Genomic DNA, 57,527 nt, shown 5'->3' on the forward strand with positions numbered 1-57,527 from the left:
GGAACCGGATGAATTCAAGGAAAAAGATGAACACGGGGAATGGACGGGACGATTTAAGGATACGGCTGTTCATTACATTAAACATCATTTCTGGGGCCGCTCCGCAGAAGACGCCAAAGAAGCGTTAAAAGCCGGCATCCCTTTCTTAAGCCGGTACGGCATTACATCTGTTCATACGGATGACATCAATTTCATCGGCTCTTATGAACGGTTATGGCAGGCTTATACACAGCTTGAAGAAGAGGGAGAACTTCCGATCGATGTTCATCTGCATCATTATATCTTTAATATCGATGATTTGGTAAATTACTGCCGCCACAACGAACGGCGGACAGGACAGGGAACAGACCGTGTCCGGGTGGGGGCGGTGAAAATCTTCCTGGACGGGACACAGCGTTTGTTTACAGCAGCTATGCGCAATCCTTATCCTGTTCAGCCGGATAAGGACGGCACCCTTATCTACACCCAGGATCAGTTGAATGAGATGGTCCGTTATGCCGGTGAACAAGGAATGCAGGTCGCTATGCATGCCATTGGGGACCGGGCGGTTGAACAGGCCCTGACAGCGCTTGAGCAGCCGGAGGCGGAAACGAAAAAACTGCGCCACCGGATTATTCATGCCCAGACCCTCGCTCCTGATCTCATTGAACGCATGAGGAAAATCAAACCCTACGTAGAAACACAGCCTTCCTTTCTTCTGGATGAATGGGATAAAAAGCAGAACTGGACACCGGAAAGCCTTGTCCCTTACTGTGATGCTTATGAAAGTATGCTGAAAGAACACATTCCCCTCACTATGAGTTCTGATCTTCCTATCGGTGCCCTGGACCCCTTTGTTACGATATTCACGGCGGTCAACCGTACTGATTTGGACGGCAGACCTGAAGGAGGCTGGATGCCGCAGGAAAAAATCAGCCTGGAAGCGGCCTATACCGGATTTACAAAAACGCCTGCGGAACTTGAATACAATGAAGGTCATAAGGGCATCATAAAAGGTGGTTATCAGGCCGACTTTGTTCTTCTGGATCAGCACCCTGAAGAAATCAAGCCGGAGCATCTGCATGAATTAAGTGTTCTGGAAACATGGCACAGAGGACAAAGGGTCTATAAAAGATAAGTACGACTTTTCTTGTAAACGCTCGTTCCATCATCCATAATAAGAGTAAGGTGACGGAAAGGGGAGGATGGTAGTAATGGATAAACTAATTATCGTTCGCCACAGTGAAACGGAAGGACAGCATGAAGACTCACCCTTAACAAAGCTCGGCATACGTCAAGCACAGAAACTGGCGGTCCTGCTGGATCAGTCTGGTGCAGCCATTGACCGCATCATCTCAAGTCCCTATTTGAGAGCGGTTGAGACCATCAGACCCTATGCCCGCTCCAAGGATATCGATATTGAAAGGGATGACCGTCTGGAAGAAAGGGTTCTCAGTCATGAACCGCTGGATGACTGGGAAGAAGTGCTTCATGATACATTTCAGGATCCTGATTTGAAGTTAACCGGAGGTGAATCCTCTGTAGAAGCGAAGGAACGGGTTCTTTCGCTTATCGAGGAGCTGGAAAATCAAGACTGTGGAAACGTCCTCCTCGTTACGCACGGAAACCTTCTCGCTCTGCTGCTGCAGAAATATAATCGTGAAATTGGATTTTATGACTGGAAGCGCCTGTCACGTCCGGATGTCTTCCTTGTACAGAAACAAGGTGGAGAATATATAGTGGAACGTATTTGGGAAGATTGACGGCTCGGCTGTCATCTTTCCTTTCTTTATTTCTCCTGTTGTCAGACCTCGGATTGCGATTTCTTCATAAAATCGTTATGATAGATTGTGGTGTTTATCTTAGCTATTCAGGGTGAATATAGAAATGTAAGCACACTTAATCCCACTAAAAGGAGGAGAAAACGAAATGGCATTTGTTATTACATCCCCTTGTAAAGATGAAAAAGCTGGAGAATGCATGGATGTGTGCCCGGTTGATTGTATCGAGGAAGGAAAAGATATGTTCTATATCGATCCTGCCATCTGCATAGATTGCGGTGCATGTGAAGCCGTGTGCCCGGTAGAGGCTATTTATATCGAGGATGAAGTTCCTGAAGAGGAAACCCCATACATCGAAATCAACCGCAAGTTCTTCGAAGAACAATAAGGCACATAACGAACGACGCCCCCTTATTATGAAAGGGGGCGTTTTTATGTTCTGCAAATGGGAATGAGCACTCCTATGAATAATTACCTCGAATTCAGGGTAGATACATAAAGAATTCGGACATAGGAGGCCATGAGTTATGAAAACATTACAAAATCAAACAGCGGTCATTACAGGAGCAAGCAGTGGAATTGGCAGAGCGATTGCCCACTCCCTGGCTGAACAGGGATCTCATGTCGTATTGGCCGCCCGCAGAGCGGAACGCCTGCAGGAACTTGCGGATGAAATCACCAGTCAGTACCAAGTTGAAGCGAAAGTCGTCGAAACAGACGTAACCAAGCGCGAAGATGTCGAAAATCTCGTGAAGGAAACGAAGGATGCTTTCGGACGTGTGGATATGTTCATCAATAACGCCGGTGTCATGCTGCTTTCCTTCCTTAAAAATGATCACGTAGATGAATGGGAACAGATGGTGGATGTGAATATTAAAGGTGTCCTGTATGGAATCCATGCCGGTCTGCCGGTAATGCTGGAACAGGATTCCGGTCATATCATCAATGTGTCTTCCGTAGCTGGTCATGAAGTGTTTCCATCAAGCACCGTGTATAGTGCGACGAAATATGCCGTAAAAGCATTGTCCATGGGAATGGAAAAAGAACTGGCGAAGACCGGTGTACGTGTGACCAACATTTCTCCGGGAGCCGTTGAAACAGAGCTGACCGATCACATCACTGACGGAGAGGTCCTTGATATGTTCAAAGACCGCAGTATGCAGCCCCTTGAAGCGGCGGATATTGCAAATGCTGTTTCCTACGCAGTGACGCAGCCGAAAACCGTGAACGTGAATGAGATTATTGTCCGACCGCTGCATCAGGCATAAAAAAAAAGATGACCGCTCTAGGCGGTCATCTTTTAATGGACAACTTTAAATTTACTGTACCCCTGGATTTCGTCATTCGTCGTTACATCCAGGGCTTCAACATGGCTGAAAGGTGTAGGACCTTGATTGATCTGTTCAATAAATTGTTTTAACTGGGTCGTATCAGCTTCCGCTTCGATCAGGACGGTTCCATCCGGCTGATTCTTGACCCAGCCGGTCACGCCGATTTGTTCAGCCATCTGCTTCGCAGCAGCGCGGAAGCCCACGCCCTGAACGCGGCCATGTACAAGTAGTCTGTTATTTTCCATTGGGTAAGCACCTCCAGTTCCTCTCTAAACAATTCCCTGCACCCCCCTGCAGGCAAACCTCAACGAGGAGGAAGAACAAACCTCAACGAGGAGGAAGAAGGATGAAAGAAATAAAGATCACTGATATACGCCCGTTTAAAATCGGACAAAAAGAAGATGGTTCCGGCCGCACCGGCTGTACCGTTCTCCTGCATGAAGAAGGTGCTGTTGGAGGAGTGAGTGTCAGGGGCGGAGCACCAGGGACGAGGGAGACGGACCTTCTGAAGCCGGAGAACCTTGTCCATCACATTCACGGTGTTTTCCTGTCCGGAGGCAGTGCTTTCGGCCTTGATGTCGGATCCGGCGTTATGAAATTTCTCGAGGAAAATGGTATCGGCTTTGATGCCCAGGTCGCCAGAGTACCTATCGTTCCCGGAGCGATTCTGTTCGATTTGAGTGAAGACCCGGCTGTCGGGCGTCCTGATGCTGCTCTTGGCTATGAGGCTGCCCGTTCTGCTTATGGGAAACCGGCTTTTCGCACGGGGAATTACGGAGCTGGTGCCGGGGCTTCCGTAGGTAAAGCGCTTGGGAAAGCCCACAGCATGAAAGGCGGAATAGGCAGCTGGGCCTGCCGCATAGGAGAAATTGAAATAGGAGCTGTGATAGCCGTCAACAGTTTTGGCGACGTCATTGACCCGGCGACAGGTCAGGTAGTTGCGGGGCTTTATGAGGGTGATGAGTTTCTACATACAGAAAAACAGCTGTTCAATCAAATGGAGGCTGCGGATACGAATCGTTTCCAGGGGAATACAACGATTGGCACCGTCATTACAAATGCAGCGGTGACGAAGGCGGAGGCTAATAAAATTGCAGACGCTGCCCATGACGGCCTTGCCAGGACCATCCGGCCCTCTCATACATTCGTGGACGGGGACACCATTTTCTGTATGTCGGATAACCAAATCCCGTGTGATACAAACGCTTTGGCTGCCGCCGCTGCCTTGTGCGTTGAAAAAGCGGTGCTCCATGCCGTCCTCGCCAGTGAGTCCACAAAAGAATATCCATCAGCAAAAGATTTTCACATGAAAGGATGACAACCGTGTACGTATTTGTTTATGGCTCATTATGTTCAGGCCAGCAGAACCATTCCCTTATGGACAAAGCTGATCTCGTGTCGAGACAGGCGTTTATTAAAGGGGCACTTTATGCCGGTTCCTCGTATGACCCGCTTCTGCGGGAGGACGAGCATGCATGGACATATGGTGAACTATACAGCATCGACCCTGAATTTCTCCCTGTTCCGGGTGATTTTGAAGATGTCCTTCCGGATCACGGAGGCGGGGGATTTTATAGAAAAGAAGCAGAGGTCTTTACAGATAAAGGGTCCGTCAAGGCGGAAGCCTGCTATTGGAATGGTTCAGAAACGGGGAAGTCTATTCCTCATAATGACTGGAAGGTGCATCAGTACCTTCAGCAGGATTCCTATCTTTACTTTGCGTATGGATCCTGTATGGATGATGCCCGGTTTATTTCCCAGCAAGTTCACCACCTTTTTGAAGATGTAAAAGGAAAAGGGAGTCTTCACGGCTTCCGGCTCGCCTTTTCCTACCATTTGGAGGATGGTTCCAGAGCGGATATTCAAGAATCAGAAAATGATAAAGTGGAAGGCGTGCTGTACAACATCAATAAAGAGGCCCTTCATTATCTTTTTTTACGGGAGGGAGTAGAGGCGGCCGCCTACAGACCTGCGATCGTACCTGTAGAAACGGATGATGGAGCGGTCCATCAGGCTGTCACCTTTACCGTCCTTTCCAAAAAAGAAGATGCCCCCCCTCCCTTTCATTATGCAGAGGAGCTGTACCGCGGAGGGGAGCGGTATTTATCACCGGAGTATATCGACGCGTTGAAACAGCGGTTTCTCCATGACTTAAAGGTACAGCACTTCCAGGAATTTATTGAGAAAAGGAGCCGTCCTTATGACTGAACCAGTATGGAAAACCTATACGACGCGTAATTTTTCTACACTGTCCTACATGGCCTGTCAGCGTTCAGACCAGTACGATGAAGCTGTGATTATCATTCACGGCATTACAGCAGAATTGTCGGAGCAGAAAAAATTCGCATCCGTCTGCCGGCGGCCTGCGAATGTATTTCTCCCGGTTCTGCGCGGCTACGACCAGATGAACAGCCGCGGCGATGTGGATTACGTAGGACAATATGATCACGATTTGTTTGATTTCATCCATTATATAAAAAAACAGGGATATCAGCGGATTACATTGATGGGCCATTCCATGGGGTGTGCCAACCTTCTCCGTCTCATCAAACAAAACCCGGATATTGGTGATGCCTACGTTTTTACCGCTCCCTTTTTTCACCCGGCCCTGCCTGTTTATAAGAACGAGGCGTCCGATCCATCCGGCGGCGGAAATGATGTGGAATATACGGTCTATACCAAGAAGGTCATGATATTGATGACGTTGTACAAGATGAACATCCACCGCTTCGAGAAGGCGGCAGCCGCTGAAATTCCTGATGAATTCGACAGTTCGGGACGGCTTCATCTTTCCTTCCGGTTATTGATTTCCCGTTTTCCAGAAAAAGTAACAGCCGCTCTGCTTAAGGATGTTCAGGCACCGGTAACCATTGCTGTCGGTGACCGGGACGAAGTCATTGAACCCCAGGATTTAAAGAATTGGTGCCGTGACACATGGGGGCGCCCTGTGGATATTATTAAAGGGGCGGATCATAACGATATTCTTTATGATCCCGCTTTTCACGAAATCATAGATGAAATGGACAAGCCGGCCAATGAAAAAACTATTCAGTGAAGTGATCCAGTTCCAGGGGCGCGCTGATGATTTTGGGTATGAGCAGGGGAAAAGATTGAAACAAACTCCGCTGTATGAAAGTCACCGGCAGCGCAGACCGAGGTCCATCCGGCATTATCAAACGGACACGGAGCACGTCAAAGCCATGTTTTTGAACTGGGCACCTCTCTTATGGGAAGAACTGAGGGGGCTTTCCGAAGGTCTGGAATGGCCGCTTGATGAAACGGTGCATGAGTACAGCGGCTGGCAGCAGGAATGGGATCGATCGGGGTGCTCCATCCTGCTTGGAGACGATTATATGATCCGTAATTATGACTACCATCCACGGACATATGAAGGGCGGTTCCTGCTCTACCAGCCGGAGCGCGGGACGGCTTCAATCGGGCCCGGGCAGCGGATCATCGGGCGCACAGACGGAATGAACGAGCATGGCTTGTGTGCAGGCTATAATTTTGTCAACCGCCTTCATCCGGAGGATGGTTTTATCTGCTGTACGTTAACGAGGATTCTTTTGGAAAGCTGCCGGGATACAGAAGAAGCAGAGAAGCTGTTAAAAGAACTCCCTCACCGCCATTCATTCAATTACGTCCTTTTTGATAAGGCTGGAAATTCTTCTATTCTCGAGGGATCTCCAAGAGGCGTGGTCAAAAAAGAAGGACTTGCGTGTACCAACCATTTTTCCCATATGCCATCAGAAAACCGCAGACATTTGTCCGATTCAGAAGAACGGCTTTCACGGATGGTGGACAGGCAGCAGGAAAAGATGGACGAACAAAGCGCCTTTTCTTACTTAAACAAGCGTTCGGGCCCGATTTTTTCCGATCAGTATCAACGGTCCTCAGGAACGATTCATACAGCTGGTTATTCTCCCCGGACCCTCTCTCTCCGCTTCGGCCTTGGAGGGGACGCCCAGACGGTTTCATTTCATTTGAAAAGCTGGATGAATGGGGAGCGCTCCCCGGTGAAAAAGATGTTTGGCTGGATTGATACGGAAATGGATATCCCATATATCGACGGTTTATCCTGAAATCCATATTGAGAAGAAGGGGACGGCGGCGTACAATAAGGATAGATGTAAACCGTAAAGGAGATCTTTGATGCAGACGACGACGCGTATAAATTCAACGAAACTTCAAAACCTTTATGCCTTTTTAAAGCAGGAAGGCATGGACAAACAGAAAGATAAGGTCATGGACCTGATTAAAAAAATGAAGCAGGAGGAAATGGTCATCGGATTTGCCGGTCATTTTTCTGCCGGCAAGTCTACGTTGATCAACACACTGCTGGAAAGCCGGCTGCTGCCCTCCAGTCCGATTCCAACCAGCGCCAATATTGTACGGCTGAGGACAGGTCCGGCCTACACGAAGGCTTATTACATGTATGATCCGCCAGTTAAATATGAGGGGATGGTGGAACCGGAAAGAATACAAGCATGGTGCCGGGACGGTGAAAGCGTTACCGGTCTTGAAATCAGCCGTCCGGACAGCCTGCTCCCTTCGCACGTGTCTGTTCTTGATACGCCCGGGGTGGATTCTACGAATGATGCGGACAGGCTGATTACAGAATCTTCCCTGCACGTGATGGATTATATGTATTATGTCATGGACTACAATCATGTCCAGTCGGAAGTGAATCTTCTTTTCTTACTGGAAATGCAGCGGAGGCAAACACCTTTCTCCGTCGTCATTAACCAGGTGGATAAGCATGTGGAGGGTCAGCTTCGCTTTGAAGATTACCAAAATAGTGTCGAATCGGCTTTTCAACAATGGGGAATTCAACCAGAAGAGGTCTACTATACGTCCATGAGAGACTTTACGATCAAAGAAAATGAGTACAATCGCATGAAAGAACACTTCCAACAGTTGTTTTCCAGGGATTTTTCTATCATCGAACAACAGGGGGATGCCATTGCTGCTGCCCTTATGGAAGAAACCTCGAGAGCGTATGAGGAGAACTTTGAAGAAAAGCGGGAAGAACTTTTGAACGACAGGGAGAACTTGCAGGCGGTACTCGACGAAAGTCCGATGGATCTGGAAAAACTGAGTGAGTATAACGATTTGGAAAAGGCAGCGGCTGATGCCTTTGAAAAGCGCGTTTATCAGTTTCTCTCCAATGCCTACCTGATGCCGAGCGCCCTCCGTGAGAAGGCAGAAGCTTACTTGGAATCCCGGCAGCCGGAATTTAAAGTCGGAATTCTGTTTGCAAAAAAGAAAACGGAAGAAGAAAAGCAGGCAAGGGAAGACGCGTTTTACAACGCCTTAAAGGAAACGATGGAAGAACAGCTGAAGTGGCCCGTGAGAGACCGGATGATGAAGCTTTTGGATGCCTATGCCATTCATTCGACAGAGCTGCTTCACACTGTTCAGGAGATGGATTTCCATTATCCGAGGGAACGATTGGAAACGCTGATCCAGTCGGGGGCATCGGTTACAGGTGCCTATGTCCTGCGTTATACCGATGAAGTTGCTGCGGATATACAACGTGAAGCAAAAGCTTTTCTGAGAGATTGGAAGAAAGCCTTTCTTGAAGAAGTCGCATCAAAAAAACAGGATGTACTGGCTCAGCATGAACAAGCGTTTTCTAATTATGAAGAGATTCGTAACATCGACGAGGAATTGGAAACCATCAACGAAAACGTCCGGCACTTCTCCGCCCGCCTTAAGGAAAGTTTCTCTGATGAGATTTCCATGGAAAACAGGGAGCTTGCAGAAGAAGATGAAAAGCAGCTGTATGAGAGGGTTTCTGCTGCTCCGGACGGCCCTGTAGAGGTTTCATCTGAGAAGGGTCCTGCAAAGAACGAATCACTGTCTGGCGCCCGTGCCGCTTTTGACTCTTCGTCGACGGTGGATCAGGTGAAAAACAGGACAGAGAAAACCTTGGAGATCATACAACATTTAGACAGTATGGAAGATATTTCAGAGCAGCTCAGAAATAAAACGGACCGCCTTGACAACCGGACCTTCACAACGGCCTTGTTCGGCGCCTTTAGCGCAGGTAAATCCTCGTTTGGAAATGCTCTTCTCGGTGATCATGTTCTGCCAGTGTCGCCAAACCCGACAACCGCGGCCATCAACCGGATATCTCCTGTATCTCCGGATCACCCGCATCAGTCTGTAGAAGCTGTCGTGAAAACAGAAGCGCAGATGCTTGAAGATATCGCAGCTGTCTATCATTCTTTTTCCTCCTTGGAAACAGTGTGGCAGAGGCTGGATGAAGCGGATGAAGAGATGTGGAGATCATGGGAGCAGAAGGAGCGGTCATTTTTAAAAGCTTTTTATGATGGCTATCAACAAATGAAAGCCAATCTCGGGCTGCAGATTTCTGTGCCATGGGAACAATTGTCCGCCTTTGTATCGGAAGAAGAGAAATCCTGCTTCATCGAGTCGATGGATGTGTATTACGACTGTGCATGGACACGGGCAGGTGTGACGCTTGTCGATACGCCTGGGGCAGATTCGGTCAATGCGCGTCATACGAATGTCAGCTTTCAGTATATTAAAGATGCGGATGCGGTTTTATTTGTCACCTATTACAATCACCCGTTCTCAAGAGCGGATGAGACATTTCTGAAGCAGCTGGGCAGGGTCAAGGACAGTTTTGCCATGGATAAAATGTTTTTCCTCATTAATGCGAAGGATCTTGCCGAGTCCAACGAGGAACTGCAGCAGGTTCTGGATTATGTGGAATCGCAGCTGAATGAATTCGGCATCCGCCGCCCGAGGTTATATCCTGTCTCCAGCCTTCAGGGACTTGAGGAGAAGAAGCAGCAGAAAGATGTGAACTCCGGCATGGCTGAGTTTGAAGCTGGATTTTCTGCTTTTCTGGAAGAGGAACTGTCCCAGGTGATGACAGCTTCGATTGAAAGTGATTTGGAGCGTGTGAAGAGCTATGTCCACTCCATGGTGGAAAGCAGCCATATGGATGAAGGTGAAAGAAAAAGGAAAAAACAACAACTGGAAGAACGGCGGCAGCAGGCGATGGAGCTTTTCCAAAAAGAATATGACGGCGGGGCTGAGAAAGCCGTCCAGAACAAGTTGGATAAACAGCTTCATTACGTCCATGAGCGGATGATGCTCCAGTTCAACGACTTGTTCAAGCGGCATTTTAATCCGGCGGTGATTAATGGACTCCAGCAGGATGTGAAAGAACAAGTGAAAAAGGCTCAGCAGCAGTTGTTTGAAGATATGACATTCGACATGAGGGAAGAGGTCAAAGCTGTGTGTGTTCGTATTGAGCAGTTTATCGCACGCCATCTGGAAGAAACGAAAGTCAAGATTGAGAAGAACATCCACCATATCGAACCGTCCGTTGATTTGGAAACACCGGAGCTGCCGGATATTTCTGTTCCGGCTATTGAAGGGCGGGTCGATCTGACAGCGGCTGAACAGGATCGGATAAGGAAAATGTTCAGGGGGACAAAATCTTTCTTTGAAAAGAATGAAAAAGAAAAAATGAAGGAAGCGGCCGCTCCATCCGCCTCTGATGCTCTTCATCAGCAGTTAGGGAGAATTTCAGAGGACGTAACCCCATACTACCAAAAACAGTGGAGAGACATGTATCAGGCGGCCCGCAGGTCCTGGGAAGAAGAAACAGCGAACCAGTTTGAACAGCTGATTAATCATTACAGTGTTCCTGTGGACCGGAAGCAGGTGGAAAAAGCATCCCATCAACTTTCAAAGGTCTAAATGGGAGCAGATCCACATACAATAAAATATGACGATATTCCCCGGCCCGGGTTCTCTTCCTCCTCCCAGGCCGGGGAATTTCTTTTTATCATGACCACCAGGAAAGAAGCATAGAGTGTACAGGAGAGGGGGAAGAACAGATGTCGTATTATCATCCGAATCCAGGAATATACAGACAGCCGTTTGCATCCCGGACAGCTGCTGCTGAATTTTCATCCAGCCCTGCGGCACCAGGACTGAAGGGAAATGTCCAGTTTTACCAGATGCCCTACGGAGTTGAGGTTTTTGTTTATGTAGAGGGTCTGCCTCCCTTTAAGAAGGAAAAGAATGGGGTCCAGACAGGGCCGCACGGGTTTCATATCCATGAAAAGGGTCTGTGTGAAATTGGTGATGGAAAAGATCCGTTTGCGACAGCTGGAGGCCATTGGAATCCGGATCAACAACCGCACGGCAATCATGCGGGGGATTTTCCTGTACTCTTTTCCAATCAAGGAAGAGCACGGATGATCTTCTTCACTGATCGTTTTAAAGTGGACGATATCATCGGAAGAAGTGTGATCATACATCAAGGGCCGGATGATTATAAGTCCCAGCCCACCGGCAGATCCGGGAAAAGAATCGCCTGTGCCGTCATTCAGTCAGGATAAATCATCATCAGGAGGAATAATGCTCCTCCTTTACGGATATACTGGAAGTAGAGCGATATGAAGGGACTGTACTTGACTTCACTCCCCAGGCGTAGTATAGTAAATATAAAGATTGAATTACCAATATTAAGAAGTTCATTCTTCCCAATCACCTATTATAAAGAGTGATCAATTGTATTGGTACTTTTTATAATATGTGATTTTTTCATTAACGCAAAACGCATATTAATTTAGAAATATTGGAGGATCCATTCCATGAAAACAGGTACAGTGAAGTGGTTTAACGCGGAAAAAGGTTTTGGTTTTATCGAGGTTGAAGGCGAAGACGATGTATTCGTACACTTCAGCGCAATCAACGAAGAAGGCTTCAAATCTCTTGAAGAAGGTCAAGCTGTAGAGTTTGAAGTAACTGAAGGAAATCGCGGACCACAAGCTGCAAACGTAACGAAATTATAAAATCATAAAAAGACTGGCTTTAGTAAGTCAGTCTTTTTTCTATCATAATTGAGTTAAAGGGGGCTGCTTTAATGGCATTCGGAAAGAAAAATCAAGCTGAAGTGAAAGAGGAAGACACAAAGATCTGGGTTTGTTCATCCGATGACTGCAACTGCTGGCAGAGGGATAATTTCCGTACGAACGACGAGAAGAAATGTCCGATGTGCGGCAGTGAGATGAAGGAAGAGAACAAGGTCCTTCAAGTGGTGGAAAACAACAGCCTGTATTATAAATCTCAGTCATGATATGGTGAAAAAAGCGATTGCTCACGGGCGGTCGCTTTTTTCCGTGAGAGGAGGAGAAACCGGAGATGGACAACAAAGTAAAGCAGATGCTGGAAACGAAACAAGCCATCAGAAAAAATACGCTTGGAACGATTTTGGACCGCTTTGACGGGGATCTGATGAAATTATCAAAGAAGCAGCGCAGGCAGAAGTACAAAAAAATGATGGAAAACCCCTACAGCTTCTTCCGGGGGAGCGCCTACTTATTCTTTCATGACGTCACAGAGCTGCCATTCAGGTTTCACACTCCTGAAGAAAAACCTACATGGATTATGGGAGATCTTCACTTTGATAACTACAGTGTGTTTCAAAATGAAAAAAAGGACATCGTCTTTGATGTCGATGATTTCGATGAGGGCTACCTCGGGTCTTACTTATATGACATCATGCGGATGGTGGTCAGCATCCGTTTAACGATGGATGAACTGGGTTATCCTGAAGACAGTCATGATGCGATGGTTGATCATTACCTCAAGCATTACGTGAAGCAGATGGAGGCCTTCCACCATAGAGAGCAGGATCCGCAGACGATGTACTTTACCAAAGAGGAAAGCAGGGGAGCCGTTAAAAAAGCGATCCGTAAAGTAGAGGAGCGCCGCGCGTCGCATGAATTGGAAAAGCAGACCATCGTGCAGCAGGACTCCATCCGCTCCTTCGATATCGGCAGGGAAAAGTTATCCTCCGTTCCGAAGCAGGAGTATGAGCAGCTGGTTAAAGCGTGGGACAACTATTACCAGTCTCTTGACCAAAAACTGCGACGTCCCCGCGAATTTTACCGGATCAAGGACATCGTAAAGAAACAGGGGTCAGGGATCGGCTCGACCGGGCTGAACCGCTACTACATTCTGATTGAAGGGGACTCGGGGGACAGCCATGAGGATGACATCATCCTGGAAGCCAAAGAAGCCCGGACACCGATTCCTGCGTATTTCTTCCCATATGATGAGCAGTTCTGGACAGAGCACCGTCAGCAGGGAAGGCGTGTCATTCACACTCAGCAGGCCATGCACCATTTGTCCGATCCCTATCTCGGTTACTTTACGATGAATAACCGCGATTATTATGTGCGTGAACGTTCTCCTTATTCCAAAGATTTAAAGCCGAAACACCTCCTGGAAGAGAAGCGGCTGAAGAAAACGTTGAAAACGATGGCACAAATCAGCGCCAAGATTCACGCGCGCGCTGACGCAGATATTAATGAAGGCATTCTTCCCTATCACAGCGAAGATGCGATTATGGAAGTCATCAAAGGAAATAAGGATGATTTCCGCACGGAACTCATCCTCTGGTCCAGGCATTACAAGGAAAGAGTCAGCAGGGATTATCAGCTGTTTCTGGAATGGTCGAGAGAAAATGACTACGTGAAATCTCCATGATGACTGTTCTATGAAGCGGATGAATGATATACTTTTCTTGTTCTACAAACGAAAGCAATGGAGGATTCAGACATGTTAACAGTAAATAACGTAGGGCTTCGATTCGGTGACCAGAAGCTGTTCGAAGACGTCAATATAAAATTCACCCCTGGTAACTGCTACGGGTTAATCGGGGCTAACGGAGCAGGTAAATCCACATTCCTGAAAATCTTGAGCGGAGAAATTGAACCACAAATCGGAGATGTCAGTCTGAAAAAAGATCAGCGTTTGGCTGTCCTGAAACAGAACCACTTCGAATACGATGAATACCAGGTGCTTGAAACGGTCATTATGGGCCACACACGTCTGTATGAAGTGATGAAAGAGAAAGACGCCATCTATATGAAGGGCGATTTCTCTGAGGAGGACGGCATGCGTGCGGCTGAGCTGGAAGGTGAATTCGCAGAAATGAACGGCTGGGAAGCGGATTCCGATGCGGCCCGCCTTCTTAAAGGACTTGGAATCGGCGAAGATCTTCAAACGAAACAGATGAGTGAGCTTGCCGGTTCGGAAAAAGTTAAAGTCCTTCTGGCCCAGGCCTTGTTCGGCAATCCTGATGTTCTTCTTCTCGATGAGCCTACCAACCACCTGGACATTAAAGCAATCCAGTGGCTTGAGGATTTCCTGATCGACTTTGAAAACACTGTCATCGTCGTTTCCCATGACCGTCACTTCCTGAACAACGTATGTACACACATCGCTGACCTTGACTTCGGTAAGATCCAGGTTTATGTCGGAAACTATGACTTCTGGTACGAGTCCAGCCAGCTCGCCATGAAGATGGCACAGGAGCAGAATAAGAAGAAGGAAGAAAAGATCAAGGATCTCAAAGAGTTCGTTGCCCGGTTCAGCGCCAACGCTTCCAAGTCGAAGCAGGCGACGTCCAGGAAAAAACTATTGGATAAGATCACCCTGGACGATATCCAGCCTTCCTCCCGTAAGTATCCTTATATTGCCTTCCAGGCAGACAGGGAAATCGGAAATGACCTGCTGACGGTGAAAAACCTGTCAAAAACCATTGATGGTGTGAAAGTGCTGGATAACATCAGCTTCACATTGAACAAAGATGATAAAGTCGCTCTTGTTGGGGCCAACGAAGTAGCTAAGTCCACGTTGTTCCAAATTCTGATGGGTGAAATCGAACCGGATGAAGGCAGCTATAAGTGGGGAGTAACGACATCCCAGAGCTATTTCCCTAAAGACAACTCCGAGTTTTTCGACTCCGAACTCAGTCTGGTGGAGTGGCTTCGCCAGTATTCTCCAGAAGATGAAACGGAAACGTTCCTGCGCGGCTTCCTTGGCCGTATGCTGTTCTCAGGCGAAGAAGCATTGAAGAAAGCAAACGTCTTGTCCGGTGGAGAAAAAGTCCGCTGCATGCTTTCTAAGATGATGCTGTCAGGGGCTAATGTTCTTCTGTTGGATGAACCAACGAACCACCTGGATCTTGAGTCCATTACAGCGTTGAACAAAGGATTGATCAATTTCAAAGGCTCTGTCATTTTTGCCTCTCACGACCATGAATTTATCCAGACCATCGCCAATCGGATTATCGAATTGACTCCGAGCGGCCTTGTCGATAAGGAAATGACGTACGATGAGTATTTGAATGATCCTGAAATTCAAAAACAAGTCGCTGCTCAATACGCATAAACACTTGAAAGCCTGTCAAAAGACAGGCTTTTTTTCTGCTTTTTCTGCCTTGATCTTCTATCCTTTCGACCTCCACTATGACCTAAAACCCCTTGATTACCTGCATATGTGTGGCGAATTTTGTCTATAACCCCCATTTTTCATCGGAAAGACGCAGTTTTCCTGAACGTTGTAATGACAGTGAAATATAGATGTTACGTTTGCAATGAAACTGTTGCTTGTTTGTTCTTAATTTCTACGAAAAATCTGGTAATCTAGTAATTGTGAATTGATCACATCAAAAAATACAAAGTGATCGAACAAACAAGGGGAGGCACTATCCTATGAAAAAAACTGTATTTTCTGTTGCAGCGACCGTAGCCTTGACTGGAGCATTTGCCACATCTGTAAGTGCTCACGAATCTGAACAATATTCCGTCAACAAAGGGGATACTCTTTGGAGCATCTCTCAAAAATATAATGTATCCGTCAATAACTTGAAATCATGGAACGATCTAAATTCCAATCTTATTTATCCAAGTCAAACACTTGCCGTATCTAACGCACACAGCAATCAAGCATCTACTTCTACTACTAAATCTTCGAACGCATCCACGTACACGGTTAAATCCGGAGATACGTTGTTCGCGATCAGCCAAAAATTCAATATTTCCGTCGATCAGCTGATGGCTTGGAACAACTTATCTTCCACTCTCATCTACCCAGGGGAACAATTCAAGGTGGACGGACAAAAAGCAGCAGAGACATCTACAGCTCCTGCTGAAGAAAGCACAGCCAAGTCCAGTGAAAGCAGTCAGAAATCAAGCAGCTCCAGCAATGCCTCTGCTAAAGAAACATCTGCTGAGTCCACAGAAGCTGTGCAGGCAAACACAAATAAAGGAACAAGCAATGATGTTGTCAAAGAAATTACAGCAGAAGCAACAGCTTACACGGCAAACTGCACAGGCTGCAGTGGTGTGACAGCAACAGGTATTGATCTGAATGCGAATCCAAACCAAAAAGTCATTGCCGTAGACCCGAACGTAATTCCACTTGGTTCCAAAGTATATGTAGAAGGCTATGGAACAGCTATCGCTGGTGATACCGGCGGCGCCATCAACGGAAACCGCGTCGACCTTTATATGCAGGACCGTGGAGATGCGCTTGACTTTGGACGTCAGACGGTCAAAGTACAGGTACTTGCGGACTAATCATAGAGTTATTGGAGAAAGACCTTTTCAGTTCAGCTGAAAAGGTCTTTTTTCTTTTATGTATGAAGGCTTATTGATAGACTTAAAACATCTTACATTTAGAAAGGAGAGTTATCATGAAAGCGATTGTACATGAAGGGAAAGAGGGTCTTGCAGGTCTGAAGGTGAAGCCTATGGAGGAAAAAGAGCCCGCAGGCTTTGAAGTCAAAGTCCGGATACATACAGCAGGAATGAACCGGAGAGATCTGGCTGTCGCTTCAAAAAGGCATAAGGCGGAAGATCCAGCTGTTATTTTGGGTTCAGATGCTGCCGGAGTCGTAGAGGAAACAGGATCAGAGGTGACCCGTTTTAAGAAAGGGGACGAAGTGATTATCAATCCAGGGCTCGGATGGAAGGAAAATAGTGATGTTCCACCGGAAGGTTTTGAGATTGTCGGTTTTCCTGGTCATGGGACATTTGCTGAAACTTACATAAGTACAGAAGACCATCTGGAGATGAAACCGAAGCACTTATCCATGGAGGAAGCGGGGGTTCTGGCACTGGCAGCATTGACGGCCTACAGAGCTTTGTTTACTAGAGGAAGAGCAAAGGAAGGAGATACAGTGATGCTTCCGGGAATCGGCGGGGGCGTTTTGACGTATGCGCTCAAATTCGCCAAGGCCGAAGGGGCCAGGGTTATCGTTACATCACGTTCCAGTGAGAAGCTGAAGCAGGCCCTTGATGCGGGAGCGGATAAAGCCATTCTCACAGATTCAGACTGGAGTGAGGAGCTGGCCGATGAGCGGATTGATTTATTGATTGAAAGCATTGGAGCAGCTACGTTCCATCAATCGCTTCGTACCGTCCGCAAAGGAGGGACGATTGTCACTTTCGGATCGAGCACGGAGGATGAGGTAAGCTTGAACCTTCGAGAATTCTTTTACGGACAGTATAATCTGCTCGGGTCGACGATGGGAAGTGCGGAAGAGCTGAGAGCGATGCTTGCTTTCATCGAACGTCACAACATCCATCCTGAAGTCGACAGGATGTTCTCGATCGATCAGGCGGCGGAGGCTTTCGAATACATCCGTGATACGAAAAATTTCGGAAAAATTGGTTTTCAAATGTCATAAAATCCCCACTTTTTACTTAGTAGCAACTCCGAAGGGCAATAGAAAAAACAATCCCTAAGCGAACAAATGTGCTTATGATTGGACAAATATACCATCGTTTATTGTAAAATGAAAGTATTCAACAAGGAAGGGGAGGATCGCCGTGTCACATAAAAACAACCCGAAGCGTTTTGCATTAAATATGAGTGCAGCGCAGTTTACTAAATTTTATATCATGCACTTACTTCAAATCCGCCAGCCGATGATCAGTGAACATTTCAAGACGGAATTTAAGCAGCTGACGAAAAACTGGATCCCGGCACCTTCGACACTTCTGGATACATTACATGAAATGACGGAACAGGGGTTACTCTATCGGAAGGAAGATTACAAATCTCATGATCGGAAACGCCAGAAAGTATACTGGTATTACCTGACCGATCAAGGGAAAGAAGAATTCGATGTATTAAAAAAGCGGTATAAGCTTTTGTTTGAAGAGCAGATACAGATTTTAAATCAGATTATGAAAGATGTGTATCGGTAGCAGGAAAGGATGACAACATGTGAGACTGAGTGTACTTGATCAAAGCCCTATATCCAAGGGGGAAACTGCCGAACAAGCGCTGCATAACACCATTGAGCTGGCCCGGTGGACAGAGAAGCTGGGTTATTACCGGTACTGGGTGGCTGAACACCACAGCACGAATGGACTGGCGGGTTCTTCTCCCGAGATATTAATCGGTCAAATCGCAGCGGCTACAAACAGCATCCGTGTCGGTTCAGGAGGAGTGCTCCTTCCTCAATACAGCCCGTTGAAAGTAGCTGAAAATTTCAGGGTATTGGAGGCCTTTTACCCGGGCAGAATCGATCTCGGGCTTGGACGCTCACCTGGAGGCGGTCGTAAAACAAGACTGGCTTTGACGGACGGTTTGGAAAAGCCGCTCAGCTCTTTTTCCCGTCAGGTTAAAGAACTGCAGCAGTTCCTGCACGGCATAGTGCCTAAAGGAAGCGATTATTACGGGGTGACGGCAAGGCCGGCAACACAAAGGCAGCCGGAAACGTGGATTCTCGGTTTGTCCGAACGCGGCGCCCGTCATGCAGCCGTAAACGGAACAGGGTTTACACTCGGACACTTCATCAGTCCTGACAACGGTACAGCTGCACTGAATACTTACCGGGAAAGATTCAAACCTTCTCCGGCGCTTGATGAGCCTTACGTTAATGTCTGTATTTTTGTGGTCTGTGCAGAAACAGAGGAAAAAGCAGAAAGACTGGCACTTAGTCAGGACCTCTGGCTCCTGCAGGTTGAAAAAGGACTGGAGACACGTGTTCCTTCAATCGAGGAAGTTGAAAGCTGCGATTTTTCTGAGAGGGAAAAGGAGAAAATCCAGCAAAACCGCCGGCGTGCGGTTATCGGCACACCCCGGCAGGTGAAAGAGCGTCTGCTTGAACTGGCAGAGCTGTATCAGACCGAGGAGTTTTTGATCATAACGAATATTTACAATTGGGAGGATAAGAAAGAATCCTATCGTCTGATCGCTGAACAATTCCATTCCTAATGTCTCCGAAATGAATAAAATGAGTCATTCACCCATACCAATTCCTCCTTTTTCTCATATATAAAAAGGGAAAGGGGGAATAAATATGAGTAAAGGATATGGTGGAGGATTTGCGCTGATCGTTGTATTGTTCATTCTCCTTATTATCGTCGGAGCTTCCTGGTGGTATTAAAAAGCAGGAGCGCGGGATTTCCCGCGCTTTTTTTCATGCTTCCGGCCAAGGTGATATTTTAAAATGAGACGAACTAGGATATAATGGACGACATGACTTGTCAAAAAGGGTGAATAAAGTGAGCAAACAACAATATCTAGGAACAGTCAGAAAAGCTGTTTTAACAAAAAAAGTGACCCATGGATTCAAGGTGACAGCAGGAAATGAGGAATATTTTCTTCCTGATGAAGAAGTGGACGAGTCTGTTGAACTTGGTGATGAACTGACATGCTTTTTATATATGAATAAAAAAGGAGAGCCTGCAGCGGTTCTTGAACTTCCTGAAATTACACGTGATTCCTACGGATGGGCGGAAGTCGTTGATATTTATCCGGGCACAGGCGTATTTGTCGACATCGGACTTCCCGACAAGGATATTCTCGTATCCTCGGACCACCTGCCGCTCTGGAAATCGGTCTGGCCGGCGATAGGCGATCATTTATTCCTGAGTCTGGAGATGGATAAAAAAGGACGGCTGATTGGTGAGCCCATCAGTGAGCAGGAAGTAATGGATGATCTTGAACCGGCGCCTGCCGAACTGCTGAAGGAAGAAGTCACGGCAAGAGTCTATCGTGCCATTAAAGCCGGAACAGCCGTATTGACCGGAGAAGGCTACCGCGGCTTCATCCATCCTCATGAACGGAAAGAAGAGCCGCGTCTTGGGCAGACGATTCAGGCGCGCGTCATTGACGTGAAGGAAGATGGGACGATCAACCTTTCCTTACGACCTTTAAAACAGGAAAGTATGTCGGAAGATGCTGAAATGATCTTCCAATACCTCGAGGAAAACGATGGGGTTATGCCGCTTCACGATAAAAGCTCACCGGATGAAATCCGGGAAACGTTCCAAATCAGCAAGGCTGCTTTCAAGCGGGCGCTCGGTCAGCTGATGAAACAGGAAAAGATTGAGCAGAAAGACGGACAAACAGTCATCAAGCATGGATAACTGTTCCACTTCAAACTTCGTAGTAACTCCAAACTTAAAATAAAAAACAAAACAGCCTCTATGTCATCCGTTTGACAAGGGCTGTTTTTTACTGTTTTCATAATGCCGCTCCGATTCACCTGGATACACCACGCGAAGGGAAAAGTGTTTATATCCTTCACTCAGGCCGAAAACGTGGAGGACGTCCTGAATGACAAGGGAATCAGAGGAGTCTTGATCAAAACTCATTTCCCGGAACAATGGAGTCAGCTGATTCATCGCTTGGGTTCCTGAAATTCTTTCTTTGCCCATCTCATAAACAACCGCTTGAGCTGTATTTTCATAAGCGGAGTAGTAAACCCGGTAGGTGACACCCTCTGGGTAGTGAACATCGAGATTGAAAGCAGTAAATGAAAAAGCATCTGTCGTTTTATCCGCTAAGTCATAGGAAATGTTGTCTACGGCATTGAGATCGTTCTTCACTTCTTCCTTTTCTCCTGTCGGTTCTCCACAGGCTGTAAACAGGAATAAAACAGATACAACGCATACGTTCCATTTCTTCATCGTAAAGCACCTCCGTTTACTACACAGGATTGCCGAGTTCTCTTATGTTTATAACCGATGCAGCAGGCATTAATTTTATCGATCATCCTTCCTGCATGTTAAAATAAAAGTAGTCAGGTCAAAGGAGGATGAATATGAAAAGTCTATCGCTCTGGCTTTCTTTAATTATCGTCGTTGCAGGCATCGGCCTTTTTACATGGAGTAAAAATACAGGTGCTTCCTCAGATGCTCCAGCTAAGGCCGCAGAAGACACAAAGACGATTGAAATGTATAACGGAGACACTGTCGAATGGACGAAAGCGGAACTAAAAGAACAGCTTAGTGATATTCAATATAAGGTTACCCAGCAGGACGGAACGGAAAAAGCGTTTGAGAATGCGTACTGGGATAACAAAGAAGCGGGAATCTACGTGGATATCGTCTCAAAAGAGCCGTTGTTCAGCTCCCAGGATAAATATAAGTCAGGAACCGGGTGGCCGAGTTTCACAAAACCGCTGGTTGAAGAAAATATCGTGACCAAAGACGATCCGGGTATTTTCGGCATGCGGACAGAAGTACGAAGTGAAGCGGGAGACAGTCACCTTGGCCATGTCTTTAATGACGGGCCTGAACCGACGGGGCTCCGCTACTGTATGAACAGTGCCGCACTCGAGTTCATTCCTTTGGATGAAATGGAAGAAAGAGGCTACGGAGAGTATGTAAAGGCGTTTGATCAAGAGTAAGGCAGGGATTTTCCCTGTCTTTTTTGTGGTATAAAGGGAGTGACCTTGACAATATCATTGACAATATCATTGAGAACGATTATCATTACCATAACCAATTATAAACATGAGGGTGAGAGGCATGAATCAAACCAAGTCAACGATAGCAGAGGTCATTCGAGAAAGAAGGTCGATTAAAACCGGCTATTTGGATGAACCGGTTCCGACTGAGCTTGTAAAGGAAATTCTGGAGGATGCTGTATGGGCTCCTACACACGGGATGCGTGAGCCGTGGCGGTTCATCTACGTTCCTTCAGAAAATAAAGAGGACTTTGTCACTTCCCTTGTTGAGACGTTTCCGGAAGAGCGGAGGGAAGACCGCAGAGATTACTTCAGCAAGCCATCATCCTTTTTAATTGTTGTAATGGATGAAGACCCAAGACAGAAGGTGTGGGAGGAAAATTTCGGAGCCGTCAGTTGTCTGCTTCAAAACTTTCAGCTTTTGGCCTGGGAAAGGGACCTTGGAGTGGTTTGGAAGACCAATCCGCATATATATGAGCCAAAAGTACATGAACTGCTGGGGATTCAGCCTGAGGAAAAGATTGTCGGCTTTATACATATGGGGTACTTTGAAGAAAAACCAAAGCCTAAACAACGAACATCCATCGACGATAAATTTACGCTCTATACGCCATAAACGCAGCACACCCCTCTGGAGGTGTGCTTTTTTACGGGGAAGAGGATGCCATGTCCTCAAACTGGACTTCAATTAATTGATCCTCTGCAGGATTTATCAGAACATAAGCACGTACTTTCTTTTTCGTGCCATCCTGATCCATGGTAAAAAGGAAAGTGTACTGCTCCCGGTTATCCGCTATGGCTACTTTTCCCTGATATTCATAATTCACCAGGTCGAAATCAGGATAGTTTTTATCGGTTTCCTCAACCGCGATTTTTCCCCATTTGGCATAATCAGGCTGGGCAAACACATGGTTGAAGGATACAGAAAGAAATAAAAGAGCCATAAGAAAGACTGCTCCTTTATAAGACTTCCGCTTCCATTTCTGTTTCATCATCATCCCTCCTTTGTCCCCATTAGTTTTTATAGAATTCATAAATCTATACAGATGGACAAACGAAAGGTGCCTCTTCATTGAGCCACCTTTTTTATGTTCTATATTTGTCATCATAAGCAATCAATACAATGTTGTATGCTTCCTCCAGTTGTTTGATCTGCTGAAGCTGATCGGAAGGAAGATGGGCAAAATCAAAAGTCATCGATACCACTCCTTTCATTGCATTCCTATCATAAGCGGAGGGCCCTTTTTCTATACCGTTCAAATGGATTATATTAGACGAATCGGCAGGCGCGTTTTATTATAAAGAAAGGAACGGGAAAGGAGACTGTTATGAATTTTACAGCACTTGATTTTGAAACAGCCAACGCTTCTAAAGGGTCGGTTTGTTCCATCGGGCTTGTAGAGTATGAAAACGGGGAGCTGGTGAGGGAATATTACCGCCTTGTAAAACCAAAGAAGAATTACTTTGCTCCTATAAATGTACGTGTGCATGGAATTACCAAGGAAGATGTCAAAGATGCCGAGGAATTTCATACGTTGTGGGAGAAGGAAATAAAGCCCATGGTGGAAGGAAAGCTTTTGATTGCCCATAATGCACAGTTTGACATGGGGGTTTTAAGAGCCGTCCTGGATGAGTACAACCTCCCTTATCCGATGCTTGCTTATAACTGCACATTGAACATCTCAAGGAAGACGTGGCAGCTTCCTAAATACAACTTAAATCGTGTAGCGGATCATCTTGGTTTTTCTTTTTCCCACCACCATGCTTTGGAGGATGCTAAAGCAGCGGCTCATATATTTTTGAAAGCTAAAGAAAAACTTCAAGCCTCAGACAGCAGGGATTTAGTTGATAAATCAGGCACAACCAATGGAATGATGTATGAAGGGGGTTATGAACCGGCGCGGTTGAATAAAAAGCGGAGGGCACAAAAACCATCGGCTTCTTCTTTCTCGGCAGCGTCGGTGGAAATGGATCCTTCTCATCCTTTGTACAAAGCCTCTGTTGCCTTCACCGGCAGACTTTCTCATATGAAGAGGGAGGAGGCCATCCAGGAGGTGGTTCAGCGGGGTGGTGTGTTTCATTATGATATCCAGGCGTCTACCAACTATGTGGTGGTCGGAAACAAAACGTATGAGCGATACACGTCAGGGGAGAAAACTTCCAAACTGGAAAGAACCGAGACTCTTTTGAGTCAGGGAGCATCCATCGAGATTTTGTCAGAAGCGGATTTTCTAAACTATGTAAGGCGTTCATCTGTTTGAACGCCTTTTTAATGGATATAACGATGTGTCGTCCAACAGCCGTAAAGGATGAACGGCCCTGGCTTTTTCTGATAGTGCTCCTAAATTAATGCCGGCGGCGTAATAGGACTGCCAGACGATTTTTGTGCAGTATTGAATATCACAGGGGCCGTTTAAAGGCGCGTGAATGCGGTATAAAGCTTCCGGGTGTCTGTGGTACAAATCTTCTGCAAATGCAGCAGAGCGGATCCCTGTGCCTTCCTCATACGGGCGGTAATGAGCAACCTTGCGGAATTTTCTTTTATAAGCGTCTGGTTCATCCTTCATCAAGCCGGCAGGAATGGAATGCAGCACCTTTTTATCCGTGGTTACAATCCCTATGTGACCTACATATTTGGACTCTCGTTTCCCAACCGGAGAAAATAATACATCGCCTGGTAAAACATCTGAAGGCTCAAATGTGAAAGCATGAACAATTCTAGGGCGGTACATAACAAAAATAAGGATGGTCACAATCAGGGCGGATACTTTTTTCATAAACAACACCTCACTCTAATCGTAAACAACAGACGAGCATATCACAACTTTTTGAGAGGGGACTGATAAGCGTACAGAACAGAAGATGTATGAATTGATTTTACGTACAGTTCTGAACGATGAGTGGATTCGGGCAGTACTTTTAAATAGACCAAGGGCCGATCAGAATTATGACATTCCGTATATTGCAGATGATTTCACCTCTTTTATAGAAATTCTGCCTGGGTGGATGTGTTCGGGGAGCGGCTGATCATCCAGATATCTGATCAGTATCCTTTTTATTATGGGAACGGACGAAGGGGCCGTTCTGCTAATTTCATGCAGTTTACAGATGGAACAAGGATTGATTTACCACCTGCATCCATGAGCTTACTTAAACCTTCGAAAGTTTAACGACGGTTCCGCGGGATAAGGATGGGTGTCTTCCGGAAACCCCACTTCCAAGCAACCGCGATCACCTCGTAGAGAAACCTGATGCAGGCTATGTCTATCGATGCAGCAGTGAATTCTGGTGGATAAGTTTGTATGTGGCAAAAGGTTTGGAGCGGAAGCAGCCGGCGTATGCTAAAACGATGTTGTAAGGCCCGTTTCGAAAGAGCTGCATCAAATGATGACCAGGTATATCGGGGGCGGGAACGCTTTTTCTTTATCCTTCGGCCGTTCCGACAGATATTTTTTAGCGCTGTCTTCCTGAAGATTTGTGGCAATGGTATTAAGCAACCTATACGGGGAGTGTTTATTCTGACCATTGGGATGCTCTTCTTACAATGGCTCAATTATTTGAAGCTCTGAAGAAGGAATCATCCATGAGTATTGTTGAAAATCCCTTTGACATCAGTGTTGTATACGCTTACTTAAGGGGTTGAAAAAGAACAGGCAGCTTATAAAAGTGCGAAAAAATGGACCTGGGAACGTATGTTCGGTATAATAATTTTAACTTGCTAAAGGAGGTTGATCATTATATCGAAAAGATCCGGATCCAAAAAGCGCCGGCTTTCTGATAAAGAGATTGCAGAACGTTACAAAAAAGGGGAAAGCACGACAGTTATTGCAGGGGAAGCGGGCATAACTCCGGATGCTGTCCGCCTCGTATTGAAAAAAATGAACGTAACTCTGCGCCCTCGTGGCAGCTGGAAACGTAAATATCACGTCAATGAGCATTATTTCAAGACATGGTCGAACAATATGGCTTATATCCTCGGATTTTTTGCTGCAGATGGCATGATTCCTTCTAAAGGTCAGCAAATCAGCTTTGCTCAGAAGGATATGTCTATCCTTAACCTCATTAAGCAGGAATTAGACTCCAACCATCCAATTATTTTAAACGAAACGACAAATGTCTATATCCTCAATTTAAACAGCAGGGTCCTAAAAGAAGACCTTATGCATATTCATGGTTTTACACCGAGAAAAAGTATGAGTGTACAAATGCCTGACATCCCGGGAAGGTACAAATCACACTTTATCAGAGGTTATTTCGATGGAGATGGATGTGTATATAAAGACAAGCTGTTTATCAATATTGTGTGTGGATCGAAAGATTTCGTTCATTCATTAAGTGAAGTGTTGGATGAACAAACCATTAAAAATCAAATAAAGGTCTTTAACAATTATTTTAGACTTTATATTAGTGGCCCCAAAGACGTTCAAAATTTTTTCCGTTGGATTTATGAAGATAAAGAACTTTACATGGAAAGAAAGTACAAAACGTTTTTAAATTTGTTTACTTAAGAATTGAACAGCAAAGGGAAGTACTTAGGTACCTCTCTTTTTTTAATTTATTTCTAGTAGACATAATATATATTATACTAAGTTATCGATAAAAACAAAATTCTGTCTCATATGTAAAGTATACTCATGTTAGTGAGACAAAATAAAATGAAACACATCTCAGTATTTTGTTTTTGATTTTATGTGCTGCAAAGTTTCAAACAAAACATTACATTGAGTTTTCAGCATTCCAGACGTTTCGTTTCAATGCTGTTAATCATCGGCTTGATAAAATTTATGTATGGCTTTAAAATCTTCAAGAATCATTTGCACATCCATCCGGCTTAACGGCACCAGTATTTGATCCTTGATCGTTAATATATGACCTGTATCATCATTATGTTTTTCCAGATATTTATGCAGATGAGTCAGCTGCTCCAGGCTCAGCAATGATTTTGTCTGAAAATGCTTGATCTGCTGCACGTCAAACGGATTGGTTCCTTTTATATATACCCCTGTCACCATGTTTTCCTGCCGGCACATAAGGATTCCCTCCTTTTTTTCCGTTTTGTTCTAGTTTGGCTTTCCTTTGCCGGGTTATTTATTGTAGTTTTTTTATTACTTAATCGGAGTTGCTACTAAGTAATAAGTAAGAATATTACGAAAAAGTGTAAAAAGTGCCTGAAATACGGGGTCAGAACATATGTTCTCTTGTGGTTCTTGGAGCATTTTTATGTTTTAACCTCATAAAAAAAGCCACAGAGTTATTACTCTGTGACCTTTACCTTCGATTTTTTCGGTTGTTGTGCTGTACTTTCCTCATATACGCGAAGGGTTGTATAGTAATAATCCAAGATCTGTTCAGAAGGTTTCTGCCAGCTGTGCTTTTCAGCTTCCTTCCTGGCGTTTTTACAAAGGTCGGCATAGAGAGATGGATCTTCCAAACGGCTGATCGCCTCAATCATGCTTTCTGTGTTTTCATTTTCAAATAAAAGCCCTGTGCGGCCATCTTCCACCTGCTCCATTGTCGGGCCACTCTTAGCTGCTATGACAGGTAGACCTGATGCCATGGCCTCTAATATAACAAGACCGAGCGTTTCCGTTACAGATGGGAAAATAAGCGCGTCTGAAGAAGAGAATGCCTCAGCCAGTTCATCTCCATGGAGAAGCCCTGTAAACACTGTATTCGTCCCTTGAAAGGCCTCTTCGAGTTCTCCCTTGACCGGGCCGTCCCCCACAATCGCAAGAGATATGTCTTCCCGTTCGTCCAGCAGCGGCCTGATTTTATGGATTTCCTTCTCAGGTGCCAGTCTTCCGACGAACACGAGCAGCTTATTTTCAGGTTTTCCGTTGGATAAACGGCTGCGCATCGTCTCGGTCCGGTGTCCGGGATGATAATGATCCACAGCTACACCTCTGTCCCATACGCTGACGTTATGGAAGTTCTTATCATCCAGCTCCGTTTTAATCGCCTGTGATGTACACAAGTTGACATGGGCGTAGTTATGAAGCTTTCTGAAGTACCACCACACCAGCGGCTTAAATGGATACAGCCTGTAATAGTCCAGATACTTCGGTACATGTGTGTGGTATGAAGCAATCAATGGGTAATTCAGCTTGTCTGCATAGTACACACCAGAGACTCCGACAAGGGCTGGGTTGACCACGTGAACGAGGTCAGGATCGTGCTTTTGGAGCAGATCCTTCACCCGTTTTTGTGGAAGGCTGAATTCCTTTGATCTGTAAAAAGGCAGTTTTGCTGTCTTTACCCCTTCGACAATCGCTCCTTTGTATTCCTTTACACCAAGATCCGGAGCAATGACGACGACTTCGTGCTCTTGGTCCAGGAGATACGTAATGGCTTCCTTCAGTCTTGTAACTACGCCATCTGTAGATGGCAGGAAAGTTTCTGTAATGATGGCGATTTTCAAAGCGGAAAACTCCTTACTTCCAGGTAATTGATGGCAGAACATTCTCCTGGATAATACGATCTTTGTTTTCAACAGCCGTGCGGAGGATATCCCGGATCACATCGTCTGTGAGAAGATGAGGTTCCAGACCTAGATCGCGGAGTTTCGTATTGACGGCATTGTAGTAATGGTCTTCGTTCTCAATACGAGGGTTTTCAATCTTTTTAACTTCTGTTTGAAGCCCCTCTTCCTGAGCGATCTTATGCACGCGTTCAGCGAGCTCCTGAACAGAGAACCACTCTGTAAACTGGTTGAACACCCGGAATTCACCTTTATCCGCCGGGTTTTCAGCAGCAATTTCAACGCAGCGCACGGTATCTTCGATGTTCAGGAACGCGCGCGTCTGTCCGCCTGAACCGTAAACAGTAATATCATGCCCGATTGCAGCCTGATTGATGAAGCGGTTCAGAGCTGTCCCGAACACCCCGTCATAATCCACACGGTTTACAAGGACAGGATCCATGCGTGTTTCTTCCGTATGTAAACCATACACGATACCTTGGTTTAAATCTGTTGCACGGATACCCCAGATTTTGCAGGCAAACGTGATGTTATGGCTGTCATGCACTTTGGACAAGTGATAGAAAGAGCCTGGCTGCTTCGGGTACGGAAGCGTATCTTTTCTTCCTTTATGTTCAATTTCAATATATCCTTCTTCAATATCAATGTTAGGTGTGCCGTATTCACCCATCGTGCCCAGTTTGATCAAGTGACATTCCGGTGCGAATTCCTTAATGGCGTAAAGGACATTCAGGTTACCCACAACGTTGTTTGTCTGAGTATAAACCGCATGCTCACGGTCAATCATGGAATATGGTGCGGAACGCTGCTCGGCAAAGTGAACGAACGCCTCCGGCTCAGTCTGACGGAATACTTCCCTTAGGAAATCATAATGGTTGAGATCCCCGATAAAGGTTTTGATCTCTTTCCCTGATACTTCCTTCCATTTGGCCACCCGTTCTTCCAGTGTGGCGATCGGTGTTACTGAATTGGAGCGGAGCTCATCATCATACTTTCTGCGTACTAAGTTATCTACGATGGTTACATCATGACCCTGCTTCGATAAGTATAATGCAGTCGGCCAGCCACAGAAACCATCTCCCCCTGCTACAATAATTCTCATAATCTACCTCCTAGTTACATCTTGCATACTCGTATTCCCTTTTATAGAGTAACACTTTTGACTAATGTTCGAAAACTGGAAAGATTCCGCCATTCCGGCATACCTTCCCTTTTCAGTCATGGTCTCTACGTTTTTGACTTTACCATTAATTCAATTTTGAAACAATTAATTCTTTGTAAACTCCATAAACCCTCAGAAGAAAACGAAATATGTCGTACTTTGAGACCTAAATGAGATTTTACCCACCATGCCTTCTGTTTAAACCTGAAATTCTAAAAAAGCGGGAAGCATCATCCGCTCCCCGCTGTTCCATTACTCTTCTTTTTCTTTCTTTTCTTCTGATTCTTTTTCTAGGGCCTCTTCCTTCTGATCGTTGGATTCAGAAGCTGCTGCCGCTTCTTCCGCTCCCTTTTTCTCTTCTGAAGAAAAACTGTTAACGGTTCCTCTGGAAACGTAGCTTTCAAGCATCGCTTTCAAATCCATCCCTGTCGTTTCCTTCAAGGACTCCTGAATCCCAAGCATTGTAGACGTTACATTTCCTGCAACTTTCGATGAGCCTCCCTTGGAATCCGTGCCGCCCATATCAATCACTTTCATATCCTTAATCTGACTGATTGGCGCCGACACTTTCTCTGCATATTCAGGAAGAACTTTAATCAGCATTTCCATAATCGCTGCTTCACCGTAATGCTCCATCGCTTTTGCCATACGTTCTTTCGATTCCGCTTCTGCAATACCGCGCTGACGGATAACTTCTGCATCAGACTCCCCTTTGATCCGCTCGTTATCCGCTTCTGCCTGCGCGCGTTTCGTTACTTCATAAGCTTCTGCATCAGCAATTGAACGCCTACGCTTATTTTCCTCTTCTTCAAGCTCTACAGCGCGCTGCTTTTCGATATACTGAACTTTTAATTCTTCTTCTTTGATCTGCTGGGCAAGCTTCTGCCTTTCCAGTTCCCCGGCCTGATCGGCATTCGCTTTGGCACGGTTCGTTTCTGTCTGGAATTCCGCTTCTTTTATATCTTTTTCTTTTGTGGAAGACGCAACAGCTGTCAGGCGGCGGTTTTCCTCGTCCTGCGCTTCCTGATCGTTTTTGGCTTGATAAATACGGGTTTCCTTCGTCGCATCAGATTCCGCCATATTCGCTTTTTTCTGTACCTCTGCAATATGAGGACGTCCAAGCGCATCTATGTACCCGTTCTCCACGTCCACATCTTCTACATCATTTAAAGCAAAGGACGTAATTTCAAAACCCATGCCTTTCAAATCCGCTTCTGCAATCCGCTTCACCTGCGTATTGACTTCTTTGAAATCATTATAAATCTTCTCGATAGGCAGGGAGGCAATGATGGAACGAAGGTGTCCATTTAAGACATCCTTAAGCTCTGATTCCCGCTCCTTCTGCTTTTTACCGAGAAACTTCTCAGCAAAGTTCGCCATAATCTCAAGTTCACTGCCGATACTGATAACCGCTGTACTGGCTACACGAACCGGTATGCCTTCCTTCGTGTAGGCTTTTTCTGAATTGACCTGCAGCTGGAAAGATGTCAAGTCAATCGGTGTCGCCGTCTGGAACATACGGAGACGATATCCTCCACCTCTGATGATTTTAACAGACCTTCCGTTATCATCCTCAAATACGTTCTTTTCCTGTTCCGGATCACCAAGTTTAGGACCCGTTACAATTAAGGCTTCATTTGAACTGGCCGTTTTATAACGCAGACGGAAGATAATGAATGTAACAATCCCGCCGATGATTAAAGCGCCGCCAAGCACTCCTAAAATAATAACCACTAAGGCTCCTTCGAACATATCATCCACTCCTTCAATTAGTCCCTTTCAAAAAGAAGGGCTGTCTAGCATATCGAAATCCCCCCTCTCTAAGTTTCAGAAATTCTGGATTTTTTTATAAAGTATGTGAAATCTGTACATTTATAGTTTATGAAAACGCTTTATTATATAATGGGTATAAGTTATTACTGATGGAGGAGGAAGTTCTTATGCGTACATATCCAAATGTATGGAAACCGGAACAGGAGCAGATCGAATCAACCCGTTTGTATCAGTGGATGAAAAAATCAGGCTTTACGGATTATGATTCCTTTCATCAGGCAACAACAACCCGTTTGGAATGGATGTGGGAGGACGCCTGTAGAGAACTGGGAATTGAATGGTCTGTACCTTATCAGAAAACCCTGGATTTATCCCGCGGCCTTCCCTATCCTCAATGGTTTGTCGGAGGTGAAATCAATGCCACCCATAACGCTCTCGATAAATGGGCGGAAAAACCGAACCATCAAGACAAAACAGCTGTATTCTGGGAAGGCGACAACGGGGATTCCACAGCCTACTCCTTTAAAGAACTTCAGGAAGCTGTCGATCAGACCGCTCATGGATTCAAGCGTTACGGCATCACAAAAGGGGATATCGTGACGCTTTATATGCCGATGGTGCCGGAAACGCTTATCAGTATGCTGGCCCTTTCCAAAATCGGCGCTGTTTTCTCCCCTGCTTTCTCCGGATATAAAGCAGATGCTGTAGCTGCCAGGATCCAGGCTTCCAGAGCAAAAGCACTGATTACCGTTGATGGCTTCTACAGGCGTGGGAAAACCATGAAGATGAAGGAACAGGCGGATAAGGCGGCAGAGCAGTGTCCTTCTCTTGAGCATGTGTTTGTTATAGAACGATCCGGTATCGACGTCCCCTGGCATGAACAACGGGACATTCCCTGGTCATCTCTGCAGAAAAAAGCAGGTCCTTTTCCATCAGCCGCTACTAAATCCGACGATCCCTTCATGCTGATTTATACATCAGGGACGACAGGTAAACCGAAAGGAGCGGTTCACACCCATGCCGGTTTCCCCATTAAAGCTGCTTTTGATGCCGGGATCTGTATGGACGTCGATCAGGAAGATACATTATTCTGGTACACCGATATGGGATGGATGATGGGGCCCTTCCTCGTATATGGAGGACTTGTAAATGGCGCATCCATCGTCATGTTTGAAGGCACACCCGATTATCCTGAGCCTGACCGCTTATGGCAGATGGTCGACACCTATAAGGTGACGCACCTCGGCCTTTCCCCAACACTCGTCCGAACGTCCATGAAGCATGGAGCCAAATGGCTGCACCGGCATTCTCTTGACTCCTTAAAACTGATTGCATCGACAGGCGAGCCTTGGAATGAGGAACCATGGAACTGGCTGTTTGAACATGCCGGAAAGAAACGGGTGCCGATTTTCAATTACTCGGGCGGCACAGAAATATCCGGCGGGATTTTAGGAAATATCCTGATCAAGCCGATCCAGCCGGTTACTTTTAATGCAGCGCTGCCGGGAATGGATGCGGTGGTGTTAAATGAGAATGGGGAACGTATCACCAATGAAGTCGGCGAACTGGCGATTCGTAACCCATGGGTAGGCATGACAAACAGCTTTTTTGAAGACGATCAACGCTACGAGGAATCGTACTGGAGCCGCTTCCCGGATACATGGGTGCACGGCGACTGGGTGATCGAGGATGATAAAGGCTACTTCACGATCACCGGACGCTCCGATGATGTGTTGAATGTAGCTGGGAAACGACTGGGACCTGCCGAGGTGGAAACTGTTCTCGTGGACCATCCTCTCGTTTTGGAAGCTGGTGTTATCGGCATTCCTCATGAAACTAAAGGAGAAGAACCTGTAGCATTTGTTGTCACAAACAACCAGGTCGTGGAACAGGCGTCCCTGATAGAGGATTTAAAAAAGTATCTGCACCATAAGCTTGGAAAAGCTTTGTCCCCGGGCAGCATTCACCTCGTATCCGACCTTCCTAAAACGAGGAATGCCAAAGTGATGCGCCGTGCAGTCAAGGCCGCCTATCTAAACCGGTCTACAGGAGATTTAAGTGCCCTTGAGAATCCTGAAAGTGTTCAGGAAATTTCCGCCCTCGGAAAAACAACGGGTGCACAATCATAAGAAAAGCCTGGGTCTTATTAAAAGATCCAGGCTTTTCTTATTTATACCGGATAAACGCCATGTTTTCTATCCGTAAACTGGACGTTTTTGCGCGCATACGCTTCATATCGAGTGCTCAGTTCATGACGGAGGCGGTCGGGTTTCACCACATCATCAATGACCATTTCAGAAGCCAGGCGGTAAATATCGATGTTTTCCTTGTATTCCTCCTGCTTTTCTTTAATGAAAGCAGGACGGTCTTCTTCAGGAAGTGCAGCAATCTTATTGGCATAGACAGCATTCACAGCCGCTTCAGGACCCATCACGGCGATTTGAGCCGTAGGAAGAGCCAGACAGGCATCCGGTTCAAAAGCCGGTCCTGCCATCGCATACAAGCCTGCTCCGTACGCTTTCCTGACGATCACTGAAATTTTAGGAACAGTGGCTTCGCTCATAGCTGCGAGCATTTTCGCCCCGTGTCGGATAATTCCCGCTCTTTCCACCTTCGTTCCAATCATAAAGCCGGGGATATCAGCAAGGAACAAGAGAGGAATATTGAAAGCATCACACAGCTGTATGAACTTCGCTGCTTTATCTGCAGAATCCGGAAACAATACGCCCCCTTTGGCCCTCGGCTGGTTGGCAATGATGCCGACGGACTTTCCGTTGATCCTTGAAAGGCCTGTAATTAATTCAGGAGCAAACTTTCTCTTGATTTCACAAAAGGAATCCTCATCAATAAGGCGGTTAATGAGCTGATACATATCAAACGGAGCATTTTGGTTTCGGGGTATCAGTTCTTCGATCGTTTTATCAAAGGCTTCCGGCTCTCTGGCTTCCCTCGTTTTCGGACGCTCCTGATAGGAACTGGGGAAATAGCTCAAATAGCTTCTGGCAAACAATAAAGCTTCCTTCTCATCAGATACCAGCACATCCCCGCATCCCGATACAGAGCAGTGCATGGAAGCACCACCCATCTCCTCAAGCGATACCTTTTCGCCAATGACCTTTTCTGCCATTCTTGGAGAGCCCAGATACATGGAAGCATTGCCATCAACCATGATGACGATATCACAGAAGGCTGGAATATAAGCGCCCCCTGCAGCGGATGGACCAAATAACAGGCAGACCTGCGGCACACGTCCGGATAACTTAATCTGATTGTGGAAAATACGTCCCGCTCCGCGCCTGTTCGGGAACATATCTACCTGATCAGTAATTCTTGCTCCTGCCGAATCTACGAGGTACAACATAGGCGCATTGATTTTCAAAGCGGTTTCCTGGATACGGATGATTTTCTCAACGGTTCTTGCACCCCAGGATCCTGCTTTTACAGTCGAATCATTGGCCATCACACATACCGTTTCCCCGTTGATCCTCCCAATACCTGTCACAACCCCGTCCGCAGGCAGTCCTTCTGACTGACAGTTCGCAAAAAAAGCATCTTCGATATCCAGATCTTCATCAAACAACAATTGAAGACGGTCACGCACGAACATTTTCCCTTTTTCTGCGTTCTTTTCATGGTACTTTTCTGCGCCGCCTCCGGCAATGTTCTTCACTCGTTCTTCAAACGTCTGCTGGTCCGTCATCGTTTTCTCCACGTGCTCACTCTCCTTTATATTCCGGTCTGCGTTTTTCCTTAAAAGCATGTAAACCTTCCATACGATCGGCTGTCGGGATCGTTGTCTTATAGGCAGCGTGTTCGATTTCAAGGCTTTCATCCAGCGGTTTTTCACAGCCCAGATTTATTGCATGTTTCGCTGCCTTGACAGCTAACGGTCCGTTTCTTGCTATACAGGCAGCCAGGTCGTGGGCTTCTTCCATTAGCATTTGTGGTTCATACATATATTCAACAAGCCCCATTTGGAACGCTTTAGAGGCTTCCACTGGTTTCGCTGTATAAATCATAGACTTGGCGCGCCCCGGGCCTATGAGTCGGGATAGTCTCTGGGTACCGCCTGCCCCGGGGATAATTGCGAGGGATGTTTCGGTCAATCCTGCTTTTGCAGAAGAGCTCATCATGCGTAAATCACAGGCTAAAGCAAGCTCAAGACCGCCGCCGAAGGCTGCCCCATTCATAAGCGCAATCGTCGGGACCTCTATTTTTTCCAATTGACGGAGGGTGTCCCCGATCTTCCGTACGGTTTGTACCACTTCATCTTCGGTCATGTCTGATCTTTCCTTTAAATCCGCTCCTGCACAGAACGCTTTGCTGCCTTCTCCTGTAAGTAAGACGACCCGGATATCAGAACGGGACTGGATGCGGTCGATTTTTTCAGATAGTTCATCTAAAAGCGCATGGGAGAGAGCATTCGCCGCTTCCGGTCGATTCAATGTGAGCTGACAGACATAAGGCAGTGGCTCTTCCATACGAACGAGTTCATTCATGGCTTACACCCTTTCCTTATTCAAGATCTGCATGCCGTGGCTTGGAAGCGTCTTTCCAAGAACGCGCTGCATGTAACCGGCTGCTTTTTGAAGCGCTTTTTCATCTATTCCCGTGTGGATTCCCATCCGATGAAGCATATGAACGAGGTCATCTGTCGCAAGGTTTCCTGAAGCCCCGTCCGCATAAGGACAGCCCCCAAGACCACCGAGGGATGCATCAAAAGTCGTGATGCCATGCTGAAGAGATACAATGACGTTCGCCAGCGCCATGCCTCTCGTATTGTGAAAATGCATCGCCAGGTTCTCAAGCGGAAGATGTTTCTTCCAATAGGATAAAGCCTCATCCACCTGCTTCGGGTCGGCTGTTCCAATCGTATCTCCCATGGACAGTTCATCGATGCCCATACGCAATAAGCGGTCACTTACCCGGAGAACCTGGTCTTTTGATGTTTTTCCATCATAAGGACACTCAAAGACCGTAGACACATAGCCGCGCACCTGTTTCCCTTCACGTTTAGCTGTTTGGATAACATCCTCCAGCACGGGGAACGTTTCATCAATCGTTTTATTAATATTTTTTCGATTGTGTGTTTCGCTTGCTGACATAAACACAGCCACTTCATCAACATCTGCTGTTAAAGCAGCCTCCAGTCCTTTTTGATTCGGGACTAAGGCAGCATACGTGATGCCTGGTTTCCGTTTTATGGATGCGGCTACCTGAGCTGCATCCTTCAGCTGCGGGATCCATTTCGGATGCACGAAGGAGCTGATTTCTATGGATGACAGCCCGGTATCCGATAATTGATTGATCCAAGCCACTTTATCTTCTGCAGCTATTTCCTTAGGTTCATTCTGAAGACCGTCCCTCGGTCCGACTTCCTTTATCGTTACATGATCAGGCAGGTTCAGCATACGATCCGCTCCTATGATTCAATAATGGCAATAACGTCGCCTTCGTTGACAAAATCTCCCTCTCCGACTTTCAATTCTTTAATCGTCCCGGACGCTTCGGCGGGGATGGGGATTTCCATTTTCATCGACTCCAGAATCACAACATCGTCCCCGTCATTGATCTGTGTTCCTTCCGCTGCTGTAACTTTCCATACACTTCCTGCCATTGATGCTTTTACTTCAATCATGTGTAGTCCTCCTTTTAGTGGTTGGTTAGAGTAGGTAGATAATAGTTTTGAATAAAGCTGGTTGTCGTTTCACCTGCATGGAACTTCTCATGAGTAATGATCCGCTTCAACATCGTCAGGTTACATTTGATGCCCTCGATTTCATACGTATGAAGAGCTTTTGTCAGCCGTTCGACAGCTTGATGACGGTCGTTTCCGTGGACGACTAATTTAGCAATCATCGGATCATAGAAAGGTGTGACGTCGGATCCGCTTTCCACAGCCAGCTCATGCCTGATCCCCGGCCCTTCCGGCAGCACCATGTTTGAAAGCGTGCCGGGAGATGGATAAAACGTGTTTGGATCCTCGGCATAAACCCGAACTTCTATGGCGTGTCCATTGATGTGTAAATCTTCCTGGTGAATGTTCAGTTTCTCACCAGCGGCTATTTTCAACTGCTGGTGTACGATATCCACACCGGAAATTTCTTCAGTTACAGGGTGCTCCACCTGCAGACGTGTGTTCATTTCGAGGAAATAATAGTTTTCATTCCGGTCAACGAGAAATTCAATCGTTCCGGCATTGGTATAGTTCAGGCTTTCTACGGCCTTCAATGCACTCTCTCCCATTTCCTGGCGCGTTTTTTCAGATAGAAAAGGAGACGGAGCTTCCTCGACCACTTTCTGGTGCCTTCTTTGAATCGAACATTCCCGTTCAAACAAATGGACGGCATGCCCGTGGTGATCCGCAAGCACTTGAATTTCGATGTGCCGTGGTTCTTCAATTAATTTTTCGATAAACATTTTACCGTCTCCGAAAAAGGCTTTGGCGCGTTTGGAATTTCCTTCGAAGGCTTTTTCCAGTTCCTCATCGGAATGAACCGCCTGCATGCCGATGCCGCCTCCGCCGGCGGCTGCCTTCAGCATGACGGGATACCCGAAGGTTTGGGCCGCAGCTTTAGCTGTCTCTACTGACCCAACCGCTTCTTCTGTACCTGGAACGACAGGGACGCCTGCCTCCTTCATTTCAGCCCGTGCAGCGATTTTATCGCCCATTTTTGCGATTACACCCGCATCCGGACCAATAAATGTCAGACCGGCCTGTTCGACTCTCTCTGCAAAGGCGGCATTTTCACTTAACAATCCGTACCCCGGATGAATGGCTTCAGCACCGGAATCTGCTGCTGCCTCTAAAATTTTATCGATATTCAAGTAAGATTCATTGACTCTCGGTTTTCCGATCAAATAACTCTCGTCAGCCATTTTCACAAAAGGAGCATGCTGGTCGGCTTCAGAGTACACCGCAACGGTCTGAATGTTCAGCTGCCGGCACGTACGGATGATTCTGGCTGCAATTTCTCCACGATTGGCTATTAATACTTTAGTAAACATACAATCCCTCCCTCATTTTCCGGTCTGCAGTAAGTCGAGCGCACTTTCCCTTAACCTGAATTTCTGGATCTTCCCGCTCGCAGTCATCGGATATTCCTTCGTAAAGGATATATACCGGGGGATTTTATGCCGGGAAATCCGTCCTTCACAAAACTCTTTGATATCGCTTACATTTGTGTCTGTATTTTCCTTGGGAATGATCCATGCCATGATCTCCTCCCCGTACGTCTCATCCGGGACGCCGACAACCTGAACATCCAGTACATCAGGGTGCTGATATAAAAATTCTTCGATTTCCCGCGGGTATACGTTTTCTCCTCCGCGGATAATCATGTCTTTCATCCGTCCGGTTATTTCAATATAGCCTTCGCTGTCCATCACAGCGAGATCACCTGTATGAAGCCAGCCATCCGGATCTATTGCTGCACTTGTCGCTTCCTCGTTTTTGTAATAGCCCTTCATAACAAGATACCCCCGGGTACAAAGCTCCCCTGGAATCCCCGGTTCCACTTCTTCCCCCGTTGCCGGTTCAATAATTTTCACTTCTACATTAGGGTGAGGACGCCCGACACTGCTTACCCGGAGGTGGACAGGGTCATGAACATTCGTCTGGGTGATGACCGGAGAGGACTCTGTCTGTCCGTAGGCAATCGTAATTTCCTCCACCCCCATTTGATGAATGACGTTCTTCATGACTTCCATCGGACACGTCGATCCAGCCATAATACCGGTCCGCAGCGTCGTCGGTTTTAAAGCTTCAAATTCAGGATGATTGAGTTCTGCGATAAACATCGTTGGAACCCCGTGCAGCGCGGTGCATTCCTCATTTTTCACCGCCTCCAGCACTTTTTTCGGTTCGAATTGTTCCAAAATGACCATTGCTGCTCCTTTAGATACAGCCGCAAGTGTACCGAGCACACATCCGAAACAGTGGAAAAACGGTACAGGAATACATAAACGATCCTTATGAGTCAGGTTCATGCTGTCCGCCACCTGGTTTCCGTTATTTACGATGTTGTAGTGGGAAAGCATAACCCCTTTGGGAAAACCGGTTGTTCCTGATGTATACTGCATGTTGATGACGTCTGTAGAGGTCAGCATTTGTTTTCTTGCTTCCAGTTCCTCCTCCTGAATTGTCATCCCCATATCAATGACGTCCTGCCAGGAATAGCACCCTTTGTGCGGAGTATCGCTGAGAACGACGATATTTTTTAAAAAAGGAAGACGTTCGCTCTGCAGATTCCCTTTTTCCGAATGTTCCAGTTCCGGACAGATTTCCTTAAGGATATTCATGTAGGAAGCGCCTCGGAAATCCTCAGCAAGAATAAGTGTAGAGGCATCCGACTGCTTCAATAAATATTCAAGTTCCTGGGCACGGTAGTTGGTATTCACAGTAACAAGCACACCGCCCATTTTCCCCGATGCGAACTGGGTAATCAGCCATTCCGGCTTGTTGTCAGACCAGATGGCCACGTGGCCGCCCTTTTTAATTCCGAGAGCCATCAGTCCTTTCGCAGCTGCATCGGCTTCCTCGTTAAATTCCGCATACGTTTTCCGGATCCCATTTTCCGGATATACATAAGCTTCCTGATCAGGATACAGCGAAGCTTTTTCTTCCAACAGCTCCCCGACTGTCTGTTCAAGTAGTGTCATTTTCTCATCCTCCTTTTCTTAGCATCCAAGCTGGCGTGCGATGACCATACGCTGAATTTCAGAAGTCCCTTCGCCAATTTCGAGAAGCTTGGCGTCTCTTAAGAATCGCTCGACTTCGTATTCCCTCATGTATCCGTACCCGCCGTGGATCTGAATAGCCTGATTCGATGAGCGGAAGGCTGTTTCAGAGGCGAAAAGCTTGGCATAAGCGGATTCTTTCGTGAAATCCTTCTTCTGATCCTTCAACCAGGCAGCTTTTAACACCATATTTCTCGCAAGCTCCACTTCCATGGCCATATCAGCAAGCTTGAATTGGATGGCTTGAAATTTTGAAATGGACTGCCCAAACTGCTTCCGCTCCTTCGCGTAGGCAAGCGCTTTATCCAGGGACGCCTGGGCAATACCGACAGCAAGAGCGGCTATGGATATGCGGCCGCCATCCAGTGTATATAAAAACTGATGAAATCCTTTGGAAGGATCACCGAGGATGTTTTCCTTAGGTACTTTCACATCTTCCAATATGATTTCAGAAGTATTCGATCCGCGGACGCCCATTTTTTCGTAAGGACTCGTGATTTTCATGCCTTCGGTATCTTTAGGAATGATAAACGCCGAAATAATGTTCTTTCCGTCCTCCCGCTTTCCTGAGACAGCTGTCACAGTAATGGACCTTGCATACTCTGCGTTGGTAATCCAGCATTTCTCCCCATTAATTACATAGTGATCCCCTGTTAATTCCGCCCGTGTCTTCGTACCGCCTGCATCGGATCCTGCATTTGGTTCTGTTAAACCGAAGGAAGCAAGACCTTCCCCTTTCGTAAGCGGAATAAGGTATTCCTGTTTCTGCTCCTCGGTACCAAAATAGTAGATTGGACTTGCCCCAAGGGAAACCGCAGCTGCATAACTCAATCCCGTGGATCCGCAAACACGCCCAATTTCCTCAACGGCCAGCGCGTAGGTAACGGTGTCCCCGCCAGAGCCACCATACTCCTCAGGAAATGGAATGCCAAGAAGCCCGAGTCTGCCCATCTCATCAAAAATGTCTTTTGGAAATTCTGCATGTCGATCAATATCCACCGCTCTCGGCGCAATGACATTATTGGCAAAATCCCGGACCATTTTTCTTGTCATTTCCTGTTCTTTCGTAAGTTCAAAGTTCATGATAATCCCCCTTACCCATGATTATAGACCGACTGGTTGGTCTGTATGACACATAACAAAAGAATGAAAGCGTTTACTTTATGTCGTAAAAAAAAGGGACTTTACTCATATGACGAATCAGGTGATCACTGCTGCCGGGCAGTAAAAAATGAAGAATCAAATCAATGTAAACTTCTGCGATTTCATCGATCGAATACCGGCCATCCTGCTGATACCATTTGTAAATCCAATTGACCATGCCTAAAACAGCCATAGCGGTTACTTCAAGCGGAAGCTCTTTACGAAAATCACCGCTTTTCTGACCTTCATGAATGATCCCGAAAATGACGTCCTTAAATTCATCCCGTTTCCGTTTGATTCTTTCCTCGTATTCAGGCTTCAAGTAATTACTTTCCTGATAAAAAACCGATATATGAGGTTTGTATAAATCAAAGACTTTCACAAAAGAATGAATGACAGCCTGAATTTTTGCTGTTGGTGAGGTGTGAATCACGTTGGCTGCTCCAGCCTCTTTCAAAACGTATGTAATAAAGGTGTCGTGAATCACAAATAGAAGTTCATCCTTGGATTGAAAGTGGTGGTAAAAACCGCCTTTAGATGTGCCGGAGGCTGCAACAATCTGATTCACGGTCACACCGTGAAAACCATGTTGATCAAATAACTGCAGAGAAGTTTCAAGGATGGTGCTTCGTAAGCGGCTCATACATCATCTCCCTTCAACTGAATATATCTTCATTTTATCATAGTATTTTGAAAATACAATCATATCCAGTTTACTTCCGCAGCTAAAAGGGATTCTCCCCCTCTCCTTTTTATGCGGTTCTACTTTACGGTTTTATCTTATTGATGGTTTTTTCTTTTATATTTCGGAGTTGCTACTAAGTTTGAATAAAGAACGCGAACGGTTCTTTTTGTTTGAACCGTTCGCGTCGTCAATTTTTTATTGGTTATTTTCATCTTCCTGTTTGAACGGGACTTCATACCCTGGCTTCAGCCAGGATTCGACAACTTTTCCTTTTTGGTCGACGTCCAGAACGTAGGAACCGTTGCTGTAACGGTCATTGGCTTTTAAGTCCATTGGTTTAACCGTTGTCGTTTCTTGTTTTTCCGTCATGAGTACAACCTCATCTTCTCTTTGGACAAGATGAACGTCCACGATTTGATGCGGGTTTTTCTTCAGCTCCCGCAGCATGATCACTCCACGTTTGGCTCTTGATGTACGGTCGAATTCCTTCAGTCTCATCCGCTTGGCAGCCCCCCGGTGAGTGGTCATCAATACGGAAGGATCCTCTTCAGCCTTAAAAATCTGGCCGGACACCACCCATTCGCCTTCTTTCAGCGTCATGGCTTTGACGCCGGATGCCCTCTGTCCTACAGTGTTCACTTCATCTTCCTTATACCACAAGCCGTACCCTTTATTGGAGGCCAGGAAGATCTCTCCTGTACCATTGGTTACATGGACATCCACGACTTCATCACCACCTTTGAGATTGATGGCGACCAGGGCTTTGGAATGCCGCTGAGCCTGATAGAGACTGAGCTCACTCTTTTTAACCATCCCGTTTTTCGTAAAGAACATCAGGAAATCCTCTTCGTTGAATTCCCGGACCGGGATGGCTTCAACAAGGTATTCATCTTTTTCCACTTGAACAATGTTGGATATAAACTGACCAAGATCTTTCCAGCGTATATCGGGGAGTTTATGGACAGGAAGGAACAGATATTTACCTAAGTTCGTAAACAGAAGAATGGTATCCGTGGTATTCATTTCAACCAGACGCAGCAGGTGGTCGCCATCCTTCAGCGCAAAATCCTCGCCGTTTGAGGCCGCATAGGAACGTAAACTCGTCCGCTTGATATAGCCGTCTTTAGTAATGGAAACAAGCACATCTTCGCTCGCGACCATGACATCTAAGTCGACCTTCAGTTCCTGAACTTTGTCTTCGATTTTCGTTAAGCGTTCGTCTTTGTATTTTTTCTTCATTGCACGCAGGTCCGACTTGATTACCTTCATCATTTCACGTTCACTGGACAGAAGCTTTTCAAGTTCCTCAATCTGCTTTCTTAACTCTTCCGCTTCTGCCTGAAGGGCGGTAATGTCGGTATTCGTCAAGCGGTACAGCTGCAAGGTTACAATCGCTTCTGCCTGTTCTTCTGTGAAGGCATACTGCTGAATCAGCTGTTCCTTGGCGTCCGCTTTATCCCTGGACGCCCGTATCGTCGCGATCACTTCATCCAGGATGGAAATCGCCTTAATCAACCCTTCCACAATATGGGCGCGGCGCTTGGCTTTATTCAAATCATAAATGGACTGCCTTGTTACCACTTCTCTCTGGTGCTCGATATAAGCATCCAGCATCATCGGCAGATTCAGAAGCTTCGGTGTCCGGTCGTGGATCGCGACCATGTTGAAGTTATAGGAAATCTGCAGATCGGTATGCTTATATAAATAATTCAGGACGCCTTCACTGTTGGCATCTTTTTTCAATTCGACGACAACCCGCAGACCTGTCCGATCTGTTTCATCACGCACCTCTGCGATCCCTTCCACTTTTTTATCAATACGGAGTTCATCCATCCGTTTCACCATGCTGGCCTTATTGACTTCAAATGGGATTTCGTCGATGACAATCTGCTCACGTCCACCGCGCTGCTCCTGAATTTCCGCACGTCCACGGACTATGACCTTCCCTTTTCCTGTTTCATACGCTTTTCGGATTCCGTCAATCCCTTGAATGATTCCTCCAGTAGAAAAGTCCGGTCCTTTTAATTTGGTCATCAGCTCCGGTACATCTGCATGAGGCTTATCAATCTTCATAATGACGGCATCGATCACCTCTCCAAGATTATGGGAGGGAATTTCAGTGGCATACCCGGCTGAAATTCCTGTGGAGCCGTTAACCAGCAGGTTTGGAAACTTCGCCGGCAGCACGGTCGGCTCTTCTATGGTGTCATCAAAGTTCGGGATAAATTCAACGGTCTGCTTTTCTATATCCCTCAGCAGTTCAGATGATATGGCTGAAAGCCTTGCTTCTGTATAACGCATCGCTGCGGGAGGATCACCATCTACACTTCCGTTGTTTCCATGCATTTCCACAAGCGGTTTGCGTACTTTCCATGTCTGACTCAGCCGTACCATGGCGTCGTACACGGACGTATCCCCGTGAGGGTGGTAATTACCGATAACGGTACCCACCGTTTTAGCGGATTTCCGATAGGCTTTATCGTGCGTATTTCTTTCCTGATGCATCGCATACAGAATTCTCCGCTGAACAGGCTTAAGCCCGTCCCTGGCATCAGGGAGGGCCCTTTCCTGAATAATATATTTACTGTATCTCCCGAAGCGGTCTCCGAGAACTTCCTCTAAAGGTAAATCTAAAAACTTCTCTGCCTCAGCCATCAGAACGTCCCCCTTTTATGATTGGATTTTATCGTTTTCCAGAATGTTTGCTTCGTCTTCGAGACCAAAGGCAACGTGGGATTCAATCCATTTACGGCGAGGTTCTACTTTGTCTCCCATCAATGTTGTAACTCTTCGTTCCACACGGGCAATATCATCAATTGTGACCCGGATCAGCGTTCGTGATTCTGGATTCATCGTTGTTTCCCACAACTGGTCGGCGTTCATTTCACCGAGACCCTTGTAGCGCTGGATCGTATAGCCATTTTTAAATTCCTTCAGGATTTTCTGCATACCTTCCTCATCCCAGGCATATTCGGTTTTCTCTTTTTTTCCTTTGCCTTTGGACACTTTATAAAGGGGTGGAAGAGCGATGAACACCTTCCCGGTTTCTACCAACGGCCGCATGTATCGGTAAAAGAAGGTGAGCAGCAGCACCTGAATGTGTGCTCCGTCTGTGTCTGCATCGGTCATGATAACGATCTTATCGTAATTGCAGTCTTCCAGAGTGAAATCCCCGCCTACGCCCGCGCCGATCGTATGAATGATCGTGGAAATCTCCTCATTTTTAAAGATATCCGCAATCTTTGCTTTCTCTGTATTAATTACTTTACCGCGGAGGGGTAGAACGGCTTGAAACTTACGGTCCCGTCCCTGCTTGGCCGATCCGCCCGCAGAATCACCCTCAACGAGATACAGTTCGTTTTTCTCTGCATTCTTTGACTGTGCCGGAGTCAGCTTTCCGCTCAAGAGCGTATCCTTACGCTTCTTCTTCTTGCCGGAACGCGCATCTTCTCTGGCTTTTCTCGCTGCTTCCCTGGCCTCTTTCGCCCGGATCGCTTTCTTAATCAGCATCGAGGCTGCATCTGGATTTTCCTCAAGGAAATAGATGAGCTTCTCTGCTACAACACTGTCGACAGCCGAGCGGGCTTCAGATGTTCCCAGCTTACTTTTCGTCTGTCCTTCAAACTGGAGCAGCTCCTCGGGAATTCTTGCTGAAATGATCGCTGTGAAGCCTTCCCTGATATCGTTTCCTTCAAGATTCTTATCTTTTTCCTTCAACAGCTGTGTTCTGCGCGCATAATCATTGAACACCCGCGTAACAGCTGTTTTAGCTCCTGATTCATGCGTTCCTCCATCTTTTGTGCGCACATTGTTTACAAAGGATAGGATGTTTTCTGCGAATCCATCATTAAACTGAAACGCAAAGTCCACTTCAATCCCTGACTGTACGCCCTCAAAAGATACAACTTGATGCAGGGTATCTTTTTCTTCATTTAAATACTTAACGAATGAAACCAGTCCATCATCATACTGATATTCTTCTTTTTCTCCATCCTTCCGCTCATCCACCAGAACGATACGGAAGCCTTTAAGAAGAAATGCTGCTTCTCTCAGTCTTTCCGAAAGGGTTTCAAAATTAAACTTCGTCACAGAAAAAATGTCGGGGTCCGGCTTAAACCGGATGGTTGTACCGGATTTGCGTGCAGCTCCCTTTTTTTCCAGGGATGTAACAGGCACGCCTCCTTTTTCGAAACGCTGGTAGTATTTCTCCCCATCCCGGCAGATGTGAACTTCCAGCCATTCAGATAAGGCATTGACAACAGAGGCCCCGACCCCGTGGAGACCTCCGGAAGATTTATAGCCGCCCTGTCCGAATTTACCTCCGGCGTGTAAAACAGTTAAAATTACTTCCGGTGTGGGCTTTCCTGTTTTATGCATTCCTACAGGCATACCACGAGCTTCGTCCTGTACAGAAACGCTTCCATCTTTATGAAGGGTAACCGTCATCTTTTGTCCGAATCCAGATAAAGCTTCATCGATGGCGTTATCCACGATTTCGTGGACGAGGTGATGAAGACCGCGGTGGTCCGTGGATCCAATGTACATCCCCGGTCGCTTCCGGACAGCCTCCAGCCCCTCCAATACTTGTATAGAATCATCTGAATACGTATGATTTTGACTCGACAATTTCCAATCGGCTCCTTTCTCTTTCACAGCAACTAATTACCATAATAGAACAAACGTTCGATTGTGTAAATGACTTTTCCTCTTTACACGTGCAGATTCAGTATAAGACACGCAGCGGAGCAGAGGGTTTTTATCGTTCTATTCTACTGCCTGCCTTATGCATGTTTTTATCGTTTCGTGAAATGGATGCTGTTTATACAACCGCTCTCAAAAAAACACTGCTTGTTATATTGTAGCGATTTTACATCGTTTCGCAAACATAATTCTTCCAGATAACGTGAAAAAATCCCTGAAAGGACAGGGATTTTTTCAAATTCAACTTCTTTATATCACTTGTACAGACTATGGGCAACCTTAATACAGAGGTCCATCATGACCTTTGTGGACGTATCTTTCAACTGTTCCCATGCTTCTTCATGATAAACCCCCTGCTGGGCCCAGAAAGCTTTAGGCTGGAGCGCTTCTGCTTCTTCAGCCACCCCCGGAAGATATTCAGAGCGGCGGAATACGTTAACAATATCCACCGGCTCCTGGATTTCCCGGAGAGAGGCGGCAGCCGGCTCTCCGAGAACTTCCGTAACCATCGGGTTAACAGGAATAATTCTGTATCCTGCCGCCTGCATAGCTTCACTGATCTGGTACGAAGTCCGGTGTGGTTTATCCGATAGTCCGACAACGGCAATCGTCTTGGATTCTTTTAAGACGTTCTTAATCTCCTCTGGAGACGGATTTTCAAATGGCATGTCCATTCCTCCTATTCTTCAATAAGACCTTCTTCAACAAGGTATTCGCGGGCCACCATTTCTGGTGAACGGTCCTCAAAATCCACTTCATAATTCATTTCCCGCATTTCATCTCCGGTAATCTTTCCACCCAGTTGATTCAGAGCATCTTCGATTTCAGGGTACTGATCAAGCGTTTCCTGCCTCATCAGCGGGGCGCCCTGGTAAGGAGGGAACAGATTTTCCGGGTCCTCCAGCACTTTCAGATTCAAATCCACCATATAACCTGCTGTAGCATAGGCGTCAATGATGTCCACTTCACCATTGGAAATCGCTCCCTGGCGTAGGCCTGGATCCATCGTTCTCACTTCGCCGAGATCAAGGTTATACACTTCTTTCATTCCTTGATATCCGTCCTGACGATCATTGAATTCAAGAGTGAAACCGGCGGTCAACTGGTCTTCCACCTGTTTTAAGTCACCGATGCTTTCCAGCCCGTATTGGTCAGCCAGTTCCTGCGTGGTCGCGACGGCGTACGTATTGTTGAACTGCATCGGCTCAAGGTAAGCCATATCATACTGTTCACTCATCCCCTGCGCCGCCTGTTGATACACTTCCTGTTCCTTGTTACTCTGAGCCTGTTCTCCCATCAGGGATACAATGGCTGTTCCTGTAAATTCAGGGTAGATATCAATACTTCCTTCCTCCAGGGCGCTGAAAACAAGGTCTGTTTTCCCAAGGTTCGGTTTTAAGCCAACCTGAAGATCGGTTTCTTCTTCAATAAGAAGCTTGTACATGTTGATTAAAATGGCAGGCTCGGATCCGAGTTTGGCCCCCAGTACAAGATCATTCTGGGATTTGCTGCTGAACAGCAGCGGTCCAACGGCGATAAGAGCTGCAATTACCAGCAGACTGACGAGGGAACGGAATCCTGACTTTGCAGAAGTCCGTTCAAATAAACGCAGAATTAAATCCAGCACGATCGCAAGAAGGGCAGCTGGAATGGCTCCCAGCAGAATTAAATTGGCGTCGCCGCCACGGTCGAGGCCGAGAAGGATCAAATCACCAAGACCTCCAGCCCCAATCAGAGCAGCGATGGTCGTAGTACCGACAATCAGCACCATCGATGTCCGGATACCTGCCATAATGACCGGCATCGCCAACGGTAGTTCTACACGCGATAACCGGCGGAACGAACTCATCCCCATCCCTGTAGCCGCTTCTTTCAGGGCAGGATCTACTTCCTTTATTCCTGTATACGTATTTCTCAGAATAGGGAGAAGGCCGTAAGCCGCAAGGGCAATGATGGCCGGCGTTTCCCCGATTCCGAAAAATGGAATCAAAAAGGCCAGGACAGCGAGACTTGGAATGGTCTGAAGAACAGCGGTCACTCCAATGACCGGTTCAGCTACTTTCAATTTTCTCGTTAACAAGAGACCGAGAGGAACAGAAATCAATGTTGCAATTACAAGGGCGATAATGGATATCTGCAGGTGTTCCCACACTTTCTCCCACAGGACATCCTGTCTTTCTGCAAAAACCTGAATAAATCCATTCACAGCTGAACAGCCCCCTGTTCCTGATCAGACTTCTCTTTTAAATAATGAACGATATCTTTATAGGAAAGCGTGCCAACAAGCTGATCTCCTTTTACGACCGGGAGAATCCGATGCGAATTTTTTTCAAATTCTGAGACAGCTTCCCGGAGGACGGTTCCGTTTGTCAGTATCGGAAGCATAACTTCCCTCCCGTCAACGACACCTGTCTGGTAAATCCCTTTTTCAGAGGTCAGTACATATGCACCGTGGTCCGGTATCGAGCCTTCTTTATAATCCTGATAAGGGAAAATCCTGCTTCCGGACTGATCCATGATCACATCGACGGCTGTCAGCCAGGGGGATTTCCGTCCTCCGATAAAATCACGGACGAAATCATCGGCTGGATGGAGAATGAAATTCTGTGGGGTATCCACCTGAACAATCCCGCCTTCTTTCATAAGGCAGACCCGGTCGCCCAGAGCAAGAGCTTCATCCATATCGTGCGTAACAAACACAATGGTCTTTTTAATTTCCTGCTGCAGGTTCCGGATATCCTTTTGAAGCTGCTCGCGGCTGATGGGATCAAGCGCACTGAACGGCTCATCCATCAGAATGATATCGGGGTCGGCCGCCAACGCTCTGATTACCCCTACACGCTGCTGCTGTCCACCGGAAAGCTCACTCGGTTTCCGCTTACGGTGTTTCTCAGGATCGAGTCCGACCATCTGCATCAGTTCGTCGATCCGTCCGGATACATCTTTTTTCTTCCATTTTTTCATTTCCGGTACAATCGCAATGTTCTCTTCAATTGTCATATGTGGAAAGAGGGCGATTTCCTGAAGGACATAGCCGATATTCCAACGCAGTTCATGAATGTTGTAATCCTTGATGTCCTTATTATGTATCGTAATGGTTCCATCAGTAGGATGTATAAGGCGGTTGATCATTTTCATCGTCGTTGTCTTCCCGCACCCACTCGGACCAATCAGAGTGAGAAGCTCCCCTTCTTCCACCTCGAGATTTATATTTTTTAATGCCGTCGTCCCGTCCGGGTACGTTTTGGACACATTTGTAAAAGTAATCATGCGTTTCCTCCTTCATATACTAAAGACCGTACTATTTACCCACTTTCACACAGGTTGAAACCTATTGCAACCATCCACTCTTCCCTTGCAAAAGGACCGGAAAAACCTTGTCACAGCTTTCCTGATTGGTATAATAAGATGTTGCGGCGTTGAATTTACAGCTCGCTCGTCCTATACATACGGGGTCCATAGAAGGAAGAGAAGCTGATAGAATTTTCCGTTCTTTCCCCGGCGCCTGCATGATAAAATAGAAGAAAGTAATGAAGGAGTTGAACTTATTGGAATATCTACTTTATTCCCTTGCCGCCTATCTCCTCGGCTCCATTCCATCAGGACTGATTGTTGGAAAAGTGGGTTATGGTACAGATATAAGAGAACATGGGAGCGGAAATCTCGGCGGGACGAATACATTCCGCGTTCTCGGAGTAAAGGCCGGCTTAATCGTTACGACAGCCGATATTTTAAAAGGGACCACAGCTGCCGCCCTGCCCTTCTTTCTCGGAGCAGAAGTCATCCCGCTGATTATAGGTATTTTTGCCGTCATCGGTCATATGTATCCGGTATTTGCAGGTTTTAAGGGAGGCAAAGCAGTCGCTACATCCGGAGGCGTCATCCTCGGGGTGAACCCTCTTGTATTTCTCGTTCTTATCTTATCGTTTTTCATTTTGTTATACATTTCCAAGTACGTGTCCCTCTCCTCGATGGTGTGCGGGCTCGTCGGAATAGGTGCTTCCATCCTTCTAGAGGAGTATGGATTGACGATCGTTATTTCCATTTTTACGATCTTTGTTATTTACCGCCATCGTTCGAATATTAAGAGAATCATCAATAAGACAGAACCTAAGATCACGTGGATGTAACACGAAAGCCTGTCCTTAAAGGATAGGCTTTCTTTTATTGAAGCATCCTAGGGAGACGGCACATTTCCATAAGCATTCCATTGTCATTAAAGAAATACATAAGGTATACTTTGACATAGAAAGAAGGCCTGAAAGGAGTCCTTGCTATGAATAAAACTGAACTAAATCAAACGAAACAGCTGCCTACTAAAGAAGAAAGACATAAATTATTCGGGTCTGTCGATCCAGGTCCACGCACCAAACCCGTCGAAAAAGACCAGATGGCGGATCTGCAGAATTCAAGAAAAGATTTTCTGTTCGATATTGATATGGTGGGTATTTCAAACGTCAAACACCCAATTCGTATCCCGAGCAGTATGACCCCCCAGATTCAAACAACCATCGGCACCTTTTCCTTTGGTTCCTCGATTGCCAAAGGCAGTAAAGGTACGAATATGAGCCGGTTCACTGAACAGCTCGATAAATACCACAATGAAGGCTTTGCTATTGATATCGAAACCTTGAAACAGTTCACCGAGGAACTGGCCGGACGCCTGAAACAGACGGACGCAGAGGTTGAAGTCACCTTCCCGTGGTTCTTTGAAAGAAAAGGCCCTTATTCCGACTTGACCGGAATGAACCATGCCGATGCAACCATCCGCGTGGAATATGATCAGGAGACAGGACACGATGTGACCGTTACCCTGACTGGAAAGATTACCACGCTGTGCCCATGTTCCAAGGAAATCAGTGAGTACAGTGCACATAACCAGCGTGGGAATGTCACGATGTCAGTTAAACTGACGGATGACTTTAATGAACAGGAAGTTGATTGGAAAGCTGCTCTTCTTGAAGCGGCTGAAAGCAATGCAAGTGCCAGAATTCACCCTGTCCTCAAGCGTCCGGATGAGAAGATGGTCACAGAACAGGCTTATGAAAACCCGCGGTTTGTCGAGGATATCGTCCGACTTGTGGCTGCGGACCTGTATGAATACACCTTTGTGGAATCCTTTGAAGTTCAGTGCCGGAATGAGGAATCGATTCACCTGCACGATGCCGTAGCTTCCCTTAGTTATGACAAGAAGCAGGAGCGTATACAGGAAGAACGATGAAACAACTGATGATCGGCATCATCCGATTCTATCAAAAAGGGATCAGCCCCTTTTTTCCACCGAGCTGCCGCTTTCAGCCCACCTGCTCGTCTTACGGGATTGAAGCTTATAAGCGCTTTGGTTTTTTTAAAGGGACGTGGCTGACGGTCCGACGGATTATGAAATGCCACCCTTTCCACCCCGGTGGGTTTGACCCTGTACCGATGAAGAAAGAACACGCAGATAAGTAAAGCGGATGGGAAACGTTTATCCCATCCGCTTTGCGGATATAGCAGGATATAGACGATTTTAATGACAGGAGTTGAGCTGCGATATGAATTTAACCGTAACCGAAGAAGCTGCCGAATGGTATGAAAATGAACTGGATATAGATGAACAGGCCCATCTCCGTTTTTACGTAAGATATGGAGGAACAGGCGGTCTGCAGCCCGGTTTTTCCCTGGCTATCAAATTGGAAGAACCTTCTGAGCCGGTCGCCGAAACCAAGACCGGACGCATCCATTTCTTCATAGAATCGGATGATGCCTGGTATTTTGATGACCACTCCCTTGAAGTTCAGTATGATACTAAATGGGAAGAACCTTCATTCGAATATAAAAAGTAAAACGACAGGCTTGTAGGGAAATGAAAGTTTTCCTACAAGCTTTTTTGTATTCTCAAAATCTGCTCCAGCCTTTGCCATTCCACCTTGGACTTCTTAAAACAAAATTTCCCCGATGCATTATGTCTCTGCTTATACGGATTCAGATGGATGCAAAAAGGCTGCCGGGGAATTTCCCCCGACAGCCACATCCCTCCCTCTGGGACACTGCTTGATTTTTTCAGGTTACGTCTCCTTCTTACCCAGCGAGAATCGCTCGATATGCTCCCAGTACCCTTCCTGCTTTAATATTTCATACTGCTTATCGCCGAACAAGTCGAAATGAGGATAAGGGTCAAGGTGGATCCACCCTGGATGAAGGCCGTAACGCCGGCCCCATTTCTTTAACACGGCCAGATCACTGCATCCGGCTTTCGTAACTGTGTCACAGCCTGGAAATCTCTCATCCAGCCAGAAATGAGTAAGAAGCGCGACTTCCCCCTGTTGAATCCGCCGTTTCCATGTCTCCAGCTCTTCCCTTTTCACACCAAAGGCCATCAGCTTGTCGTCTCCAAGGCTGACAAGTAAGCTTCATGCCATTCGGGAAAGCTTTTCCGTATAGAGACCGGACGGAAGCTGCCGCTTTTAACCACCACATGCTTCGTTACACCTGTAACAGCGATGGAACCGTCATGATGGACGACTTCATAACCGTAGGATACGCGAAGGCCATCATAGGATTCCACCCATGTACGGACTTGGACATCATCCCCGTACCGTACCGGCTTTTTAAAACTCACCTGAGCATCAATCACCGGGGAAACGACGCCTTGTTTTTCAATTTCCGCATAACTGAATCCGAGTCCCTCAATGAAGGCGGTCCGTCCGATTTCGAACCAAATCAGATAATTGGCATGATAGACGACCCCCATCATATCGGTTTCCTGATACCTGACCTGGATGGGTGTTTCAACAATTTTCATGACTAAGACTCCCTTCTCACTGCGCTCCAGGCTTTTTCCAAGTCTGGCAGTTCAAGCTCATTCATATCTTCAAGCTCGCCTTCCATCATCCGTATCGCCTGATATTGAACAGCTTCATTGACAAGATTATTTACGAAACGCCCATTCCCGCGAATATGGTGGTCGGAATATTTCTCAAGCAGATAGGACTCGGCCCATTCATTGAAAAAGTATCCGTAGTTCCGCGCGTGATAATGGGTCATTTCCAACAGCTCCTGCTCGGTATAATCCGGGAACTGGAAGTATTTCTTAAAACGGGAGGAAAGCCCGGGATTACTCTCGACCAGCTGCTCCATCTCCTGCTTATACCCCGCTAAAATAACAACAAGGTTCTCATTGTGCTTCGTCATTTCATCGACAAGGGTTTCAATCGCCTCTTTGCCAAAATCATCACGCCCGCCGTTATAGAGGGCATAGGCTTCATCAATGAAAAGAACGCCGCCAAGGGCTTCCCTGATTTTACGTTTTGTTTTGATGGCGGTCTGACCGACATAGCCGGCGACAAGATCCGAACGGGATGCGACAACCATATGGCCCCGTTTAAGAAGGCCGCACTCTTTTAAGACGTCAGCATAGATGGCAGCCACGGTTGTTTTTCCTGTTCCCGGATTTCCTGAGAAGACCGAATGAAGTTGGATGGGCACGACCGGGTGTCCTTTTTCCTTACGTTTCTGCTGAGCCTGCACGAATGACGACAGCTTTCGGACTTCGGTTTTCACACTCGTAAGACCGATCAATTCATCAAGCCGCTGCATAGGCGTGCGCTCCTCCAGCTTATCATCATCATCCCACGACAAGTCTTCTATCGTGATCCGCATATGGTCGAGCCAGTGCTGCTTATCACGCTCCGCCTCCTGTGCTCCCTTATGAAAAACAGTCTTTAATACAAGGTTCTTTACCGTTCTGGCATTACCGAACGAATCGTCGACCCGTTCTTTATCAATCAGGGAATCGAACTGTTTTCTGGCCTGTTCTGTAAAAAAGAAATCATTTTCCAGGGCTGTCTGTTCCGCTATATTCATGAGCTCATCCATTTGATAATCGGGAAGTTCAATATGATTTTGTTCAGGGAAACGACTTCTAAGCCCCGGATTGGACCATAAGAACTGGCGCATTTCTTCTGGATAACCAGCCATAATTACGGCAAACTTTCCTCCGTATTCCTTGCTTGTCATCGCCGAAACAAGCGTATCAATGACCGCTTGTCCATAATCATTGCCTGTCTGTCCTTCTCTGCGCAGGCTGTAGGCCTCGTCAATGAAAAGTACGCCTCCAATCGCCTGTTTCACGTAATTCATCGTATTTTCTTCACTCTGGCCGACATAGGAACCAACTAAATGGGAGCGGTTGACTTCCACCACTTCCTTCGTATCGAGAATGCCGAGTTCGTGGTATATATTAGCAAGCAGACGGGCCATCGTTGTTTTCCCTGTCCCAGGGTTACCTGTAATGATCATATGTAACCCCGGCTCATCCACCATCGTAAAGCCAAAGTTCTTCCGTTCCTGTTGATATTGAAGAAAGCGGTAATAGCGGCGGATGTAATCTTTCACATCCTGAAGACCGACCATCTGGTCCAGGGCTTCCAACGGATTCCGGGTGGCTGTTTCCGTAAGAAACTCCGGCAGCCGCCGGTGAATGTCATCCTGTTTATCAGACAACTGTCTCGTCCGCTCGTTCACTTCCTTCACCGGCACACGGATTCTCCGGTTTTCAATCGAGTGGATGGCTTCTTCAAGCATTTCCTTCAGCTCTTCCAGCTCATTGTAAATATCCTGGTAGATCTTCAGGCGGCTGGAAACATCAAGAAGGGTCTTCTCTGCCAGCTCGTGGTTCCACTGACTGATGACTTCCTGGACATCCTCATATATCGATTTCACTTTTTTAGCTTTTGCCGAATCATGATCCGTCTCATGAAGGATCCACTGTTCCAAAGGGGTTTCTTTTAGTATGGCGTAGGCTTTCATCAGCTGCTTTGATTCATACAGGTCTGTAACCAGTGAATGGGAACCCTCGAGCCTTCGGGCTTCATCAATGAATTGATCGGCCAGCGGGTCCTCCCCTGGGTGTCTTTTCATCCTGTGATAAGCGAGGGCTGTATAAAGGACAGCTTTCAACTCCTTGTCCTCTGTCCCTTCATTCACATATCGGAGCGCCTCCACCTCTGTAATGGGAGGAGCCTGATCTATACTTTTCCATTGTCTCAACGTATTCAGCATCTACATCACTTCCTTTTCTATCACCGGTTTACATTTTATCATAGTCACCGGAACATGTAGATGAAGATGCATACGATATGAAAAACCGCTTCTCCTTTTGGAGAAGCGGTCGGCTCTTTAGTATTGTTGATGCCTGGAATGGGCGGACTCTTCTTTAATTTCCTGCCTCATGGCACGGAGAGACTCGTTTCTCCGTTTGTTTTTGTCTTCAATGTTACGCTGTTCCTCTTCGGTAGCATACGCAAGAGCGTCATGAGAAACTTCAATGTTCTCGATTGTGTTCTGCACTTTCTCCTGCAGCCGGTCTACATTATCAGCCCGGTTATCCGGGTTTGGTTTTTGATTAGCCATATGTTGTTGTTTATGAGACATACGGAACCCTCCTGTCGTTCAATCGCCCCATCCTCATGGAGTCATCCTTTACTTTTCCCATAAAGGACTGAAATATGACCATGGAAAAAAAGAAAAGCAGATTCCGCAATTTATGACGGAATCTGCTTTAAACGATCCTTATGTCTTTTTTCTATACGATCATCAATCTGATCCATCAACTGTTGATCAGATTCAATCGTCCTTATGTTTTCTTTTACACGCTCTTCAAAAGAAACTGGTTTATGTTTTCTCATGGAAATCTCTCCTTTACAGGTATGATTTCCACTTTTGACAGAAAATATTCCTATTTTAACGCATTTTTCATTTTTTCCATATCCTCATATGTCATCGGGCCTACGATCCGGGGCTCCTGGATAATCCCATCTGTACCGATGAAATAGGTGGTCGGAATGGAGATGATCTGATAATTCTGATTCAGGGATAATTCCTGATCCAGGAGAACAGGAAATGTATAGCCGCCGTCCTGTACGAAATCCTCCACCTTTTCCACACTTTTTTCCGAACCCGTTCCATTAACTGCAAGAATCACGACTTCATCCCCATGTGCTTCCTGAAAACGCTGCATCTCAGGCATTTCCTCTCTGCATGGCGGGCACCACGTGGCCCAGTAGTTCAAAAACACCTTTTTCCCTTTAAAGTCAGAGAGGCTGACCGTTTCCCCGTCCAGGGTTTCCAACGTAAAATCAGGGGCGGCATCCCCCTGCTGAAGCCCTTCGGGAGCATTGGGAGCGGTCATTCCTGCTCCATCCTGACTTCCGCTGCTTTCCGGCGTCTCTATGGCCTCATGCTGTTCACCGTCTGTTTCCTTCATGACAGAAAAAATACCGAATATGAGAAGTCCGGCTAAAAAAAGGCCTGCTAGCCATTTCTGCATACATTTCCCCCGCTTTTGGCTGTCCTTATTCTATATATAACAATATATAAAAAGATTATGTCCGTAAAGGTGTACGCAAAGAAAAAAGACCGCTCCCTAAGAGCGGTCTTCTCCTCCGATTTATTGAAGCTTATTACGCAGTACCATCTGCAGGATTCCACCATGACGGTAGTAATCCACTTCCACTTCACTGTCAAAACGGGCAATGACATCAAATTCTTTCTTGCTGCCTTCCTCATCCACAGCGGTTACCTTCACAAGGTCACGCGGCTTCACGTCTTCACCGACTTCAACGTCGAACGTTTCCCTGCCTGTCAGACCAAGGGATTCAATGGAATCTTCCGGCTTAAACTGCAGTGGAAGAACACCCATCATAACAAGGTTGGAACGGTGGATACGCTCAAAGCTCTCAGCGATGACCGTCTTAATACCAAGGAGATCGGTACCTTTGGCCGCCCAGTCACGGGAGCTTCCCATACCGTAATCGTTACCGGCAATGACCATCAACGGCGTTTGATCTTCCTGATACTTCATAGCCGCTGTATAAATCGGCATGACTTCTTCAGTCGGCCAGTATGTCGTAAATCCACCTTCTGTACCAGGTGCAAGTTCGTTGCGGATCCGGATATTGGCGAACGTACCACGCATCATCACTTCATGATTACCACGGCGGGAACCATAGGAGTTAAAGTGACGCGGGCTTACGCCTTTGTCCTGCAGGTACTCTCCTGCCGGCATATCCTTAGGAATCGCCCCTGCCGGTGAAATGTGGTCCGTTGTTACGGAATCCCCAAACTTACCAACAACGCGCATGCCATGAATCGGTTTAACCGTTTCAGGGTCCTTGGAAAGCCCTTCAAAGAACGGCGGGTTTTGGATATATGTGGAATCAT

General features: G+C 46.4%; 57 protein-coding genes and 2 pseudogenes (2 of these 59 cut by a window edge). 31 read left to right on the forward strand and 28 right to left on the reverse strand.

What is annotated here, in order from left to right; all coding sequences use genetic code 11:
- The 4 genes from GLV97_RS09600 to GLV97_RS09615 form a co-directional block, all read left to right on the forward strand.
- Positions 1–1,117, forward strand: the 3' portion of a protein-coding gene (locus tag GLV97_RS09600; protein WP_160840329.1) for an amidohydrolase. 476 nt of this gene lie to the left of the window's left edge; the window shows 1,117 of its 1,593 coding nt (coding positions 477–1,593); its start codon lies beyond the left edge, outside the window; the stop codon is at positions 1,115–1,117.
- A 76-nt stretch (positions 1,118–1,193) separates the two neighbouring features.
- Positions 1,194–1,742, forward strand: a complete 549-nt coding sequence (locus GLV97_RS09605) for a histidine phosphatase family protein (RefSeq protein WP_160835745.1) — start codon at positions 1,194–1,196, stop codon at positions 1,740–1,742.
- A 166-nt stretch (positions 1,743–1,908) separates the two neighbouring features.
- The gene (locus GLV97_RS09610) at positions 1,909–2,148 is read left to right on the forward strand and encodes an indolepyruvate ferredoxin oxidoreductase subunit alpha (protein ID WP_008640010.1); all 240 of its coding nucleotides are present in this window, start codon (positions 1,909–1,911) and stop codon (positions 2,146–2,148) included.
- Between the two features lie 139 nt (positions 2,149–2,287).
- Complete coding sequence (locus tag GLV97_RS09615) at positions 2,288–3,028, forward strand: SDR family oxidoreductase (RefSeq protein WP_160889569.1); 741 nt, start codon at positions 2,288–2,290, stop codon at positions 3,026–3,028.
- 32 nt (positions 3,029–3,060) lie between these two features.
- Here GLV97_RS09615 and GLV97_RS09620 read toward each other — a convergent pair whose 3' ends face one another.
- Complete coding sequence (locus GLV97_RS09620) at positions 3,061–3,336, reverse strand: acylphosphatase (RefSeq protein ID WP_160889570.1); 276 nt, start codon at positions 3,334–3,336, stop codon at positions 3,061–3,063.
- A gap of 101 nt (positions 3,337–3,437) precedes the next feature.
- Here GLV97_RS09620 and GLV97_RS09625 point away from each other — a divergent pair, with 101 nt between their 5' ends.
- The 16 genes from GLV97_RS09625 to GLV97_RS09700 all read left to right on the forward strand — a co-directional run bounded on the left by GLV97_RS09625 (position 3,438) and on the right by GLV97_RS09700 (position 20,319).
- Positions 3,438–4,409 (forward strand): P1 family peptidase, encoded by a 972-nt coding sequence (locus GLV97_RS09625; RefSeq protein WP_160840327.1) that lies wholly within the window; start codon positions 3,438–3,440, stop codon positions 4,407–4,409.
- Positions 4,410–4,414: 5 nt separating this feature from the next.
- Positions 4,415–5,299 (forward strand): gamma-glutamylcyclotransferase, encoded by an 885-nt coding sequence (locus GLV97_RS09630; protein ID WP_160840326.1) that lies wholly within the window; start codon positions 4,415–4,417, stop codon positions 5,297–5,299.
- A complete protein-coding gene (locus GLV97_RS09635; protein WP_160889571.1) occupies positions 5,292–6,146 on the forward strand; it encodes an alpha/beta hydrolase in 855 nt (284 codons plus the stop codon). The genes GLV97_RS09630 and GLV97_RS09635 overlap by 8 nt, the downstream gene beginning before the upstream one ends.
- Positions 6,127–7,173: a C45 family autoproteolytic acyltransferase/hydolase gene (locus tag GLV97_RS09640; protein WP_160840324.1), complete on the forward strand. Its 1,047-nt coding sequence runs from the start codon at positions 6,127–6,129 to the stop codon at positions 7,171–7,173. The genes GLV97_RS09635 and GLV97_RS09640 overlap by 20 nt, the downstream gene beginning before the upstream one ends.
- 70 nt (positions 7,174–7,243) lie before the next feature.
- Positions 7,244–10,831, forward strand: coding sequence for a dynamin family protein (locus GLV97_RS09645; RefSeq protein WP_160889572.1), 3,588 nt, complete (start codon positions 7,244–7,246; stop codon positions 10,829–10,831).
- 140 nt (positions 10,832–10,971) lie between these two features.
- Positions 10,972–11,478, forward strand: a complete 507-nt coding sequence (locus tag GLV97_RS09650) for a superoxide dismutase family protein (RefSeq protein WP_160835737.1) — start codon at positions 10,972–10,974, stop codon at positions 11,476–11,478.
- A 255-nt stretch (positions 11,479–11,733) separates the two neighbouring features.
- On the forward strand, positions 11,734–11,934 hold the full coding sequence (locus GLV97_RS09655; RefSeq protein WP_027954344.1) for a cold-shock protein: 201 nt from the start codon (positions 11,734–11,736) through the stop codon (positions 11,932–11,934).
- Between the two features lie 71 nt (positions 11,935–12,005).
- Positions 12,006–12,218: a cold-shock protein gene (locus GLV97_RS09660; protein ID WP_160835736.1), complete on the forward strand. Its 213-nt coding sequence runs from the start codon at positions 12,006–12,008 to the stop codon at positions 12,216–12,218.
- A 65-nt stretch (positions 12,219–12,283) separates the two neighbouring features.
- Positions 12,284–13,633, forward strand: coding sequence for a DUF2252 domain-containing protein (locus tag GLV97_RS09665; protein WP_160835735.1), 1,350 nt, complete (start codon positions 12,284–12,286; stop codon positions 13,631–13,633).
- A 72-nt stretch (positions 13,634–13,705) separates the two neighbouring features.
- Positions 13,706–15,322: an ABC-F family ATP-binding cassette domain-containing protein gene (locus GLV97_RS09670; RefSeq protein ID WP_160840321.1), complete on the forward strand. Its 1,617-nt coding sequence runs from the start codon at positions 13,706–13,708 to the stop codon at positions 15,320–15,322.
- A 323-nt stretch (positions 15,323–15,645) separates the two neighbouring features.
- Positions 15,646–16,512 carry a LysM peptidoglycan-binding and 3D domain-containing protein gene (locus GLV97_RS09675; protein WP_160840320.1) on the forward strand — a complete coding sequence of 289 codons (867 nt, stop codon included), beginning with the start codon at positions 15,646–15,648 and terminating at the stop codon, positions 16,510–16,512.
- A 116-nt stretch (positions 16,513–16,628) separates the two neighbouring features.
- On the forward strand, positions 16,629–17,624 hold the full coding sequence (locus GLV97_RS09680; protein WP_160835732.1) for a zinc-dependent alcohol dehydrogenase family protein: 996 nt from the start codon (positions 16,629–16,631) through the stop codon (positions 17,622–17,624).
- Between the two features lie 142 nt (positions 17,625–17,766).
- A complete protein-coding gene (locus GLV97_RS09685; RefSeq protein ID WP_160835731.1) occupies positions 17,767–18,147 on the forward strand; it encodes a helix-turn-helix transcriptional regulator in 381 nt (126 codons plus the stop codon).
- A 19-nt stretch (positions 18,148–18,166) separates the two neighbouring features.
- Positions 18,167–19,162, forward strand: a complete 996-nt coding sequence (locus GLV97_RS09690; RefSeq protein WP_160840319.1) for an MsnO8 family LLM class oxidoreductase — start codon at positions 18,167–18,169, stop codon at positions 19,160–19,162.
- An 85-nt stretch (positions 19,163–19,247) separates the two neighbouring features.
- The gene (locus GLV97_RS09695; RefSeq protein WP_008640034.1) at positions 19,248–19,334 is read left to right on the forward strand and encodes a YjcZ family sporulation protein; all 87 of its coding nucleotides are present in this window, start codon (positions 19,248–19,250) and stop codon (positions 19,332–19,334) included.
- A gap of 118 nt (positions 19,335–19,452) precedes the next feature.
- The gene (locus GLV97_RS09700) at positions 19,453–20,319 is read left to right on the forward strand and encodes a S1-like domain-containing RNA-binding protein (RefSeq protein WP_160840318.1); all 867 of its coding nucleotides are present in this window, start codon (positions 19,453–19,455) and stop codon (positions 20,317–20,319) included.
- Between the two features lie 63 nt (positions 20,320–20,382).
- Here GLV97_RS09700 and GLV97_RS09705 read toward each other — a convergent pair whose 3' ends face one another.
- Positions 20,383–20,862: a YusW family protein gene (locus GLV97_RS09705; RefSeq protein ID WP_160840317.1), complete on the reverse strand. Its 480-nt coding sequence runs from the start codon at positions 20,860–20,862 to the stop codon at positions 20,383–20,385.
- Between the two features lie 134 nt (positions 20,863–20,996).
- Between GLV97_RS09705 and msrB the strand changes: the two genes are divergently transcribed.
- Positions 20,997–21,584: a peptide-methionine (R)-S-oxide reductase MsrB gene (msrB, locus tag GLV97_RS09710; RefSeq protein WP_202410612.1), complete on the forward strand. Its 588-nt coding sequence runs from the start codon at positions 20,997–20,999 to the stop codon at positions 21,582–21,584.
- 121 nt (positions 21,585–21,705) lie between these two features.
- Complete coding sequence (locus GLV97_RS09715) at positions 21,706–22,260, forward strand: nitroreductase family protein (protein ID WP_160840315.1); 555 nt, start codon at positions 21,706–21,708, stop codon at positions 22,258–22,260.
- Positions 22,261–22,291: 31 nt separating this feature from the next.
- Here GLV97_RS09715 and GLV97_RS09720 read toward each other — a convergent pair whose 3' ends face one another.
- Positions 22,292–22,636 (reverse strand): DUF3889 domain-containing protein, encoded by a 345-nt coding sequence (locus GLV97_RS09720; RefSeq protein ID WP_160835725.1) that lies wholly within the window; start codon positions 22,634–22,636, stop codon positions 22,292–22,294.
- Between the two features lie 336 nt (positions 22,637–22,972).
- Between GLV97_RS09720 and GLV97_RS09725 the strand changes: the two genes are divergently transcribed.
- Positions 22,973–23,905 carry an exonuclease domain-containing protein gene (locus GLV97_RS09725; RefSeq protein ID WP_160835724.1) on the forward strand — a complete coding sequence of 311 codons (933 nt, stop codon included), beginning with the start codon at positions 22,973–22,975 and terminating at the stop codon, positions 23,903–23,905.
- On the opposite strand, the gene GLV97_RS09730 is transcribed toward GLV97_RS09725, so the two are convergent.
- Complete coding sequence (locus tag GLV97_RS09730; protein ID WP_160835723.1) at positions 23,894–24,421, reverse strand: hypothetical protein; 528 nt, start codon at positions 24,419–24,421, stop codon at positions 23,894–23,896. The genes GLV97_RS09725 and GLV97_RS09730 overlap by 12 nt on opposite strands.
- An 82-nt stretch (positions 24,422–24,503) precedes the next feature.
- Between GLV97_RS09730 and GLV97_RS20330 the strand changes: the two are divergent.
- The 3 genes and pseudogenes from GLV97_RS20330 to GLV97_RS09750 form a co-directional block, all read left to right on the forward strand.
- Positions 24,504–24,814 (forward strand): annotated as a pseudogene (locus GLV97_RS20330) (aminoglycoside 6-adenylyltransferase); the annotation flags it as partial.
- A gap of 2 nt (positions 24,815–24,816) precedes the next feature.
- Positions 24,817–25,002: pseudogene (locus GLV97_RS20335) on the forward strand (aminoglycoside 6-adenylyltransferase); the annotation flags it as partial.
- Between the two features lie 370 nt (positions 25,003–25,372).
- Positions 25,373–26,152 (forward strand): LAGLIDADG family homing endonuclease, encoded by a 780-nt coding sequence (locus tag GLV97_RS09750; protein ID WP_160840313.1) that lies wholly within the window; start codon positions 25,373–25,375, stop codon positions 26,150–26,152.
- 252 nt (positions 26,153–26,404) lie between these two features.
- Here GLV97_RS09750 and GLV97_RS09755 read toward each other — a convergent pair whose 3' ends face one another.
- From GLV97_RS09755 to GLV97_RS09770, 4 genes are all read right to left on the reverse strand, one after another.
- Positions 26,405–26,674 (reverse strand): hypothetical protein, encoded by a 270-nt coding sequence (locus GLV97_RS09755; protein WP_160889573.1) that lies wholly within the window; start codon positions 26,672–26,674, stop codon positions 26,405–26,407.
- Positions 26,675–26,898: 224 nt separating this feature from the next.
- A complete protein-coding gene (locus GLV97_RS09760; RefSeq protein ID WP_160889574.1) occupies positions 26,899–28,062 on the reverse strand; it encodes a glycosyltransferase family 4 protein in 1,164 nt (387 codons plus the stop codon).
- A 13-nt stretch (positions 28,063–28,075) separates the two neighbouring features.
- Complete coding sequence (locus tag GLV97_RS09765) at positions 28,076–29,224, reverse strand: NAD-dependent epimerase/dehydratase family protein (RefSeq protein WP_160835717.1); 1,149 nt, start codon at positions 29,222–29,224, stop codon at positions 28,076–28,078.
- A 312-nt stretch (positions 29,225–29,536) separates the two neighbouring features.
- Complete coding sequence (locus tag GLV97_RS09770) at positions 29,537–31,036, reverse strand: flotillin family protein (RefSeq protein ID WP_160835716.1); 1,500 nt, start codon at positions 31,034–31,036, stop codon at positions 29,537–29,539.
- Positions 31,037–31,224: 188 nt separating this feature from the next.
- On the opposite strand from GLV97_RS09770, the gene GLV97_RS09775 reads away from it, so the two are divergent.
- Positions 31,225–33,186, forward strand: a complete 1,962-nt coding sequence (locus tag GLV97_RS09775; protein WP_160889575.1) for an AMP-binding protein — start codon at positions 31,225–31,227, stop codon at positions 33,184–33,186.
- 41 nt (positions 33,187–33,227) lie between these two features.
- On the opposite strand, the gene GLV97_RS09780 is transcribed toward GLV97_RS09775, so the two are convergent.
- The 13 genes from GLV97_RS09780 to GLV97_RS09840 form a co-directional block, all read right to left on the reverse strand.
- A complete protein-coding gene (locus tag GLV97_RS09780; protein WP_160889590.1) occupies positions 33,228–34,757 on the reverse strand; it encodes an acyl-CoA carboxylase subunit beta in 1,530 nt (509 codons plus the stop codon).
- 16 nt (positions 34,758–34,773) lie between these two features.
- Positions 34,774–35,556 (reverse strand): enoyl-CoA hydratase-related protein, encoded by a 783-nt coding sequence (locus tag GLV97_RS09785; protein WP_160840309.1) that lies wholly within the window; start codon positions 35,554–35,556, stop codon positions 34,774–34,776.
- Positions 35,557–35,559: 3 nt separating this feature from the next.
- Complete coding sequence (locus tag GLV97_RS09790; protein WP_160889576.1) at positions 35,560–36,468, reverse strand: hydroxymethylglutaryl-CoA lyase; 909 nt, start codon at positions 36,466–36,468, stop codon at positions 35,560–35,562.
- Between the two features lie 11 nt (positions 36,469–36,479).
- A complete protein-coding gene (locus tag GLV97_RS09795; protein WP_160835712.1) occupies positions 36,480–36,695 on the reverse strand; it encodes an acetyl-CoA carboxylase biotin carboxyl carrier protein subunit in 216 nt (71 codons plus the stop codon).
- Between the two features lie 14 nt (positions 36,696–36,709).
- The gene (locus tag GLV97_RS09800) at positions 36,710–38,065 is read right to left on the reverse strand and encodes an acetyl-CoA carboxylase biotin carboxylase subunit (RefSeq protein ID WP_160840307.1); all 1,356 of its coding nucleotides are present in this window, start codon (positions 38,063–38,065) and stop codon (positions 36,710–36,712) included.
- 12 nt (positions 38,066–38,077) lie between these two features.
- The gene (locus GLV97_RS09805) at positions 38,078–39,718 is read right to left on the reverse strand and encodes an AMP-binding protein (RefSeq protein WP_160889577.1); all 1,641 of its coding nucleotides are present in this window, start codon (positions 39,716–39,718) and stop codon (positions 38,078–38,080) included.
- Positions 39,719–39,736: 18 nt separating this feature from the next.
- Complete coding sequence (locus GLV97_RS09810; RefSeq protein WP_160835709.1) at positions 39,737–40,879, reverse strand: acyl-CoA dehydrogenase; 1,143 nt, start codon at positions 40,877–40,879, stop codon at positions 39,737–39,739.
- A 73-nt stretch (positions 40,880–40,952) separates the two neighbouring features.
- A complete protein-coding gene (locus GLV97_RS09815) occupies positions 40,953–41,582 on the reverse strand; it encodes a TetR/AcrR family transcriptional regulator (RefSeq protein ID WP_160889578.1) in 630 nt (209 codons plus the stop codon).
- A 237-nt stretch (positions 41,583–41,819) separates the two neighbouring features.
- Positions 41,820–44,279, reverse strand: a complete 2,460-nt coding sequence (gene parC, locus GLV97_RS09820; protein WP_160835707.1) for a DNA topoisomerase IV subunit A — start codon at positions 44,277–44,279, stop codon at positions 41,820–41,822.
- 15 nt (positions 44,280–44,294) lie between these two features.
- The gene (gene parE, locus GLV97_RS09825; protein WP_160889579.1) at positions 44,295–46,250 is read right to left on the reverse strand and encodes a DNA topoisomerase IV subunit B; all 1,956 of its coding nucleotides are present in this window, start codon (positions 46,248–46,250) and stop codon (positions 44,295–44,297) included.
- Between the two features lie 329 nt (positions 46,251–46,579).
- Entirely contained in the window at positions 46,580–46,993 is a 414-nt protein-coding gene (locus GLV97_RS09830; protein ID WP_160835705.1) for a CoA-binding protein, read from the reverse strand.
- Between the two features lie 11 nt (positions 46,994–47,004).
- Entirely contained in the window at positions 47,005–48,531 is a 1,527-nt protein-coding gene (locus GLV97_RS09835; protein ID WP_160889580.1) for a glycine betaine ABC transporter substrate-binding protein, read from the reverse strand.
- Positions 48,528–49,595 carry an ABC transporter ATP-binding protein gene (locus GLV97_RS09840; protein ID WP_160840300.1) on the reverse strand — a complete coding sequence of 356 codons (1,068 nt, stop codon included), beginning with the start codon at positions 49,593–49,595 and terminating at the stop codon, positions 48,528–48,530. Before GLV97_RS09840 ends, GLV97_RS09835 begins: the two co-directional genes overlap by 4 nt.
- Before the next feature lie 278 nt (positions 49,596–49,873).
- Here GLV97_RS09840 and plsY point away from each other — a divergent pair, with 278 nt between their 5' ends.
- The 4 genes from plsY to GLV97_RS09860 all read left to right on the forward strand — a co-directional run bounded on the left by plsY (position 49,874) and on the right by GLV97_RS09860 (position 52,150).
- Positions 49,874–50,455 (forward strand): glycerol-3-phosphate 1-O-acyltransferase PlsY, encoded by a 582-nt coding sequence (gene plsY / locus GLV97_RS09845; protein ID WP_160835702.1) that lies wholly within the window; start codon positions 49,874–49,876, stop codon positions 50,453–50,455.
- Between the two features lie 146 nt (positions 50,456–50,601).
- Positions 50,602–51,546, forward strand: coding sequence for a GTP cyclohydrolase FolE2 (gene folE2, locus GLV97_RS09850; RefSeq protein WP_160835701.1), 945 nt, complete (start codon positions 50,602–50,604; stop codon positions 51,544–51,546).
- A complete protein-coding gene (gene yidD / locus GLV97_RS09855) occupies positions 51,543–51,776 on the forward strand; it encodes a membrane protein insertion efficiency factor YidD (RefSeq protein ID WP_160889581.1) in 234 nt (77 codons plus the stop codon). The genes folE2 and yidD overlap by 4 nt, the downstream gene beginning before the upstream one ends.
- An 83-nt stretch (positions 51,777–51,859) precedes the next feature.
- Positions 51,860–52,150, forward strand: a complete 291-nt coding sequence (locus tag GLV97_RS09860; RefSeq protein ID WP_160840299.1) for a HesB/YadR/YfhF family protein — start codon at positions 51,860–51,862, stop codon at positions 52,148–52,150.
- Between the two features lie 222 nt (positions 52,151–52,372).
- Here the strand turns inward: GLV97_RS09860 and GLV97_RS09865 are convergent, their stop codons facing one another.
- The 7 genes from GLV97_RS09865 to acnA form a co-directional block, all read right to left on the reverse strand.
- Positions 52,373–52,684, reverse strand: coding sequence for a hypothetical protein (locus GLV97_RS09865; protein ID WP_160835698.1), 312 nt, complete (start codon positions 52,682–52,684; stop codon positions 52,373–52,375).
- Positions 52,684–53,109 carry an acyl-CoA thioesterase gene (locus GLV97_RS09870; RefSeq protein ID WP_160835697.1) on the reverse strand — a complete coding sequence of 142 codons (426 nt, stop codon included), beginning with the start codon at positions 53,107–53,109 and terminating at the stop codon, positions 52,684–52,686. Before GLV97_RS09870 ends, GLV97_RS09865 begins: the two co-directional genes overlap by 1 nt.
- Before the next feature lie 2 nt (positions 53,110–53,111).
- A complete protein-coding gene (locus tag GLV97_RS09875) occupies positions 53,112–55,367 on the reverse strand; it encodes an AAA family ATPase (RefSeq protein ID WP_160889582.1) in 2,256 nt (751 codons plus the stop codon).
- 117 nt (positions 55,368–55,484) lie between these two features.
- Positions 55,485–55,718, reverse strand: a complete 234-nt coding sequence (gene tlp / locus GLV97_RS09880; protein WP_160889591.1) for a small acid-soluble spore protein Tlp — start codon at positions 55,716–55,718, stop codon at positions 55,485–55,487.
- A gap of 131 nt (positions 55,719–55,849) precedes the next feature.
- On the reverse strand, positions 55,850–55,993 hold the full coding sequence (locus GLV97_RS09885) for an FbpB family small basic protein (RefSeq protein WP_160835695.1): 144 nt from the start codon (positions 55,991–55,993) through the stop codon (positions 55,850–55,852).
- A gap of 50 nt (positions 55,994–56,043) precedes the next feature.
- Positions 56,044–56,634 carry a TlpA family protein disulfide reductase gene (locus GLV97_RS09890; RefSeq protein WP_160835694.1) on the reverse strand — a complete coding sequence of 197 codons (591 nt, stop codon included), beginning with the start codon at positions 56,632–56,634 and terminating at the stop codon, positions 56,044–56,046.
- Positions 56,635–56,754: 120 nt separating this feature from the next.
- On the reverse strand, positions 56,755–57,527 hold the 3' end of the coding sequence (gene acnA / locus GLV97_RS09895; RefSeq protein ID WP_160889583.1) for an aconitate hydratase AcnA. Its footprint extends 1,933 nt past the window's final position; only the last 773 of its 2,706 coding nucleotides appear in the window; the start codon falls outside the window, past its right edge; it ends in the stop codon at positions 56,755–56,757.

Origin of the sequence: Halobacillus litoralis (genome assembly GCF_009856355.1) — a bacterium.
GTDB lineage: Bacteria > Bacillota > Bacilli > Bacillales > Halobacillaceae > Halobacillus > Halobacillus litoralis_B.

What these genes read in the sequence shown, in the direction of transcription:
- GLV97_RS09605 (WP_160835745.1), top strand. Translation starts at nt 1,194, where the DNA reads ATGGATAAACTAATTATCGTTCGCCACAGTGAAACGGAAGGACAGCAT.
- GLV97_RS09610 (WP_008640010.1), top strand. Translation starts at nt 1,909, where the DNA reads ATGGCATTTGTTATTACATCCCCTTGTAAAGATGAAAAAGCTGGAGAA.
- GLV97_RS09615 (WP_160889569.1), top strand. Translation starts at nt 2,288, where the DNA reads ATGAAAACATTACAAAATCAAACAGCGGTCATTACAGGAGCAAGCAGT.
- GLV97_RS09620 (WP_160889570.1), bottom strand. Translation starts at nt 3,336, where the DNA reads ATGGAAAATAACAGACTACTTGTACATGGCCGCGTTCAGGGCGTGGGC.
- GLV97_RS09625 (WP_160840327.1), top strand. Translation starts at nt 3,438, where the DNA reads ATGAAAGAAATAAAGATCACTGATATACGCCCGTTTAAAATCGGACAA.
- GLV97_RS09635 (WP_160889571.1), top strand. Translation starts at nt 5,292, where the DNA reads ATGACTGAACCAGTATGGAAAACCTATACGACGCGTAATTTTTCTACA.
- GLV97_RS09640 (WP_160840324.1), top strand. Translation starts at nt 6,127, where the DNA reads ATGAAAAAACTATTCAGTGAAGTGATCCAGTTCCAGGGGCGCGCTGAT.
- GLV97_RS09645 (WP_160889572.1), top strand. Translation starts at nt 7,244, where the DNA reads ATGCAGACGACGACGCGTATAAATTCAACGAAACTTCAAAACCTTTAT.
- GLV97_RS09650 (WP_160835737.1), top strand. Translation starts at nt 10,972, where the DNA reads ATGTCGTATTATCATCCGAATCCAGGAATATACAGACAGCCGTTTGCA.
- GLV97_RS09655 (WP_027954344.1), top strand. Translation starts at nt 11,734, where the DNA reads ATGAAAACAGGTACAGTGAAGTGGTTTAACGCGGAAAAAGGTTTTGGT.
- GLV97_RS09660 (WP_160835736.1), top strand. Translation starts at nt 12,006, where the DNA reads ATGGCATTCGGAAAGAAAAATCAAGCTGAAGTGAAAGAGGAAGACACA.
- GLV97_RS09665 (WP_160835735.1), top strand. Translation starts at nt 12,284, where the DNA reads ATGGACAACAAAGTAAAGCAGATGCTGGAAACGAAACAAGCCATCAGA.
- GLV97_RS09670 (WP_160840321.1), top strand. Translation starts at nt 13,706, where the DNA reads ATGTTAACAGTAAATAACGTAGGGCTTCGATTCGGTGACCAGAAGCTG.
- GLV97_RS09675 (WP_160840320.1), top strand. Translation starts at nt 15,646, where the DNA reads ATGAAAAAAACTGTATTTTCTGTTGCAGCGACCGTAGCCTTGACTGGA.
- GLV97_RS09680 (WP_160835732.1), top strand. Translation starts at nt 16,629, where the DNA reads ATGAAAGCGATTGTACATGAAGGGAAAGAGGGTCTTGCAGGTCTGAAG.
- GLV97_RS09695 (WP_008640034.1), top strand. Translation starts at nt 19,248, where the DNA reads ATGAGTAAAGGATATGGTGGAGGATTTGCGCTGATCGTTGTATTGTTC.
- GLV97_RS09705 (WP_160840317.1), bottom strand. Translation starts at nt 20,862, where the DNA reads ATGAAGAAATGGAACGTATGCGTTGTATCTGTTTTATTCCTGTTTACA.
- msrB (WP_202410612.1), top strand. Translation starts at nt 20,997, where the DNA reads ATGAAAAGTCTATCGCTCTGGCTTTCTTTAATTATCGTCGTTGCAGGC.
- GLV97_RS09715 (WP_160840315.1), top strand. Translation starts at nt 21,706, where the DNA reads ATGAATCAAACCAAGTCAACGATAGCAGAGGTCATTCGAGAAAGAAGG.
- GLV97_RS09720 (WP_160835725.1), bottom strand. Translation starts at nt 22,636, where the DNA reads ATGAAACAGAAATGGAAGCGGAAGTCTTATAAAGGAGCAGTCTTTCTT.
- GLV97_RS09725 (WP_160835724.1), top strand. Translation starts at nt 22,973, where the DNA reads ATGAATTTTACAGCACTTGATTTTGAAACAGCCAACGCTTCTAAAGGG.
- GLV97_RS09730 (WP_160835723.1), bottom strand. Translation starts at nt 24,421, where the DNA reads ATGAAAAAAGTATCCGCCCTGATTGTGACCATCCTTATTTTTGTTATG.
- GLV97_RS09755 (WP_160889573.1), bottom strand. Translation starts at nt 26,674, where the DNA reads ATGTGCCGGCAGGAAAACATGGTGACAGGGGTATATATAAAAGGAACC.
- GLV97_RS09765 (WP_160835717.1), bottom strand. Translation starts at nt 29,224, where the DNA reads ATGAGAATTATTGTAGCAGGGGGAGATGGTTTCTGTGGCTGGCCGACT.
- GLV97_RS09770 (WP_160835716.1), bottom strand. Translation starts at nt 31,036, where the DNA reads ATGTTCGAAGGAGCCTTAGTGGTTATTATTTTAGGAGTGCTTGGCGGC.
- GLV97_RS09775 (WP_160889575.1), top strand. Translation starts at nt 31,225, where the DNA reads ATGCGTACATATCCAAATGTATGGAAACCGGAACAGGAGCAGATCGAA.
- GLV97_RS09780 (WP_160889590.1), bottom strand. Translation starts at nt 34,757, where the DNA reads ATGACGGACCAGCAGACGTTTGAAGAACGAGTGAAGAACATTGCCGGA.
- GLV97_RS09785 (WP_160840309.1), bottom strand. Translation starts at nt 35,556, where the DNA reads ATGAATGAACTCGTTCGTATGGAAGAGCCACTGCCTTATGTCTGTCAG.
- GLV97_RS09790 (WP_160889576.1), bottom strand. Translation starts at nt 36,468, where the DNA reads ATGCTGAACCTGCCTGATCATGTAACGATAAAGGAAGTCGGACCGAGG.
- GLV97_RS09795 (WP_160835712.1), bottom strand. Translation starts at nt 36,695, where the DNA reads ATGATTGAAGTAAAAGCATCAATGGCAGGAAGTGTATGGAAAGTTACA.
- GLV97_RS09800 (WP_160840307.1), bottom strand. Translation starts at nt 38,065, where the DNA reads ATGTTTACTAAAGTATTAATAGCCAATCGTGGAGAAATTGCAGCCAGA.
- GLV97_RS09805 (WP_160889577.1), bottom strand. Translation starts at nt 39,718, where the DNA reads ATGACACTACTTGAACAGACAGTCGGGGAGCTGTTGGAAGAAAAAGCT.
- GLV97_RS09810 (WP_160835709.1), bottom strand. Translation starts at nt 40,879, where the DNA reads ATGAACTTTGAACTTACGAAAGAACAGGAAATGACAAGAAAAATGGTC.
- GLV97_RS09815 (WP_160889578.1), bottom strand. Translation starts at nt 41,582, where the DNA reads ATGAGCCGCTTACGAAGCACCATCCTTGAAACTTCTCTGCAGTTATTT.
- parC (WP_160835707.1), bottom strand. Translation starts at nt 44,279, where the DNA reads ATGGCTGAGGCAGAGAAGTTTTTAGATTTACCTTTAGAGGAAGTTCTC.
- GLV97_RS09830 (WP_160835705.1), bottom strand. Translation starts at nt 46,993, where the DNA reads ATGCCATTTGAAAATCCGTCTCCAGAGGAGATTAAGAACGTCTTAAAA.
- GLV97_RS09840 (WP_160840300.1), bottom strand. Translation starts at nt 49,595, where the DNA reads ATGATTACTTTTACAAATGTGTCCAAAACGTACCCGGACGGGACGACG.
- folE2 (WP_160835701.1), top strand. Translation starts at nt 50,602, where the DNA reads ATGAATAAAACTGAACTAAATCAAACGAAACAGCTGCCTACTAAAGAA.
- yidD (WP_160889581.1), top strand. Translation starts at nt 51,543, where the DNA reads ATGAAACAACTGATGATCGGCATCATCCGATTCTATCAAAAAGGGATC.
- GLV97_RS09860 (WP_160840299.1), top strand. Translation starts at nt 51,860, where the DNA reads ATGAATTTAACCGTAACCGAAGAAGCTGCCGAATGGTATGAAAATGAA.
- GLV97_RS09865 (WP_160835698.1), bottom strand. Translation starts at nt 52,684, where the DNA reads ATGGCCTTTGGTGTGAAAAGGGAAGAGCTGGAGACATGGAAACGGCGG.
- GLV97_RS09870 (WP_160835697.1), bottom strand. Translation starts at nt 53,109, where the DNA reads ATGAAAATTGTTGAAACACCCATCCAGGTCAGGTATCAGGAAACCGAT.
- GLV97_RS09875 (WP_160889582.1), bottom strand. Translation starts at nt 55,367, where the DNA reads ATGCTGAATACGTTGAGACAATGGAAAAGTATAGATCAGGCTCCTCCC.
- tlp (WP_160889591.1), bottom strand. Translation starts at nt 55,718, where the DNA reads ATGGCTAATCAAAAACCAAACCCGGATAACCGGGCTGATAATGTAGAC.
- GLV97_RS09885 (WP_160835695.1), bottom strand. Translation starts at nt 55,993, where the DNA reads ATGAGAAAACATAAACCAGTTTCTTTTGAAGAGCGTGTAAAAGAAAAC.
- GLV97_RS09890 (WP_160835694.1), bottom strand. Translation starts at nt 56,634, where the DNA reads ATGCAGAAATGGCTAGCAGGCCTTTTTTTAGCCGGACTTCTCATATTC.